General features: G+C 46.2%; 32 protein-coding genes, 1 tRNA gene and 1 pseudogene. 16 read left to right on the forward strand and 18 right to left on the reverse strand.

The features are described 5' to 3' along the window. Window positions 1-383: 383 nt before the first annotated feature. Window positions 384-1,253 carry a lipid kinase gene (locus QT984_RS22390; protein ID WP_333231688.1) on the reverse strand — a complete coding sequence of 290 codons (870 nt, stop codon included), beginning with the start codon at window positions 1,251-1,253 and terminating at the stop codon, window positions 384-386. Between the two features lie 228 nt (window positions 1,254-1,481). On the opposite strand from QT984_RS22390, the gene QT984_RS22395 reads away from it, so the two are divergent. Then, on the forward strand, window positions 1,482-2,798 hold the full coding sequence (locus QT984_RS22395) for a HEAT repeat domain-containing protein (protein ID WP_333057593.1): 1,317 nt from the start codon (window positions 1,482-1,484) through the stop codon (window positions 2,796-2,798). 112 nt (window positions 2,799-2,910) lie between these two features. Here QT984_RS22395 and QT984_RS22400 read toward each other — a convergent pair whose 3' ends face one another. Beyond that, on the reverse strand, window positions 2,911-6,318 hold the full coding sequence (locus tag QT984_RS22400) for a PAS domain S-box protein (protein ID WP_333057591.1): 3,408 nt from the start codon (window positions 6,316-6,318) through the stop codon (window positions 2,911-2,913). 616 nt (window positions 6,319-6,934) lie between these two features. Between QT984_RS22400 and QT984_RS22405 the strand changes: the two genes are divergently transcribed. The 7 genes from QT984_RS22405 to QT984_RS22435 all read left to right on the forward strand — a co-directional run bounded on the left by QT984_RS22405 (window position 6,935) and on the right by QT984_RS22435 (window position 14,046). Then, a complete protein-coding gene (locus tag QT984_RS22405; protein ID WP_333057590.1) occupies window positions 6,935-7,909 on the forward strand; it encodes a LysR family transcriptional regulator in 975 nt (324 codons plus the stop codon). Between the two features lie 189 nt (window positions 7,910-8,098). Next, window positions 8,099-9,163, forward strand: a complete 1,065-nt coding sequence (locus QT984_RS22410) for an anthranilate phosphoribosyltransferase family protein (protein WP_333057588.1) — start codon at window positions 8,099-8,101, stop codon at window positions 9,161-9,163. Window positions 9,164-9,322: 159 nt separating this feature from the next. Continuing rightward, on the forward strand, window positions 9,323-9,928 hold the full coding sequence (locus tag QT984_RS22415; RefSeq protein WP_333057586.1) for a molybdenum cofactor guanylyltransferase: 606 nt from the start codon (window positions 9,323-9,325) through the stop codon (window positions 9,926-9,928). A gap of 49 nt (window positions 9,929-9,977) precedes the next feature. Then, the gene (locus tag QT984_RS22420) at window positions 9,978-11,153 is read left to right on the forward strand and encodes an aminotransferase class V-fold PLP-dependent enzyme (protein WP_333057584.1); all 1,176 of its coding nucleotides are present in this window, start codon (window positions 9,978-9,980) and stop codon (window positions 11,151-11,153) included. Between the two features lie 586 nt (window positions 11,154-11,739). Beyond that, a complete protein-coding gene (locus QT984_RS22425) occupies window positions 11,740-12,087 on the forward strand; it encodes a DUF6717 family protein (protein WP_015175132.1) in 348 nt (115 codons plus the stop codon). Window positions 12,088-12,101: 14 nt separating this feature from the next. Beyond that, a complete protein-coding gene (locus tag QT984_RS22430; RefSeq protein ID WP_333374975.1) occupies window positions 12,102-13,451 on the forward strand; it encodes an LCP family protein in 1,350 nt (449 codons plus the stop codon). Between the two features lie 85 nt (window positions 13,452-13,536). After that, window positions 13,537-14,046 (forward strand): pentapeptide repeat-containing protein, encoded by a 510-nt coding sequence (locus QT984_RS22435; RefSeq protein ID WP_333057582.1) that lies wholly within the window; start codon window positions 13,537-13,539, stop codon window positions 14,044-14,046. Window positions 14,047-14,174: 128 nt separating this feature from the next. On the opposite strand, the gene QT984_RS22440 is transcribed toward QT984_RS22435, so the two are convergent. Together QT984_RS22440 and QT984_RS22445 are read right to left on the reverse strand one after the other, a co-directional pair. Beyond that, window positions 14,175-15,428: an S-layer homology domain-containing protein gene (locus QT984_RS22440; protein ID WP_333057581.1), complete on the reverse strand. Its 1,254-nt coding sequence runs from the start codon at window positions 15,426-15,428 to the stop codon at window positions 14,175-14,177. 375 nt (window positions 15,429-15,803) lie between these two features. Continuing rightward, window positions 15,804-16,496 carry a GDSL-type esterase/lipase family protein gene (locus QT984_RS22445; protein WP_333057579.1) on the reverse strand — a complete coding sequence of 231 codons (693 nt, stop codon included), beginning with the start codon at window positions 16,494-16,496 and terminating at the stop codon, window positions 15,804-15,806. Between the two features lie 80 nt (window positions 16,497-16,576). Between QT984_RS22445 and QT984_RS22450 the strand changes: the two genes are divergently transcribed. The 4 genes from QT984_RS22450 to QT984_RS22465 all read left to right on the forward strand — a co-directional run bounded on the left by QT984_RS22450 (window position 16,577) and on the right by QT984_RS22465 (window position 18,328). Then, window positions 16,577-16,807, forward strand: a complete 231-nt coding sequence (locus tag QT984_RS22450; protein ID WP_015175138.1) for a DNA-directed RNA polymerase subunit omega — start codon at window positions 16,577-16,579, stop codon at window positions 16,805-16,807. 252 nt (window positions 16,808-17,059) lie between these two features. Next, complete coding sequence (locus tag QT984_RS22455; protein WP_333273358.1) at window positions 17,060-17,707, forward strand: hypothetical protein; 648 nt, start codon at window positions 17,060-17,062, stop codon at window positions 17,705-17,707. A 141-nt stretch (window positions 17,708-17,848) separates the two neighbouring features. Beyond that, window positions 17,849-18,217: a DUF1818 family protein gene (locus tag QT984_RS22460; protein WP_333057576.1), complete on the forward strand. Its 369-nt coding sequence runs from the start codon at window positions 17,849-17,851 to the stop codon at window positions 18,215-18,217. 37 nt (window positions 18,218-18,254) lie between these two features. Then, window positions 18,255-18,328, forward strand: a tRNA-Pro gene (locus QT984_RS22465). A gap of 231 nt (window positions 18,329-18,559) precedes the next feature. On the opposite strand, the gene QT984_RS22470 is transcribed toward QT984_RS22465, so the two are convergent. Continuing rightward, complete coding sequence (locus QT984_RS22470; protein WP_333057574.1) at window positions 18,560-20,236, reverse strand: mechanosensitive ion channel; 1,677 nt, start codon at window positions 20,234-20,236, stop codon at window positions 18,560-18,562. A gap of 101 nt (window positions 20,237-20,337) precedes the next feature. Then, on the reverse strand, window positions 20,338-21,669 hold the full coding sequence (locus QT984_RS22475) for a transposase (RefSeq protein ID WP_333057573.1): 1,332 nt from the start codon (window positions 21,667-21,669) through the stop codon (window positions 20,338-20,340). A gap of 147 nt (window positions 21,670-21,816) precedes the next feature. Here QT984_RS22475 and QT984_RS22480 point away from each other — a divergent pair, with 147 nt between their 5' ends. Continuing rightward, entirely contained in the window at window positions 21,817-22,281 is a 465-nt protein-coding gene (locus QT984_RS22480; protein WP_333057572.1) for an SRPBCC family protein, read from the forward strand. Between the two features lie 160 nt (window positions 22,282-22,441). On the opposite strand, the gene QT984_RS22485 is transcribed toward QT984_RS22480, so the two are convergent. From QT984_RS22485 to QT984_RS22520, 8 genes are all read right to left on the reverse strand, one after another. Further along, complete coding sequence (locus QT984_RS22485) at window positions 22,442-23,128, reverse strand: alpha/beta hydrolase (protein ID WP_333057570.1); 687 nt, start codon at window positions 23,126-23,128, stop codon at window positions 22,442-22,444. Between the two features lie 311 nt (window positions 23,129-23,439). After that, the gene (locus QT984_RS22490) at window positions 23,440-24,264 is read right to left on the reverse strand and encodes a transglutaminase family protein (RefSeq protein WP_333057568.1); all 825 of its coding nucleotides are present in this window, start codon (window positions 24,262-24,264) and stop codon (window positions 23,440-23,442) included. A gap of 168 nt (window positions 24,265-24,432) precedes the next feature. Next, window positions 24,433-26,310: a DNA mismatch repair endonuclease MutL gene (gene mutL, locus QT984_RS22495; protein ID WP_333057566.1), complete on the reverse strand. Its 1,878-nt coding sequence runs from the start codon at window positions 26,308-26,310 to the stop codon at window positions 24,433-24,435. Window positions 26,311-26,492: 182 nt separating this feature from the next. After that, a complete protein-coding gene (locus QT984_RS22500) occupies window positions 26,493-27,602 on the reverse strand; it encodes an ATP-binding protein (RefSeq protein WP_333231702.1) in 1,110 nt (369 codons plus the stop codon). 565 nt (window positions 27,603-28,167) lie between these two features. Further along, the gene (locus tag QT984_RS22505) at window positions 28,168-29,439 is read right to left on the reverse strand and encodes a beta-ketoacyl synthase N-terminal-like domain-containing protein (RefSeq protein ID WP_333057562.1); all 1,272 of its coding nucleotides are present in this window, start codon (window positions 29,437-29,439) and stop codon (window positions 28,168-28,170) included. A gap of 269 nt (window positions 29,440-29,708) precedes the next feature. After that, window positions 29,709-30,503: a peptidylprolyl isomerase gene (locus QT984_RS22510; RefSeq protein WP_333374978.1), complete on the reverse strand. Its 795-nt coding sequence runs from the start codon at window positions 30,501-30,503 to the stop codon at window positions 29,709-29,711. A gap of 315 nt (window positions 30,504-30,818) precedes the next feature. After that, on the reverse strand, window positions 30,819-31,385 hold the full coding sequence (locus QT984_RS22515) for a photosystem I assembly protein Ycf4 (RefSeq protein ID WP_333057558.1): 567 nt from the start codon (window positions 31,383-31,385) through the stop codon (window positions 30,819-30,821). Between the two features lie 4 nt (window positions 31,386-31,389). Next, window positions 31,390-31,575 carry a hypothetical protein gene (locus QT984_RS22520; protein WP_333211577.1) on the reverse strand — a complete coding sequence of 62 codons (186 nt, stop codon included), beginning with the start codon at window positions 31,573-31,575 and terminating at the stop codon, window positions 31,390-31,392. A 124-nt stretch (window positions 31,576-31,699) separates the two neighbouring features. Between QT984_RS22520 and psbD the strand changes: the two genes are divergently transcribed. The 3 genes from psbD to QT984_RS22535 all read left to right on the forward strand — a co-directional run bounded on the left by psbD (window position 31,700) and on the right by QT984_RS22535 (window position 38,720). After that, window positions 31,700-32,758, forward strand: a complete 1,059-nt coding sequence (gene psbD / locus QT984_RS22525; RefSeq protein WP_333080069.1) for a photosystem II D2 protein (photosystem q(a) protein) — start codon at window positions 31,700-31,702, stop codon at window positions 32,756-32,758. 155 nt (window positions 32,759-32,913) lie between these two features. Beyond that, on the forward strand, window positions 32,914-34,293 hold the full coding sequence (psbC, locus tag QT984_RS22530; protein WP_333057369.1) for a photosystem II reaction center protein CP43: 1,380 nt from the start codon (window positions 32,914-32,916) through the stop codon (window positions 34,291-34,293). Between the two features lie 569 nt (window positions 34,294-34,862). Next, window positions 34,863-38,720, forward strand: coding sequence for a GAF domain-containing protein (locus QT984_RS22535; RefSeq protein WP_333211446.1), 3,858 nt, complete (start codon window positions 34,863-34,865; stop codon window positions 38,718-38,720). A 454-nt stretch (window positions 38,721-39,174) separates the two neighbouring features. Here the strand turns inward: QT984_RS22535 and QT984_RS22540 are convergent, their stop codons facing one another. From QT984_RS22540 to QT984_RS29860, 4 genes and pseudogenes are all read right to left on the reverse strand, one after another. After that, entirely contained in the window at window positions 39,175-45,189 is a 6,015-nt protein-coding gene (locus tag QT984_RS22540; RefSeq protein WP_333374995.1) for a response regulator, read from the reverse strand. 352 nt (window positions 45,190-45,541) lie between these two features. After that, the gene (locus QT984_RS22545) at window positions 45,542-45,883 is read right to left on the reverse strand and encodes a hemerythrin domain-containing protein (RefSeq protein ID WP_333057372.1); all 342 of its coding nucleotides are present in this window, start codon (window positions 45,881-45,883) and stop codon (window positions 45,542-45,544) included. Between the two features lie 18 nt (window positions 45,884-45,901). Further along, on the reverse strand, window positions 45,902-46,915 hold the full coding sequence (locus QT984_RS22550; RefSeq protein WP_333057373.1) for a diguanylate cyclase: 1,014 nt from the start codon (window positions 46,913-46,915) through the stop codon (window positions 45,902-45,904). Window positions 46,916-47,431: 516 nt separating this feature from the next. Next, window positions 47,432-47,608: pseudogene (locus QT984_RS29860) on the reverse strand (IS701 family transposase); the annotation flags it as partial. Between the last annotated feature and the right edge of the window lie 166 nt (window positions 47,609-47,774).

Below are 47,774 nucleotides of genomic sequence, written 5' to 3' on the forward strand. Positions count from 1 at the left end.
TGTGGCACGGGCATCTTGCCCGTGGCTAATATCTGAACAGGCAAGATGCCTGTTCCACAACATAATATAATTTATTGATTAATTAATTGTGGCACGGGCATCTTGCCCGTGGCTAATATATGAACAGGCAAGATGCCTGTTCCACAACATAATATAATTTATTGATTAATTAACTGTGGCACGGGCATCTTGCCCGTGGCAAATATATGAACAGGCTTTCCGGCCTGTTCCACAACATAATATAATTTATTGATTAATTAATTGTGGCACGGGCATCTTGCCCGTGGCAAATATATGAACAGGCTTTCCGGCCTGTTGCACAACATAATTATATATGAACAGGCAAGATGCCTGTTCCACAACATAATTATATAAGTCATGAGTTATGAAGGAGCTATAACTGCTAAAGCTTGGGGAATGACTCGGAATTTTGCAGGCGTGTAAGTTGTGATTTCACCGTCGGTATTAATCGGACGGCGTTTGCTAGTATTCACCTCAAATTCTTGAGCGTACAAGACGCGAACGTTAGGCGAACTGGTATAATTTCCTTGCCTCATAGCCGGCAGCAAAGCAATGATTTCCCACCAGTGTATTGTTTCCAAACTGTACAAATCCAGTCGCTTGTCGTCGATTGTGGCATCCTCGGCTACTGTCATCCCTCCGCCGTAATAGCGACCGTTGCCAATGGCAATTTGAATAGTTTTCACCTTAAAAGATTGGTTGTTTACCTTAATTTCTGCTCGGAACGGTCGCGCTGACAAAATTGTCTGCAAAGCAGTAAAAGCATAAGCTAAAACTCCCCAGCGCTGCTTCACGTTTTTAGTCAGCCGCTGGGTAATTTGCACGCTCAATCCCAAACTCGCCACATTAAAAAAATGCTTGCCGTTCACCCAACCTAGGTCTATTAGTCGAACTTTACCCCTGGCGATTACTTGACAAGCTGCTGATAAATCTGTAGGGATTCTCAGAGTGCGGGCTAGGTCGTTAGCTGTTCCCATGGGCAAAATACCCAAGGGTAACTTGGTGTCTATCAAACCTTCTATGGCGGCGTTGAGAGTGCCGTCGCCACCGCCAATTATTACTAATTCGACTCGATTTTGGTAGCGGCGAATCGTGTCGGAAAGTTCGTGGGCGTGGTCGGTAGACTCTATAATTAACTCAAAACCCAGTGCTTCTAATTTTACAGTGGCTTGAGATAATAGCTTTTGCCCTTTTCGGGAGTGCTGGTTTACTAAAAGTAGAGCTTTCTTCATTTGTTAATTTTTAATTAGGAATATTGGGTCTTTTAAATTACAAAAAGTATAGCTTGATGCCTTAACTGCATGAAATTAATGCTTTACTTCCATTTTACCAGTTATGATGGATTGACAAAAATGTTAAAAAATGGATAATTGTAGCAAAAGATTTGTAAAAAATAGCTCCCTCCGGCTCTGACTTAGCAGCAAAAAACCTCGCTTGTGGATCGAACTTAATTTAAAATCATGTATAATTTTTTACAAAAAGCGCAAGTCGCGGCCGATCGCCAAAACTGGCCCTTGTTAGTTGAATGCTTGCAGCAAGTGACAGCCGACGGTAGCAAGCCGCAGGAAGAACACATTTTAGAGCAAGCTGTCAGTTTAGCAATAGAAGCCTTAAAATCGGGCGATTTTCAAGACCGTTGGGAAATTGCTAAAGTATTGCCAAATCTGGGAGATGGCGCGATCGCACCTTTAATTGCCGTGCTCGAAGACGAAGACGCAGACACCGAACCCCGGTGGTTTGCCGCCCGCATCCTCGGAAAGTTCGTGAAACCAAGCTATCCCGTAGGGAATAGCCCCGAAGTGATTCAAGCTTTAGTAGAATTAGTCAAAAATTCCGACGAAGAATTGAGCCAAATCGCCGCCGAAACCCTAGGGAATTTCGGCCCGACAGCTATAGAATCCCTCGCAACTCTCCTACTCCAAGAAGACTCGCGACAGTTTGCAACAGCAGCACTCGCCCAAATTCGGCGCACCGAAACCATCCCACCGCTGTTGAGCGTAGTCGGAGACTCTCAAGTTGCGGTGCGGGCAGCCGCAATCGAGGCCCTGAGCAGCTTTCACGATTCCCGCATCCCCCCGGTACTGGTAGCAGCACTCAAAGATCCGGCGACAGCAGTCAGAAAAGAAGCCGTGCGAGCTCTGGGTGTGCGCGCCTATTTAGATGCAGAATTAGATTTAGTTAACTTGCTCAAACCTTTGCTTTCCGACATCCGATTAGAAGTTTGTCAGCAAGCGGCGATCGCGATCGGGCGAGTGAAAACCGATGCTGCTGCTGCTGCTTTATTTGAATTGCTGCGATCGCCAATAACTCCGGTTGAATTGCAAATCGAAACTGTGCGCGCCCTAAGCTGGATGGAAACTGCAACCGCTTTAGCATATTTGCATCAGACATTAAGGGCGCAATTTACTAACATAAATTATACTGTTTGTCAAGAGATAGTCACGGTTTTAGGGCGAGTAGAAAAGCCGGAATTAAAAGCTGTTGCTGCTGAAATTCTGATTGATTTGTTGAAAACCGATCATCCGGCCGTGCAGGAGGCAGTTAGCAAAAAATTTTTAGCTTTAGGTTTAGGAAAATTAGGAGATATGAGAGGGCTAGATGCTCTGATTCCAATGTTGGGCGACGCAGACAACAGCGTCAGGCTACACTGCATGGCAGCGCTCAAACAGCTAGGTGCTGCTGAGGCTAGGCAGAAATTAGAAAGCTTAGTGAAACAAGAGAGTCTCGAACCAAAATTGAAACAAGGAATTGCGATCGCCCTGCAAGAATGGCAATAAAATTAAGAGCGGGCGGATTTACGGAGAACATTTAAATTTAGGGTGCGCCATAAGCACCTTACGTAGAAATTAAATATTGAATTTTGAACTCGATAACTGAAAAATCACAACTTTAGCTGTGCTCAATTGGCAGTCGGACTCGGAAAGTCGAGCCGAGTCCTTCCCCAGGACTTTCGGCCCAGACACTGCCGCCGTGGAGTTCCACGAGATGGCGGACGATCGCCAACCCCAGTCCCAGCCCGCCGTAATTGCGCGTAGAAGTGCTGTCAGCTTGGCGGAAGCGATCGAACACAAAGGGCAAAAACTCCTTGCTGATGCCAATTCCCGTATCGCTAACAACGATCGAAACAGAGTGAACCGGAGACGGCCCAGACAAGATGGCGCCACCCCCTGCTCCCGGTTCCCCATCCTCCGAGAGCGTGATTTCCACGCGACCCGACGGCGGCGTAAACTTAATAGCATTCGAGAGCAAATTAGACACCACCTGCTGCAAACGAGTAGCATCGCCCTTCACCAAGCTCACCCCTTCGCCACAAAAACTCACCAATTCAATTCCCCTAGCTTCAGCATCAGGGATCAGCGCCTTCACCGCCGTTTCTACAATCCGCACCAAATCCACCGGGAACAGCTTCAAACACACTTTGTTGCTCACAATCCGGGAAACATCCAGCAAATCCTCAATCATCTGAGTTTGCAACCGCGCGTTTCGCTCAATAGTCTCCAAACCCACAGCCGTTTTTTCGGCACTCATCTGGCGCTGCCGCAACATCTGGGCCCAGCCCAAAATCGCGTTCAGAGGCGTCCGCAACTCGTGAGAAAGCGTTCCTAAAAACTGGTCTTTAATCCGGTTGGCCTCCGCTGCTTCCCGGTAAAGCCGCGCATTGTCGATCGCCACCGCCGCATCCCGCGCCAAATCCTCCAGCAAAATTAAATCCTCCACCCCGCAGCGGCGGCCAGACTCCCCGCACAGCAACGAAATCACTCCCAGCGTCCGCCCGCGAGCGATCAGTGGTACGCAGATTGCCGACAGCACCTGGGATTGGGAGCGCAGCACCAACTGCAGTTCCCTGTCCGGGACAACTGCTTCGATCACCCATTGCGGTATTTCTGGGTATAGCTTCGACTCACCAGTCCGCAGCACCTTTGCTACTCCGTGCCGTCCCTGGGGGTCGAGTGGCATACGCCGATCGATTTGCCACAGCAGATCGACTTTGCTCGGATCTGAGTGAGCAACTGCTTGCAAGCGGATCGAGCCGTCGGCATCGAGCAAATGCACACAGCACCAATCCCCTAGCCCCGGTACTGTTAAATCTGCCAAACCTTGCAGCGCCTTCTCGTAATCCAGGGAAGCCGACGACAGCAAAGCCAAAGCTTGAGCGTTAAAATAGGCTGTTTGGGCCGATCGCTGGCGATCGTCAATATCAGTACAAGTCCCGAACCATTTAAGAATTTTCCCCTCAGCGTCCCGCACGGGCAATGCCCTGCCCAGATGCCAGCGGTAAGCCCCGTCAGAGGCTCGTTTAAAGCGGTATTCCACCTCGTAAGTCCTCCCCGTCTGCACCGAGGTCTTCCAGCTTTCTACAGCATCTTCCACGTCATCTGGATGCAAAACTGGCTGCCACCCCCAGCCTTGAGTTTCCTCCAGCGTCAAGCCAGTATATTCAAACCAGCGCTGGTTGTAGTAGTCGAGCCAGCCGTCGGGTCTGGCAGTCCAAACTATTTGCGGGATGGCTTCAGCGAGGACGCGGTACAACTGTTCGCTGGCTTCGGCTTCGCGACGAGCGGCCTGTTCCCGCGCCAATGCCCAATTCCGCTGTTCTTCGGCTTCTTTGCGAGCGGTGATGTCGCTAATTACGCCGATCCATTTGCAGGGATTGCCTTGTTTGTCAAGCACTGCTTTGCCCCGATCGATCCAATGGAGCAAGCCACCCCGTTGGCACTGAACGCGGTATTCCTCAAAAAATGGGGCGGCAGAACTGTCTGGCGCACTCAAATACCGATCGACTGCGACCAAAACTCGATCGCGGTCGATCGGGTGCAAGATACTGTTCCAAGCTGCTCTTGTCCTCGGAAATCCGCCTTTTGCGTACTCCAAATGTTCGTCTACGTGACCGAACCACAGCACGATGTCGGTCTCGATATCCCATTCGTAAATCAAATCACTGGCACTTTCTGCTGCAATCCGAAACCGCTCTTCAGACTGTCGCAGCACTTCCAGAAACTTAAAGCGTTCAGTCACGTCCAAAACCAGAGACAGCACCGATACCAACTGTCCCGAATCGCTGTAAAAAGCCGAATTGTACCACTCGCAGTGTACCAACGAACCCCTCTTATTATAATTGCTGTTGCGAACTACATTGCAGCGATTTTCTGGTTTTTTTAAACTATAAATTGCAGATTCTACCTCTGACAAATCGCCCTTGGAAATAAAGTTCCAGTCGCTAAAATGCTTGCCTAAAACTTCTCTTTTTTCCCAGCCAAAAATATTCTCGGCCGCCGGCGACCACCCGCTGAGACGAAAGTTTTCATCCCACTCAATCACCGCTAGGGGCGTATTTTCAAAATGAGAAGTGAGTTTTTGCAGCGCCTCGCGCAGGGATGCTTCTACTTGCTTGCGCTTAGTAATATCGCCAAAAGAAATAGCAATGCCGTCGCCCAATTTAACGGTCATAATCCGAAACCAGCCGACAATGCCTTCGCTTTCGCTGTTGTAATAAATCTCGGTATCGAGGGGAATTCCTGTTTCTGTAACTTGGACGTAACTGTCGAACAAACCGCTATATTTATGGCCCGGCAGCACTTGCAGCAATCGCTTGCCGATTAATTCCTCTGGGGTACTCTGCTGAATTTTTGCTGCAGCAGGATTGACGTATTCCCATTCAAAATCCACAATTGTGGATTCGTCGCGGATGCTGCGGAACACGTTAAAACCGTCTAGAGATAATTCCTGAAAAACGCGGAAGCGTTCTTCGCTTTCTTGCAGCTTGCCTACGGTGTCAAGCAGGAGATCCTCGACTCGCTCTCGCTGCGTTATTTCTGCAAGCAATTGCTGGTTAATTTGCTGGAGTTCGGTTGTGAGGGAGGGGACGGAATTTGTAATATCAGAGTCGGCTTGCAGTCGATCGACCTTTTCAGATTCCAGCGCCGTATTTCCTGGAAAAGAGGCCGCCCCAGCCAAAGCCAACACTTGAGAAATCCAAGGTCTCAGGGACGCTACAGCCCACAAAGAGATGATAGCGGTAACGGGGGCGATCGAACTTGACAGCCAGTAGCTGGGGTGCACCAGCATCCAAACTTGCATCAAGTAAGTTGTCCCGCCCCAGAAAAACCAGGCTCCCAATAGGATAAACCCCTTGCTCAAAGGCACGTCCCGCTGCTTCCGGGCATAGTATGTCAGAAGTGCTGGAATTGAATAATAAGCCAAGGCAATTAACACATCGCTGACCACCTGCAGTCCCATCAACTGGGGTTGCCACTGGCAACAGCCATCTTGCGGAATAAAATTGTGGTTAAATGACATAATCTTAATAAAGAGCAGCATTTCGGCTTTCCTGTGCGATCGATCTTAGTTGCACTTGTGTTGCTGACCCGCTAATTTCTAGTTTATACACAAAAAAACATAAAACAAAAGTGACTTTAGTCCGGGGAGGAAAGTTCACAGCAGGGTTTAACTAACCTGCCTGAAATATTTGTCCATTTATTGAGAGGTTTAGGGAGAGTGAGGTACTATAATTCCCAAGGAGGTACGAAATTCAATGCTATCTTTTGAATTCACAACTTACGGAAAAACAGAGCAATTGAGCGCGCTTGATGAAGAGATTACTAAAGTGCCGTTGGGTGAAACGGTTTAGCTAGCAACTGGCAATAGTCGATAAATTCATCTTTATTGAATCTATTTTTTGATAAGTTTGCAGATTCAGAAATCCCTTCAACATAGGAGAATCGACCTCTACTTGGAGGCTCAGAAATCCTGCCGGAGCAGATTGATGCTTAGAGCGCAGCATCCCCGCCTCTGGCGCTGGAATCAAAACTAATCTGTACCTGTATCAAAGTCTACTAAATTCTGCTACTACATCGGTTAATGTCACAGATTATGTTCCAGTAAAATTTCTGAAACCATCTCGAATGAAACATCCATGCGCTTAGAGCAGCTTCAAGCATTTCTTTCAGTGGCTGAAACTGGTAGCTTTCAGCAAGCGGCCCGGAAGTGTGGCGTTACCCAATCGACTATTAGCCGCCAAGTGCAGGGATTAGAAGCGGAAGTGGGTTTGTCGCTGTTTCACCGCACGGCCCACGCGAAACTGACTGTGGGAGGGGAATGCCTACTGCCTCACGCTCGCAAAATCTGTCAGACTTGGCGAAATGCTGCTGAAGAATTGGGAGACTTACGGGCAGGAAAGCAGCCGGAACTCTGCGTGGCGGCGATTCATTCGGTTTGCGCTGCTTATTTGCCACCTGTGCTGCAAAAGTTTTGCCGCGACTATCCAGACGTGCAATTGCGAGTGACTGCCCTCGGGAGCGATCGAGCTCTGAAAGTCCTCAAAGACGGTTTGGTTGACATCGCTGTGGTGATGAACAACCGCCATTTTACTCAAGCCCCGGAAATGTTGGTTGAGGTGCTCTACAATGAGCCGATCGAGGTGTTGATGGCGGCGGGTCATCCCCTGGCACAGTACGATCGAGTACCTTGGCCGGAATTGATTTGTTACCCGCAAGTGGTGTTTAAGGACGGGTACGGAATGCAGCGGATGGTGCAAGAACAATTTGGACGCATCGGTGCTAAACTTCATGCTGTTTTGGAACTCAACACTCTTGATGCTTTTCGGGGTGTGGTGCGACAGGGAGAATTGATTGCTTTGCTGCCGCATTCAGCTTTGGTGGAGGCGAAGGGCGATCGTACTTTAGCAATTCGGTCGATCGCCCCAGAGCGCTCAAATTCCAAGGTTTCGACGATCGGTCAATTGGCCGCAGATCCCACTTGGACTCGCGAAGTGGTATTGGTGACAACTCACGATCGAATGCAAATTCCGCCGATCGCCCATTTCTGGAATTTGGTACGCGAATTTGTGCCGCCATTTGATGTAATCAACCTAGAAAAATCAGGCAGTTAATACCATTTTAGATTTTAGATTTGAGATTGGGAATGACTGATGAAATAAGGGTTTGGATATTTCCAACAATTGCCTTCTTTTTGGGAACTGGTATAATTCGATAATTTTAAATAGATAGTTCTGAAATTTAAATTTAAAACGGTTCAAATACTACCAATTACCCCTTACCAATTACCAACTTCAAATGTTATGAGTGACGCATTTAGAGAATTGCTGCGAAAAATTGGCAGCGGAGTACACACAGGAGAAAACTTAACTCGCTCCGAAGCAGCAGCAGCCACGCGGATGATGCTGCTGGGGGAAGCAACACCAGCTCAAATCGGAGCTTTTATGATTTCCCACCGCATTAAACGGCCCACTGGGGAAGAATTAGCGGGAATGCTCGATGCTTATGAAGAATTGGGGCCCCTTCTTGCCCCCCCAAACCGAGAAAAAGGGTTTTCCGTCTCTACCGTCGCCGTGTTTGGCGTTGCTTACGACGGGCGATCGCGCACGGCTCCAATTAGCCCAATAACCGCCCTAATTTTAGCCGCATCTGGCGTCCCAACCCTCATGCACGGCGGGGATACCATGCCAACCAAGGAAGGCATTCCCCTGATTGAAATTTGGCGCGGTTTGGGAGTTGACTGGAGAAAACTGAGTTTAGAAAAAGTCCAGCAAGTTTTTGACAATACGGGTTTGGGTTTTGTGTACCTTCCCAAGCATTTTCCTCAAGCCGCCGCTTTAGTGCCCTACCGCCGCGAAATTGGAAAACGGCCACCTTTTTCGACAATGGAGTTGATGTGGTGTCCCTGTGCCGGCGATGTTAACGTTATATCGGGCTACGTCCACCCGCCGACAGAAGGTATGTTTCAAAAAGCCTTTGACTTGCGGGGAATCAAAAATTATACCACAGTCAAAGGATTGGAGGGAAGCTGCGATTTGCCGCGCGATCGTACTGCGATTATCGGCATTGCTAAGCCGGATGCCGAGTTTGAACGACTGCTTTTGGCCCACGGAGATTACGGTTTTAGCAACACAAATCCGGCATTTGAATCAACCTCTGAGTTATTAAAACAAATGCAGGAAGTGTTGCTTGGAAAACCCTCAGAAGTGATGCAGTCCGCTATCTGGAACGGCGGATTTTATCTGTGGCGCAGCGGAGTTTGTTTGGATATGAGCTCGGGTTTGATTGAGGCAGAAACTTTATTAAGTCGGGGTCAAGTCGTGCAAAAACTTGAGGAAGTTAGCCAAGCCGTTAGTGTTTTGAGTTGACAGTTGACAGTTGACTACTGACTACTTACTACTGACTACTAGACATCTCCAATAATTATTGTGGAACAGGCATCTTGCCTGTTCAAAACAGACAATTCTTGCGATAACTAATGACTACTGACTACTGACTACTGACTACTGACTACTGACTACTGACTAATGACTAATCATAAAATTGCCGTAATTGTGCTTGCAGGCGGCCAAAGTTCGCGGATGGGTAGGGATAAAGCTCTACTGGAAATAGAGGGCAAATCCCTCTTGCAGCGGGCGTTGGAAGTTGCCGCAGTTGTAACCCCCGAAGTTTATGTTCTGACTGCTTGGCCCGATCGCTATCGATCGACCTTAACCGAAACATCCCAATTTCTGGTAGAGTACAATCCGGGATCCGGGCCCTTGGTTGCATTGACTCAGGGATTGACAGAAATTGCCGCCGAGTGGATTTTACTGTTAGCTTGCGATTTGCCTTTGTTGGATGCCCAGATTATTCAGAATTGGGCAAGTCAGTTAACAGAGTTTCCCCCATCAACTTTAGCAGTTGTCCCTTATCAAAATTCGCGCTGGGAGCCTTTGTGCGGCTTCTACCGCCAACAATCTCTGCCCAGCTTGCAAAGTTTTATTGACAAAGGAGGACGTTCCTTTCAAGTTTGGTTAAATCAAATACCCGCAATCCCTTTACCTGTAGGGGAACGAGAAGCAGTAATGTTATCGAATTGCAATACATTAGAAGAGTTTGAGCAATTAAAAGGTAAAATGAGTAACTGTTGACTTTTGACAGTTGACAGTTAACTGACTAATTACTAATTACTATTTACTAATGATTAACCAATATTGGTTGCTCGATCGCGATATAACTTTCCTCAATCACGGCTCTTTTGGGGCCTGTCCGATTCCCGTACTCGAAGCGCAAACCATTTTTCGAGAACAACTGGAAAGAGAACCATTGCGCTTTTTACTGCGGGAATTTGAACCCTTGTTGGATAATGCGAGAAATCAGTTAGCAGCATTTCTCGGTGCGAGTGAGGATGACTTGGCTTTTGTGCCGAATGCGACGACGGGAGTAAATGCAGTTTTGCGATCGCTCTGTTTTTCTCCGGGCGACGAATTGCTAACTACAAATCAGGAATACAACGCTTGCCGCAACACACTTAATTTTGTAGCCGAGCGTACAGGCGCTAAAGTAATAGTAGCAGAAGTCCCCTTTCCCATTGAGTCACCCGACCAAGTTATTGAAGCAATAATTAAGTGCGTTTCACCGCAAACAAAGTTAGCCTTATTAGACCACGTTGTCAGCCAAACAGGTTTAATTTTTCCCATCAAACAGTTAGTCGGCGAGTTAGCTAACCGTGGCGTGGATGTATTGGTAGACGGAGCTCACGCGCCGGGAATGGTAGCACTGAATTTAGAGGAAATTGGCGCAGCTTATTATACGGGAAATTGCCACAAGTGGCTGTGCGCGCCGAAAGGTGCGGGCTTTTTATACGTGCGGCGCGACAAACAAAATGCCATTCGGCCAACTACAATCAGTCACGGTGCTAACTCGCCCCGTGCTGATAAATCGCGCTTTCAACTAGAATTTGACTGGATGGGAACAGTCGATCCTAGCCCCTATTTGTGCGTGCCTGTAGCTATTGATTTTATGGGTTCTTTGTTGAGCGGCGGCTGGCCGGAATTGATGGCAAAGAATCATGCTTTAGCATTGGCTGGAAGAAAAATATTGGCGGACAAATTAGATTTGCCGCTACCTTGTCCTGATGAAATGGTGGGTTCGATGGCTGTTGTGCCGCTGCTAGACTCCCAGTCTGATGTGGTTGCAAAGGGAGGAATTCCACCTTTGCAAGAGGCGCTGTGGGAGATTTTTAAAATTGAAGTTCCGGTGATTCCTTGGCCGAATGCTAGTAAGCAGTTGGTGAGGATTTCGGCTCAATTATACAATACTTTGCCGCAGTATCAATATTTAGCTAATGCCCTGGTTGAGCTGACGAGAATTTGAGCGGGATTTTCCCGAAAAGAAACATCACACCCAGCTACAAATAGTTATAGTTTGGTAGTTAGGGTGTCGGTTCTCATAGTTGGGATGAATACAGACTATTTGTCCTTACTATAAACGTAGTAATGGTTATACAAATAGGCACCATAAGAGTAAAAATCCTGGCAGTAATCACCTTTATTTCTGTTTAATTGGGATACTATTTATACTAATTCTCAAAACTCATGCAACAGTAGCTGTAGGGTGCGTCGCCACCTGCCAATCCTAAAAAAGAGCGACAATCTCCAAGCGACGCACCTTACCTGAAGCGTGAGCGTAAACAAACCAAAAACTCATAATTGTTGCAAGAGTTTGGAGAATTGGTATTACATAAAATAAAAAAAAACACAAAAATAGATATAAAGCCCCATCGCTCTCAACTTCGCCAATCCGCCAAAACCGAATAAACTTTGTAAATAACCCGCGAAAATTCCTAAGTTAAAACAGGGTTGTCAAAGCGGATAGCGCACAACTTCCGCGCCACAGAATATAATGTATCAACAGTTGCATTTTTGCAGACAAAAAAAGGAAATGAAAAGAGGCGAATACCATGTCCAATGCCATGATGGTAATTTACCCCTATCGCGAACAGTACACCTGGGTTTTTGACGACGAGCGAGTCGGACTTGTCCGAGAACCATTTGTTCAGGGCGTCCCCGAAATGATTAACGCGCTTGTCGCAGACATTCCCAATGCCGCCCAAGGTTTCCGACTTTTATTTTCAGCCAATCCATTTCCCGGATATCAAGCAGAAATGCTGTGGTTGAAAGCAGAATACGGCGGTAACTGGTATCGGTGGGAATCGAAAAATCTCGAAGGCTGGCTGTGTCCGGCTATGTTCAAATACTTCCCAGAAGCACCGCCCAAGTTTTACTGCAAAGCTGAAAAACTGCAATAACCAACAGCAAGTCTATGAAAAACTTGTCAATTTTTAAAAGAGACTTTGTTACACCAGTCGCTGAAATCTCTCGAAAAAAGCCTAAATTCTTCCTGTATATAGTGGGGCTATTTTTCCTAGTTTTCACAGCCGCCATCTCGGCTACATTGGGTGCAATTACCGCCCTTTTAGCTCCCGTGGAACCGCCAATTATCAATAGAGTATTAGAGGCGACGGGCTTTGACTATCTATCCTCCAACCGCTCTGGATACCGCCTGTCGCGGTCAGTTAATATCTTGATATTGGGAATTGACGCCATGCCAGAATCTGCTGCCAATTCCCCTAAGATATTTAACGGCCGCAGCGATACGATACTCTTATTTCACCTCGAACCTAGAGATAAATCTATTAGTTTACTTTCAGTTCCACGAGATACTAAAGTCGAAGTTCCCGGAATTAGATTCAGCAAAATTAGCGAAGCTAATGCTACGGGAGGAGCAGCTTTGGCGACGCAATTAGTTAGCAGTATGCTGAACAATACGAAAATTGAAAGATACGTGCGAGTCAGCAGCAATGCGTTTCAGGAATTAGTCGATTTGTTGGGCGGAGTTGAGGTATTTGTACCTCGCGCGATGTCCTATACAGATACCGCTCAAAAGTTAAAAATAAACTTAGGCCAGGGATGGCAAACTCTCAACGGAGAACAAGCAGAACAATTTGCTCGATTTCGCAACGACGGTTTAGGAGATATTGGCCGCATTCAACGGCAGCAATCTTTAATTCAAGCTATTCGGGACCGCCTCGCAAGTCCATCAGCATTGGTGCGCTTGCCACAAATTGTTCGATTGATGCAAAAATATGTGGATACAAACCTAAGTTATGAGGAAATATTGACGCTAGCCAATTTCGGTTTGCAATTGGAACGAGATAATTTTAAAATGGTAATGTTGCCTGGACGTTCTAGTTCAGAAACAGGGGATTTGAGGAGTTATTGGATTGTAGATGTGCTCGGGCGCGATCGCATTATGACACAATACTTGAACCAGAGCGTGCCGGATTTTGAACAAGGACGATTTCGCAACCCAACCGAGTCCCTGTTGCCCAAAAACCTCAAAATATCTGTCCAAAACGCTTCTAGCAAACCGACAAGCGCAAAAAACGTTGCTGAATTTCTCACAAAAAAGGGATTTTTTAATGTATCTGTAGTGCAGGATGCGCCCCAAAAGCAGCGTCAAAGTCAAATTATTGTTCAGCAAGGCGATTTAGAGGCAGCGAATCTACTGCAAAAAGAGTTAGGCGGCGGTAAACTTGAAGCATCTTCTACCGGTGAAATTAATTCTGACTTGACGCTTCGCGTTGGCGAAGATTGGGTAAAGCGATTTTAATTAGTCATGAGTCATTAGTCATGAGTCATCAGTCATTAGTCAACAGTCAACAGTCAACTATGCCCAATTCCCCATTCCCATCATCATGAAAAGTGTTTTCCGAATATTTCTGAGCCTGGTTTTAAGTTTAGTGTTGGCTTTGGGGTGGGTGCTGCTGAGTGCTACTCCAGCATTTGCCCTACCAAAAACAAATATTAATTACACAAATATTAATTTGTCCGATCGCGATTTTTCCAACTCTGATTTAGCGGGGGGAACATTTGTCGCTGCGGAAATGCGGGGAACAAACTTTCAAGGTGCTGATTTAACTAATGCGATTTTGACTAAGGGAGTTTTGCTGAATGCAAACTTGTCAGGTGCCAACCTCTCCGGCGCTTTGGCAGATAGAGTTACATTCGACGGCGCTAATTTGACAAATGCTAATTTTTCCGAGGCAATTATGACTCGAACTCGGTTTTTTGATGCTGCAATTTCCGGCGCTGACTTTACTGACGCGATTATCGACGCTTATCAAGTGACTCTCCTGTGCGAGAAAGCAGATGGTGTCAATCCCGTGACGGGAGTTTCTACTCGCGAAAGTTTGGGATGTCCGTAGGAATTCACACTTAAAGAAAATCCCTGGCTAATTATTTGATTAGATGCACCTGTAGGAAAGTGAAATACACAAATTAAAGCCCCTCTCCTGCAAGGCGAGGGGTTTGAGGAAATTTCCCATTATCGGCTCTATCGAGCGCTACAAATGTCTGTGCTGGCAGTACCAACTACCAAATCGGAATTCAACAGCAAATCTAGATCGGTGTCGGGATTAACAGCATACAAATCGACTTTATCTCGACCCAAAAATACCCCGATCAAAGTCCCGATTCCCGCACCGCCGAGCACCTCTTCAGTTGCGATCGCCCGATCGCCCGTAACACCTGCAATCGCCGCCGCTGCTGCTGCACCCAACGCCGTATTCTTAACCAGATTACCAACATTAACGCCCTTGGTAACAGTTTCTTTCCTAGTAATCACTTGCGAAGTGGCATTGAGAGGCACTCTGCTCCCGTTGAGTATACTTAATTCTTGAGCCACAAACTGAACGCCCGATGCAGTCGATCGCAATTCGCCGCTAATTTTCGAGCCTTCGGGTATCAACACTTGGCCATTACTTCCCGTGATATCCGCAGCTACAGTCAGCGTAATCGGAGACTTGTCATTAGGGGCGAGCAAAATCTTGCCTTTTGTGTACTCGATTGGGATAGTCACCCCCCTGGGAATTTGCACAGCAACCGACTCGCTAACATCAATCTTAGCAATGTAAGGAGAATTAATTGGTCTTGCTTGATTGGTACTCACTAATGTTTGATAGATAAAAGCAGCTACTTCAGCTCGTGTTGCTGACTTGTTAGGTTTGAGAGATTTAGGATTGGGATAGCTGACAACTAACTGTTTTTCAGTAGCCGCAGCAACGCTTTTGACAGCATAACTTTGAATCTCACCCGCATCATTATAGTAGCTGAGAACATCTTGAAAATCGCACCTAGGCTCATAGCCCATGCCGTTATTTAAAGCGACTACAACTTGAACGCGAGGAATCTGCTGTGTCGGCCTAAAAACATTGCCGGGATAGCCAGACATCCATCCCATTTCGTAAGCTTCGGCGATCGCCCCGCTTGCCCAAAAATTAGACGGAACATCGGCAAACCGCACAGCATCGCGGGTTTTTGCCTTTTTCACCGAACGGATCATTGCCGCAAATTCAGCCCGCGTTACCGGTGCATCCGGGCGGAAAGTGCGATCGGGAAATCCTTTGATAATTCCTCTTTCTGACAAATCTTGGATAAAGTCTTTTGCCCAGTAGTTATTATTAACATCCGAAAAAGCTGTCTGAGCAAAAGCAGGCGCGGGAGTTAGCATCGGCGCTGCGGTTCCGGCAACTGTTCCCAGTGTTAATAAAACAGATGTACCAGATTTAATGCGATGTAATACAGACATTTTTGATTCTCCAATTTACACAAGTTTTTTATTGAGGAGAACTAAGCTTTTGATAGGCTGATTGATTCTGCCCAACTTGCTCTTTCCCTCGGTTATGTAATCATTATTGAAGAATTTTACTTATGGTGCGGGGAAGATACGGTCTTTTAAAATAAATATTTTTATGGTGATTGGGTAATTTTAAAATGCTTAAATTCCTTAAAATCCTTATGTTGCTTATCTCCCTTATCTACCTTGAAATTATAGAGTTCTGGATGCAGAGCCTTTATATGTAGGGGCGGTGCCAAGAGCGCCCGCCCTCACTCGACTAGATTAATGACTAATAACTAATAACTAATGACTACTATCTAATGACTACCGACTACTGACAACTAACTAATGACTAATACTTGCGATCGGTTCCCAACTTGTCACATCTTCAAATAAAGATTGATACCCCGCTGCATTGGGATGCAGCCCATCTGCAATCAAGCGCGATCGCCACCAATCACTGCCCCGATTTATCCATTTATCAAAAATATCTAAATAGGGAATTCCCCGCAACTGACAAGCTAATTTTGTTGCTTCTTTATACTGATATTGGTCGGCATGATTGTAATACAAACAATCTTGAAAAGGCATTTTACTTTCATCCACCGGCACCATCCCGACAAATATCACCGGACAAAGTTGTTGGGACAGGTTTAACAAATGATCCAAAACAGTTTTAAAATGTTCAAAATCAGTGTAGCTGCGCCCGGTAGGCGACTGTACTCTCGCCGAATCGTTGAGGCCTACCGAAAGAATAATCGCATCCGGGAAACGGTTTCTGAGCTCGCCACGGTGGCGAAACTCGTTTTCGAGCCGCTGGGAGACTTGATAGGCCCGATCGCCCCGAACGCCCAAATTGTATAAAACGTGTCCTGCACTCTCCGGTAACATCCACTGGCGCCGCAATCTTTCCACCCAACCTCCACCTACACCGTCGCCGAAACCGTAGATTAAGCTGTCACCGAAAGCAACCAATTTGAGGGGATGAGAATTTCCCCGATGCAAGTGACCAAAGGAATAGGCTGTTGCTACCTGCATAAGTAATGATACTCAGTTAATAAATTATGAATCTTGACATACTAGACTAGAATGTAACATTACATAAAGTAGGGAGTCTCATGGTTAAGCGTCCAACTTTCGATTCAACTCAGCTAACCCGTCGGGCGGAAGAGTTGATTAACGGTGCATCCAACCGCTATCGGATTACGGTGCAGGTGGCGAACCGCGCAAAACGCCGTCGATATGAAGATTTTGACAATATGGACGACCATCAAATGAAACCTGTAATGCGGGCGATATTTGAGATGTCGGATGAACTGACTCAGCCGGAAATTATCGGAGACATCTAGAGTTGGGGAGTTTTGAGTTTTGAGTGGTGAATTGCGAGTAATTTTTTTAAACTCCACACTCAAAACTTTCTTAAACTAGACTTGGGTGCGCGGGAGGAGAAACCCGGTTGATTCCTAGTTCCCTTGTTAAAAAAACTCTGATGTTTCTAATAAACCGGGTTGAGGATCGTAAATCCTAAAATTAGAAACTAGGACATCTGCTTGGGGGTAAGTTTATGAAATTATTCTATTTTTGAAATTATTGTCAAAACCGTGAATAGATTAAAGCAGGGCTTAAGTTTTCTCTTGGTTACTTTGAGTGTAGCGATTTTCACGCTTTTGAGTTGGGTATTGGAATCCGGGGAACTGAGTATGTCGGCTTTGGAACCTTCGCTGCTGCGGAGTTCTGAGTCTGTATCAGTGCAGCGGGTGGCTCAACAATCTGCGCCGCCGCAAGTGAGGGTGCAAGATGCGTGGAAATTGGTGTACGAAAAATTGCCGGATTTCCCGATCGAAAATAACTACATTTCTAAGGAAACTGGAAAAGTCGATCCTACCAATACTTTAGTCGGGCGGTTCATTCGATATCACGTATTTGTCAAAGGACGGCCGCCCAATTACCGCTTTGATTGGAAGTTGAGTTTAGCTGACTATTTGGGGGCGACTCCAGATTATTTGGTGGAAAGTGTTTATCCGGGAAAAGACCTTTTGCGCTCAAATCCAATGGAACAGGATCGCGCTGCTATTCAAAAGTTAAATAGAGCACAGCGGGATGCTTTGGTTGAAGCTTTGGTTGATGTTTTTACGGAGAATTCCGGGCGTGGGCGCACACCGACGGCGGGGGAAAAACCACAAGGGCGATCGAATTCGCCGGATATACCGCAGCCGCAGCCGGGAGATGCGAAGTTGCTGGCACCTTAATACACCAGCTTGTAGAAACCGGGTTTTTTACGGAAATAGTGCTTTTGAGCCTTTAACAAAGGTAAAAAACCCGGTTTCTTTCGTATTTATGGGTAAGCCCTACTAATCTAAAATCCAAAATCTAAAATCTAAAATCCCTTAATGGTGGAACGTGTAATTAAAACCGATGTTGGGTGGCGTTTGGGATGGAACCCGGAGGCCCAGGAGTTTAAGGGTTTGGTAGCTGGCGACGGTTGGGCGATCGAACTCACAGAGGCTGAGTTAAACGATTTTTGCCGATTGTTGGGGCAATTGGCCGGCACCATGAGTCAAATGGCCTCTGAGTTAATGGACGAGGAAAAAATAGCCATTGAAGCCGAAAGCGACTTGCTGTGGGTGCAGGTGGAAGGCTATCCCGAAGCTTACAGCGTGCAGTTGATCCTGAATGCTGGCAGGAGGTGCGAGGGTTTTTGGCCGGCGGCTGCGGTTCCGACTTTGGTGCAGGCCGCAAAAGTTTTAAAAGTTTTTTGACTTTTTCGGGAATTCTATGCTAAGCTGTTAAAGCTGTCGGGGCGTAGCGCAGCTTGGTAGCGCACTACTTTGGGGTAGTAGGGGTCGTGGGTTCAAATCCCGCCGCTCCGATTGTGATAAAACCTTCTCATAGAGAAGGTTTTGTTGTTTTAGGGCCGGCGATGCAGCTCTTAACATTCTCAATTAGGGGCATGGGCCCAGAAACAAGAATCAATCTCTGCTTCCGAACAGTCTATAGCTGTATCCTCAAATTCAAAGGCTTTGCGATTGCTTCGCGACCCTCACAATGAAATTAATCATAAAAAAATGGCGTTTGTACTTGACAAACGCCATTTTATAGTATTACAAACGTGGCGTCTTATCTTGTTTAAACGACGCTAACAATTCGCGAATTTGGTCGGCCGCAATCTCGCGCCCGCCCAAACCAAAAGCTAGAGCAATGCCAACTGCGATCGCCCCAAGCAGGAGCCCGAAAGCCAAATTCACAATATCGCTGCCAATGCCCATCTGTTGCAGCGCCAAGGCTGAAACAAAGGCAATAATCGCAACCCGAGCCGCTTGGCCCAAAAGCCGCGCTTGGCGAGTTCCAGAACTGGCAATCAAACTAAACGCCAGATTCGCCAAATACAAGCCGATCGCAAATACCACCAAACCGGCTAGCACCCTACCTGCAACCAGGACAATACCGCTAACAATAGCCGTCAGCGCTGGAATTTGCAGCACGTCGGTAGCAGCCACCACTGCAAACAGCAGGATGCCCACCTGCACCACAATGCCGACCAACTCAGAAGGCGTGCGGGCCGGAATTTCCGGTTCCTGAAGAATCGTTGCGTCGGGATCGATCGAACTTGGCGGTAGCCTTAGCGACTGTTTCGGTGGCTGCACCCCCAACCAAGAAAAGACATTGTTGAAGCCAATTCCGGTCATGATATTAGTAACCAAATCGCCTACCCAGCGCCCCAAAATGTAAGCAAGCGCCAGAATCATGGCTGCCGTGAAGATTTTGGGAACCGCGCCCAAAATGTCGTTGAGCATCGCGACAGCAGGCTGCGAAATCGCTTGAATGTCCAAAGCGTTCAGAGCTGCGATCGCGGTTGGAATCAAAATCAAAACATAGACGATCGTACCGACAATCCACGACAGCGATTGTCCGCCCGAAGTCCGCGAAATTCCAAACCGAGCACCCAAACCGTCTGCCCCAGCAGCCGCCAACAGATTCGTGACAATCCGCCGCACCACCATAGCCAGCAGCCAGCCCACAAACCCAATCAGCACAGCTTCCAGAATTTTCGGAATTGCCGCCAGAATTTGGTTGAGTAAATTATTAACCGGCAGCAGAGCCTGCTGCATTTCCAGTGAGTCGAGAATCAGTGGCAAAAACAGCAGAAAAATGAACCAGTACAGCGCATTCGCCACAGTATCGCTCAGCAGCAAAGGGCGCTCAGTGGGCGCTGCGCCCACCTCTTGATTCAAGCGCTCGTCCACGTTAAAAGCGCGCATTGCCCGCGATACTGCCATTTTGGCGACTGTCGCCAACACCCAAGCAATCCCCAACCAAATTAGCGCGCCGGCTAACTTCGGCAAGAAACCGGTAATTTGATTGAGAAAAGTATTGAGCGGTTGCGAGACAGCCGTGAGATTCAGCCGGTTGAAAAAGGCAATTAGGAAAAAGACAAAAATGATCCAGAAAACCGCTGCGGAAATCCATTTTTCCACTTGCGGGGCTCCAGATCCTTCCGGGCGGCCGGTAATCCAAGTAGCCAGCCGGTTGTCGAGCGTAGTTTTCTTGAGCAATCCCCCCACTAAAGATGAGACGAGGGCTGATACTATCAAGCCAATGAGCAGGATACCGACGGCCCAGAGGAGATTTTCAATGTTTGAGCCCTGAAGGAAATTGTTAATTCCGCGTTCCGCATCTGTCAGGGGATTTGCGGGCTGGGCCTGGGCCAAAAGGCGATCGGACAAAGCCGCTATGGGGCCCGATATGGGTTGAGTTGTTTCTTGCCAAGTTTCATTCATTTTTTTCTCAGGTTAACGTCACATTTGACAAGGAGAAGACGAAACTTTAATAATAGTTCCAAAAAATCTAGACATCGCCTAAATTTAATGTTTGTACACTTTTAATGTACTGGGTTAACTACAAAACCCTCTAGCGAATTTGGGATCAACCCATCTCCGACTGCTTTGGGGCCAATATTCAAAGAACCCTTGACATCGGCATTTATGAATCGTCCAGTTTGGGTTCTGAACAATCCTCTTTTTACCCTACTGCCAATGTAGTCGGAATGTTGGTGAATTGGTTCCAAATCCCAAGCTGAACATTTGGATGTGTAACTCTCCTCAACTAACCCAACTTGAATTCCCGCAAGTTGTCCTTTGTACTGCAACATTTGCACAAATCGGCGATGGGGAATACGGGAAAAATTTAGATTGTCAACTTTACCAGTATTAATCCCATCTTTAAAATCCTCGTTCCAGCCTATAGCCCAATACGGTTCAGTTAGTTCTAAAAAAACAGATCGTGCGTAGTGCGTAGGTTGGGTTGAGGAACGAAACCCAACATTTTCGCTACAATTTTCCTTAAGCCAAGCGTATTGGCCTATAGCCAGCAAGCCAATTTGATGATTAACGAGTTCTTTAATAATTGCGGAACTCGTCGTATGGAGGTAGTAATCGACTTTACAGTTACGATTGTGCCACAATCGGGCTAGTTTTTTACTGTTTTTTTGCGCTACGGGCAGCAATAATTTCAATGCCGATGAAACTTGATTGCAGTATTGGTTTCTGGACTTAACACCCCGTCCCTCGTAGATTGTCGGTACTAACCCACGAACATTGTAGGTTAATGTTGCCATATTGTTTAATCCTAAATCTATGGCAGCGACTCTCCGATTAACTTGTAAAGGCTGTTCTAACTTTTCATATAGCACCTCGACAACATAACAACCTACTTTGGGAACAATCCGGATTTCCAGAATCGATGTCACTTTTGAGGGCAACCAAATATTAGTCCCAGAGGGACGATCGTATCCTTTTTTTAAGGCTCTTTTGCTGACAGCTTGACAATTAAATACAACTACATAGTGCCCGTCCTCTCTTTTTAGCTCTCTTGAACCTTTGTCATGAGGGATTTTCGGTGCGGTTTTAAACTTAGTTTGGTCTTCCCGATCGTTTCGCACCGCCATATAATAGCTAGTCCATGCTTTTATCACTAATTTGATCGCTAAGCCGATCGTGCTTTGTGCTACTTTTGCGGGCAGTGCTTTGTAATCAGGACTTGTTTTGAGCGCGCGATCGACAGCCAGAGCGTTTCTTTCTTGGCTAGCGAAAAACTTTTGACGGTAGATGTAATTAGCGTTATTGTAAAAATTTTTGCACAGCCAAGACAGTCTATCGGCTTCTCGATAAAACCTATGATTTGGTTTAATGATGTGCCTTTCGACTAACTCCATAATCGGTATATATACTTTAATTCAAGATGATACACTGTATTTATGAGTGTGTCAATCTTTTAATTTCTGGAAAAATTGACGTTACAAGTAAATAAAGGACTATCAAGTAAGCAAAGTTTTGTAATACCCTCCTTGTTGCAGGTTCTCATGTCAATTCGTCAAGTTTTCGAGCAATCCATTGAAATTCGCGCTGCTGCTACCTTGGTGGAGCAATGTATAGTCGATCGCACTTTAATGCACAAGTGGCTCAATCCCCTGCTACGCTGCGATCCCCAGGGCGAATGGGATACTGCCGTAGGAAGTCGCAGCTTATTTATCATAAAAATTCCTGTTTTGCAACCCTCTTTAGAAAGTGTTGTGTTGGAGCGACAACCAGGTTTAATTGTTTGGGGGTTTGACGGATTTTTCAAAGGATGCGATCGTTGGGAATGCCAGCCGCAAATCCAAGGTACTCTCTTGATTAACCGCTTTGAATTTCAAATTCCCAATCGTTTAATTAGATTTGGTTTCAATCGTTTTGCAGCCCCTTGGACAGAAAAAGATATGAAAGACCAACTCCGCCGACTAAAGCGGGTAGCCGAGCAACTATCTCAAAGAATGGGTAAGGGGTAATGAATAATGGGTAATTGGGAACTTTTACCCTCGCGTAGCCGAAGAATTGGGAATGGATGATGAGTAATTGCTAATAGCTGAAAGCTACAGCTAATACGAAAAAAAGCACCCATTCCCAATTTCCAATTCCCGACTCCCCCTTCCCTCCAACTTCAGTTATTTACTTCGCACTTCCCGCTGGATTGGGCTGACAAATCATTTCTCTCGCCGAATTCACGGCTTGGTTAGCCGTATTTTGCAAAGCCGGGGAATTTTGATACAAAGCTTGCAAATCTTGCACATCTTTAATCACTCGTTCGTAGATAGCCATCGCTTGATTGCCGTCAACTTCTAAAGCCGCAGGGCTGTAATTTTGCATTACTTCAATCAGCGATATTTTGCCATCTTTGGAAGCTGCGACTAAAGCATCGCGCAGTGCGGGCACGCTTTGAAGCCGAGCAGTCGGCGCATAAGCAACCTCCCCCAATTGTTTGAAAACTATTTCCCCAAAATAAGTGCTTGCTAGCCGCGCTACTAATTGGGAATCTAAAGGCACTTCTCGCGTTAATATTTCGCGCACCGACTCGGGAGTTTGTTTCGCCAGACTCAGAACGCTTTGCAGTTGAGAGGAAGCCTTGCCAGTTTGTACAAAGCTTTGCAAATCGCTCATCGGTAGTGTTACGTCAACAGCACCGTATTTTACGGTAACATTATCTAATGCAAAGGCTTTGCCGCTGCTTAGGAATACTGCACTTGTTCCCAGCAAAAGCGCCAAACCTAATGATAAAGACTTTGACATTCTTTTGGTTAAATGGACTGACAGCGATTGCATTCCGTTGAGATAACCTTGTTGAAACTGAAAGTTCATGAGTTTGTGCCTCTTTAGGTCAAAATACTTTTTAGATCGCTCTTCTGTGCGGATATCTGTGCGGATATCAGTCGGGAAAGTCGAATCGGGATTTGCGTAAATGACCTATGATATTACAGTCAAGTCAAGGAAATTCAACCTATCAAAAGATAGGTTTTAATTGACAATTAATATGTTATAGTTAATTTTTTGCCAAATTTTAGATCCCATGGCAAAAATGATAAAAGCGAAATTTGGTCGTCAGGCAGCAGTTTATTGAGTGTCACTTTTATGTCTTATAGTGTGCTGTGCGACATATAGCGAATTTAAGTTCAAAGATCCCGATCGAGCCGATCGACCAATTGGCGAATTCTAGAAGCATCAGGAGCATTCGGAGCATTTCTCAGGTATAATTCCAAATCGTGGCGCGCTTCTACCAAGCGTCCCAGTTGATAATAGAGAATTCCGCGATCGCGCCGTTCCCCCAGCGCATCGGGAAACAGCAGCAAAATCCGTTCAATCGCCAAGAGTACCCTCACAGCATCTCCCTGTTGCAAGTAAATAGCCTTCAGATTTCCCAGCATTCGTCCCAACAAATGTCGGCGACTTACCGGGGCGAGAAAAGTCGTCTGCAACTCCATAGGTTGCCCATAAATTTGAGAAAGTCGGGCTTGACAATCTTCAGGAAATAAGATTTCGCCGCCGTTAAACGCATCAACAAAAATACCAGCATCTTCAAAATCCGGTCTAATTAAAAAATGTCCTGGCATCCCAATTCCCACCATCGGAAAATCAATCCGCTTAGCAACCTCCAAATAAACCAAAGATAAAGAGATTGGAATGCCAGTACGCCGATCGAGAACTTCATTCAAAAAGCTATTGCGCGGGTCGTAATAATCAACATCATTGCCCGCAAACAGCAACTCCCCGTATAAATAGGCGTTAATAGTTTGAATAATCCGCAGCGGATAATTCTGTGTCGGCAGGCGATCGCGCACTTCATCTGCGATCGTGTCAAGAGCGTTGAGATACTCCTCTGGCTCTAAATTTGGGTATTCTTCCAAAGCCATATAAAGAGCAGCTTTCGCCAGGTCGATCGAGCCATCAGGCTGATTTATTTCTCGATAAAATAGTTGTCGGGCGATCGGAAAATCCATATTTATGATTTATTTGATTTTAATTGACATTTTATACGAATATCCAGTTGCCCAAAAAAATATTAAAAACATCTCTCTTCTCTTCCTCTCTGCGTTCTCTGCGCCCTCTGCGGTTCAAAAAAAACAGTCCTGTATGTAACGCGCACCTTACAGCTTAACTTTTAACCTTCAAATCCCGTGACTTTTACCAATCACCCAACTGCGGCGAAAAATCCGAGCCAGAGTCGATTCTTCCAAAGCAAAATAGATAGGGCGGCCGTGAGGACAAGTGCGCGGATTGCGAGTTTGCTGCCATTCATCCAACAAATTTTGCATTTGGGAAAGACTCAAAGGAGTACCGTTTCGCATAGCGCTACGGCAAGCAGTCGCAACTTGAGCCGCTTGTAAATCTGCGACTTTACTGAGTTCAAAAAGCGCATCCGCACAGTCATCTCGATCGGCTAACAATTCAGGAACTTCGCGGGCAGCCCATAGCTGTTCCCCAAAACTTTCTACTTCCAAACCCAAGCGAGATAAATTCTCAATTTGCAGTGCAGATAATTGACTGAGAATCACTGGTTTTTCGAGACATTTTAGCTGCCAAGCCGCGCACAATTGCTCGTACAAAACGCGCTCGTGAGCGATGTGTTGTTCCACCAACCACATTCCGCTGGAATGTTCGGCAACAATGTAAGTATTGTGAACTTGAGCGATCGCCCTCAATTCCATCAATCCTATTTTATTAGCTTTTTCCTGTTCGCCGCCGTCATCATTCTCCCTAGCCGAAATCCCGACACTGTAAGCACTTTTTTGTTCCGACGCCTTCAGCAATTGTCCCACTCGATCGGGAATAGGGACAGGCGGCAAAACATCATCATTCAGGTGCAAAGCACGAGTAATTGCCGCGCTAACTTGCGCTTGCCAAAAACTCGGATCGTGCAGATAAATTTCAACCTTAGCCGGGTGGCGGTTCCAGTCGATTTCCGAAGGGGAGATTTGCAGGTGGACAAAACACACGGGATAGCGATCGCGCGGACAAGTGCGGGCAAAGGCGCTGAGAATAGTTTGCTCTAATTCGGGCGATCGCACAACTCGCCGGTTCACCCCAACTTTCACCCAATCCGGCCGCCTGCGGTGACAGCGATCGGGCAAACCAATTACTAACTCCAAACACTGGGAATTAGGCATTTGGAATTGAGAAGTAGCAACTGGGAATTGGTAATTAGGTTTAACTGTAGCGCCCACAAGTTGAGTTTCTAGCAAGAAATTTGCTGCTTTCTGATTTTGAGGACTCGCAGGCAAATCTAACTTTAAATACTGCAAATCGCTCGATCGCACACCGCGCACAAATTGAGGTAAAAGTTGTTCCGCTGTGCTACCAGGAGTTACGTGCAAACAAGGCGTATTTCCTTGACGCAACTGCCAATTAACGTGCGGGTGACAAATAGCAATTTGCTGAAGAGTTAATTGGATCGATCGCATTTGCTGTGCCGGCGACAAAAAACTGCGGCGCACAGGCCAATTGCCAAACAAATTATCAACAGTCACCACCGTACCAGGAGCGATCGCCGCTGTTTCCACCTCTACAGCAACGCCTGCGTTATTGTAAACCACCCGCCAGCCCGATCGAGCATTTTCCATTCCCCCCTTGTTAAAGGAAGATTTGGCGGGGGTTGGCGCCGAATCTTGATTTTCCGAAAAATCCCCCAATCCCAAATCATTCGATCGGCTCAAAACCTCCAAACAGCCCAACTGAGCTAAACTGTGCAAAGCTTCCCCACGAAATCCCAAAGTAGCAATTTTGTAAAGGTCAGCTTCCGTGGTAATTTTGCTCGTACTGTGAGGCGAAGCCGCCTGCTGCAAATTTTCCAGATCCATTCCCGTACCATTATCTGCAACTTGCACCCGCCACTGTTCGGGCCAGACAGAAACAACGATGCGAGTTGCGCCAGCATCCAGAGAATTTTCAACTAATTCTCGTACCGCGGAGGCGATCGAGTCAATCACTTCGCCGGCGGCAATTAAATTGATAACTTCTGTGGGTAAGGTTTGAATAGTAACTGGCATCAGATTTTTAGCATTTCGTTAATTCAATTCTACTAGATCCTGCAAGTCGCTATACAGTATTAGGACTTAAGCTTTTCAACCCGGTTCATTAGAAAAATCTTGTGGGATACCAAGATATCTACTCATCAACCAAGTCTCTGACGCTTAGTGAGAAACTCCTAAGTATATATCTTCCTACCTACTTATTTTTGCTCTGCTAAAACCATATTTTTCGGCAAGCGAATGTAAAAAGTTGTTCCTTTTTCGTCCTCTGACTCATAAGTAATTTGCCCTTTGTGAGCCTCAACGATCGACTTAACAATTGCCGTTCCCAACCCAGTACCAGTCCGTTTACCATAAGTCACAAACGGTTCAAATAACTTGTCCTTAATTGTCGGCGGAATGCCGGGGCCGTTATCGTAAATGCTAATTTCTGCCCACTCCTCAGTTTGTGTCACCGCAATCTCCACCCGCCCCCCTCTTCCGCCAAAAGCCTCAACAGCATTCCCAACTAAATTTTGTAAAACGCGCAAAATCTTATTCTCGTCCGCTTCCACTATCACTTCTGTCACCCGTACTACCAAATCTACTTTTGCTGCTTCAAAATAAACTCGGTTCAACTTTTCAAACTGCTGCAAGGTCTGAATTAGATTAACTGGTTTTTTATTTAATACAGAATTCCCACGCGAAAATTCTAATACTTCTTCAGCCATCCCCAACATTCGATGAACCTGCAATTGAATAAGTTCACACCACTCCTGAGTTTCCTCATCCGGGTGCATTTCTTTGAGCATTTCACTAGAGAGTTTTATTCCGGTAAAAGGACTTTTGAAATCGTGAATAATTGTACTCACCATTTCTCCAACCAATACCATTTTTTGTTTGTGTACCAATTGGCTAACATATTGATCCGTGGTATCCCGTAAATTTTTAGTAATGAAACTAAACATTTGCATCACCGAACTGCCTTTAGCAAACTGGAGAGTTGTTATTAGTTCTTCACGGGCTATTTTGGCCAAAGTCGATCCTGCAACTGCAACAGCTCTAGCACTGCGAGGCTCTCCGTCTAAAACTCCGAGTTCGCCAAAATAATCGTCTGGGTTAGCGACAGCAACAGTTTGATATTTATGATTTTCAATCCGCTTGCTAAACTCGACTTTACCTTCTAAAACTAGATATAAAAAATCCGCTGTTTCTCCTTCTTCAAAAACCAGCGTTTCCTCAGCAAAACTCTCCAAAACAGCTATTTGGCAAAGGTGAGCAGCTTGCTCTGGTTCAAAATAAGACATAAATCGATGAGAGGCCAGATCCATGTGAAAATACCTGAGACTTAATTTAACTACCAGCCGGGAAGTCCCTCGGTATATTTAGAGGGGATTAATTTGAGCGCTGCGCGAAGTACCCCGAATAAATTACGCCCGCGTGATGGAAAGAAGCGTCGGGTGTAGGTACGGAAACCGACAATTATTTCTTTTATACCCATTGATGATCGGGAAATACTCTGATACTATATTAGCAAGTGGGGGTGGAACTACCTCACTATAAAAAGCCTTTGAAAAAAAGGAAAAAGAAGCCTGCGGTCTAACTGTACTCAGTTGACCGTCAGGTTTGTTCACTAAAATACAATACTGCTTTAATCTGGCTCTCTTTTCTAGCCTCCGAGGCTTTGACGCAAGGATTAGCGTCGGGATGGAGAGCCAGACTAGCATAGCAGCACCAGCAATCTCACCAAAATTCTCAGTTAATTGACTAAAATACATAAATTGTACTATTTTTGAGATTTAAATTCGATGTGGGGGGGTTCTCCGGCCACCTCAGAAGATTTTAACTGTAGAGAGATCGTGTAATTTAAATGCCGATCGACCAAGTTTACAAAAATTAACGATCGCCCGATAAAACGATCGCAGCATTCTGCCCGCCAAAGCCAAAACTTAAACAAACCGCATTTCTGACAATAGCCGATCGCGCACAGCGAACAAAATCTAATTCAAACCCCGGTTTTTTCATTCCCACGCAAGGCGGCAACATCTGATATTTAATACTCATCAAACAAAAAGCCACGCCCAAAGCTCCCGAAGCTCCCAAAGTATGACCCGTCGCCCCCTTAGTCGAACTAACAGCAACTCCTGGGTGAAATAACTTCTCAATTAACAGTGCTTCGTGTCGGTCATTTAACTCAGTTGCAGTACCGTGAGCATGAATAAAATCTATATCAATCGCAGCTAAATTACTGCGTTTCAAACATTGATTTACCGCCGCGATCGCACTTTTCCCCCCCAGCTCCGGCGCATTAGCATGGCAAGCATCATTTGTCAAGCCAAAACCAGAAACTCGACCGTAAATTTTAGCACCACGACGCCTTGCCAACTCGGCCGATTCTAATACAAATAAAGCCCCGCCTTCACCGAGCACAAAGCCTTCCCGATTTTCATCAAAGGGATAGCACCCATTGTTTGCCAAAGCACCCATCCGGCTAAATCCAGCCAGAGTCAGCGGTGTGATAGGCGCTTCCACAGCACCTGCGATCGCCCGCTGACACTCACCAGTGCGGATTAAATCAACAGCACGGGCGATCGACTGTATGCCCGTCGCACAAGCAGCCATCGGCGCCAGCACCGGCCCCGTTGAGCCAATTGCCCTCGCCCCTGCGATCGCCCCCATGTGAGGCAAAAAATTCACAAATTGAGAATTGGTAATTGGGAATTGGGCATGGGGCATGGGGAATTGGGAATTGGGCATTGAGAATTCTCTTTCCTCTTCCTTCTCCCCTCTTCCTTCTTCCTTCTTCCTTCTTCCCTCTTCCTTCTTCCTGACATCCGTTACATCCGTTACAGAATCCGTTGCCGAACTTCCTTCCCTCGCCAACTGTTCCAAATTTGCCTGAAACCCGCGGCTAGAGCCAATAACAATTCCGCAATCAGGCAAAGGCAAAGTCAAATTAGCATCTTGCAAAGCATCTGCTAAAACCTGCCGAATTAAAGTTATTAAATCGGTCGGTTTTGTGCCAATTAAAGCCAAAGGTCGCCGTTCAAGTTCTATAAAAGGTTGATGTTGCCGAATTCCTGATTCCCCAGACAACAATCTTTTCCAGCTACAATCCAGAGTGCCTAAAGCAGAAACCAGGCCAATTCCCGTAATAACAACATCCACATCAGCCCTCAGATTCCCAAATTTTTAGTCATTAGTCATTAGTCATTAGTTATTAGTTATTAGTTATTTATGATTGGAACAAATTATTAACTACTAACCAACGACCAACGACTGATATCGTTTCCGGTTGCATCGGAATCATAAAATCGAGTCAACCATCAACCGTCAACAATCAGTCAGTTTTTCTACTCCGACTCAACAGTCAACAGTCAACAATCATCTCCATTGTGCAACCGGAATTGATATGACGACTGACTACTGACTACTGACTACTGAACAGGCTTAAAATTTTCCAAACCCTGAGTAACAGTAGCCTTCTCAATGCGATCGCCCGCTTCAATCTTATCAACAACATCCATCCCTTGCTTCACGTACCCAAAAACTGCATAGCTACCGTCCAAAAACGGTACATCCGTCAAAGTAAAGTAAAACTGAGAAGAAGCCGAATCAGGACTCTGCGATCGAGCCATAGCCACAGCCCCGCGACTGTGCATCAACACGGGTTTCTCCTTAACCCCAGCTTCTTGTAGCGTCGCGCTGTAAGTCGGATTGGCAGCACCTTGAGCTTTAATTTCCAGAGGAATCCTGCGTTCTACAGTAGTTTTCGGGTCAATAAAACCACCAGTTCCCAGTCGCGCCGTAGGGAATTTAGGGTCTTTACCCTGGGGGTCGCCCCCTTGAACTACAAAAGGCTGAGGTTCCCGCACGACTCGGTGAAATACCAGCCCGTCGTAGACTCCTTTCTGAACCAAATCGACAAAATTGCCCGCAGTAATTGGCGCATTTGTGCCGTCGAGTTCGATCGTAATAGGAGCACCTTTAACCGTCATCACCACCGTTGCTTTTCCGTCCAAGCGTGGCAAATTGCTAAATTGCGAACTCGCCGCTACAGCAGCAGCAGGAGAAGGAGACGGAGACGGAGACAAAGAAATATTTTCACCCGACACCGGATTCGATGTCGGAGTCGAGTTTGCCACAGGGGAACTACCGCATCCTCCGACAAACAACGCGCCAATTATTAAAAGTGAGAACAACCACCGCTGAATTTTGATTTGCATTTGCATTTGTATTTCACTTTGAGTCAATTACGGACTTTGCAACTAAAGATTTTAATTCAATAGTCCGGAGTGTTTTTAGTTCGCAGTCTGAAACCCGCGATTTTCCTTTGGTAGCGAACTTGCCTTGGAGCCTTGAAAGCCTTATTCTACGGTTGGCTATCAAAAACTGTCGGAAGTATTGTTAATTGATAGATTCAAAAACTGGTAACAGGCTTACTCGCAGATAAATCTTTTTCACTTACCAGGTAGGTAAGGTGCGCGGCCCGGCGCACCCTACGAGACATTACCAATCTCAGATATCAAATCGCCAATCGCAAATCCCTAAAGTCCTTCTAGGGGAACTTGCAAAAATCGAGCCAATTCGGCCGCTTGATTTTCCACTTCAGACAAAGCAATCGGCTGTCCGACTCTAGTCAGGGGAAACTGACGGCGGTCTTTGAGCTTAAGATAAATACTGCGGCGGGGATTGAGACCTTCTTTAATGTCTACCCGCACAGATTGCACCTCCGATGTCTTGCAATTAAAATCAACTTTGCGGTTTTTGCCGGGAAAACCCCAGCGAAAGATCCGAATGTTACCAGTTTGGCGATCGAACTCGTTGTAACCGCCACCGACATCCCAGAGAATAGTCAGCCACAGGTAGAGCGCCAACAGCACGCCACAGACACCGTAGAAACCCATCGCAATGCCTTGGGGGATGAAAATGAGCTGAGTCGGGTCAGCAAAAGGCAGCAGGTTAACGTGCAAGTAGCTGGAAATGCCCGACAGCAGGAAACCAGTCCCTCCAATGCTGACCACCGTCGCCCACCAGTAATTGCTGAAGCGGCGGGAGCCCAAAACCGGGTAGCGCAGGACAGGATCGATCGAGGTCATTGTTTTTGCAGTCATAAAATTAAACAGCCTTAAAGCCAAATCTTAATTCAATTAGCCCACCGAGCGTCACCCTTCGGCTACGAGATCGCGATCGATCGGGATTGTCCTCAACCACCGCCACCTCGCCCCTGGGCGACGAAGGGTCAGTTCGATAGTTGCTGAGCATCGTCAACCAAGATGGCCTTCCTCTCAACCACCCTTTCATCGAGTACGCCTCTAGTGGGGGAACTCTGCTGTTCTAGTTGAAAAATTATGAACTTCTAATATATAGTTATGTTAACTTTAATTAGAAACCTTGGTCTTTTAACAAGCAAAAGGATTTTACCCCAATGACAATCGCAGTCGGACGCGCCCAGAACGAAAGAGGCATATTTGATGTCCTCGACGACTGGCTCAAACGCGATCGCTTCGTCTTCGTAGGCTGGTCTGGCATCCTGCTATTCCCCTGCGCCTACCTAGCCATCGGTGGCTGGCTAACAGGCACCACCTTCGTCACATCCTGGTACACCCACGGTTTGGCAAGCTCCTACCTCGAAGGAGCCAACTTCCTCACCGTAGCAGTCTCCACCCCAGCCAACAGCCTCGGACACTCCCTGCTGTTCCTGTGGGGCCCCGAAGCACAGTGGGACTTCACCCGCTGGTTCCAACTCGGCGGGCTGTGGACATTTGTCGCCCTCCACGGCGCCTTCGCACTGATCGGCTTTTGCCTGCGTCAGATTGAAATCGCCCGTTTAGTCGGCATCCGTCCCTACAACGCCCTAGCATTCACCGGCCCCATCGCCGTGTTTGTTTCGGTGTTCCTGCTTTACCCCTTGGGTCAATCAGGCTGGTTCTTCGCCCCCAGTTTCGGCGTCGCAGCAATTTTCCGCTTTTTGCTATTCCTGCAAGGCTTCCACAACTGGACGCTCAACCCCTTCCACATGATGGGCGTTGCAGGCATCTTGGGCGGTGCGCTGTTGTGCGCCATCCACGGTGCAACCGTAGAAAACACCTTGTTTGAAGACGGCGAAGGCTCAAACACCTTCCGCGCCTTCAACCCAACTCAGTCAGAAGAAACCTACTCGATGGTTACAGCCAACCGTTTTTGGTCGCAAATCTTCGGAATTGCCTTCTCCAACAAACGCTGGTTGCACTTCTTCATGCTGTTCGTACCTGTCACAGGCTTGTGGATGAGCTCCATTGGCATCGTCGGTTTAGCATTAAACCTGCGCGCCTATGACTTCGTATCACAAGAATTACGCGCTGCTGAAGATCCTGAGTTTGAAACGTTCTACACTAAGAACATTCTGCTTAACGAAGGCATTCGTGCTTGGATGGCTCCGACTGACCAACCCCACGAAAACTTCATCTTCCCTGAAGAAGTTCTGCCTCGCGGTAACGCACTTTAAAAAAATCAGGATTTGGATTTCATATTCATTTAGTTTTTTTAAATTAATCTGAAATCCAAATCCCTACTCCCTGGCGCAGGCGCGGTACTCCCGTGCCCTACTAGGGAACAAAAAACCCAAAATCCAAAATCTAAAATCGTTGGAGGTTCTACCGGGTGGTAACGCTCTCTAATTCCTACGCAAGCGGTCGCGACCAAGAATCCTCCGGGTTCGCTTGGTGGTCTGGCAACGCTCGTTTGATCAATCTCTCCGGCAAACTGCTGGGCGCCCACGTCGCTCACGCTGGCTTGATCGTGTTCTGGGCCGGTGCAATGACTTTGTTTGAAGTCGCTCACTTTATCCCAGAAAAGCCCATGTACGAACAGGGCTTAATTTTGATGCCCCACGTCGCTACTTTGGGTTGGGGCGTAGGCCCCGGCGGTGAAGTCACTGATATCTTCCCGTTCTTCGTAGTCGGCGTTCTTCACTTGATTTCATCTGCTGTTCTCGGTTTGGGCGGCATTTATCACGCCGTTCGCGGCCCGGAAGTTCTCGAAGAATACTCTTCGTTCTTCGGCTACGACTGGAAAGATAAGAACCAGATGACCAACATCATCGGCTATCACCTAATTTTGTTGGGTGGCGGTTGCTTGCTGCTGGTTGCTAAGGCCATGTTCTTCGGCGGTGTCTATGACACTTGGGCTCCAGGCGGCGGGGACGTGCGTATTATCACGAACCCCACTCTGAACCCGGCTGTGATTTTTGGCTACTTGGTTCGCTCTCCTTTTGGTGGCGAAGGCTGGATTGTCAGCGTCAACAACATGGAAGACATCATCGGCGGTCACATCTGGCTGGGCCTGATTTGTATCGCTGGCGGTGTTTGGCACATTTTGACCAAGCCTTTCGGCTGGGCTCGCCGTGCCTTAATCTGGTCTGGCGAAGCTTACCTGTCTTACAGCTTGGGTGCTTTGTCCCTGATGGGCTTCATCGCTTGCTGCTTTGTCTGGTTCAACAACACTGCTTACCCCAGCGAATTCTACGGCCCGACGGGCCCGGAAGCTTCTCAAGCGCAAGCTTTGACCTTCCTGATCCGCGACCAACGCTTGGGTGCTAACGTCGGTTCTGCACAAGGCCCCACCGGTCTGGGTAAATACCTGATGCGCTCTCCTACTGGCGAAATCATTTTCGGCGGTGAAACGATGCGTTTCTGGGATTTCCAAGGCCCTTGGTTGGAACCCTTGCGCGGTACTAACGGTTTGGACTTGAACAAAATCAAGAATGACATTCAGCCTTGGCAAGCTCGCCGCGCTGCTGAGTACATGACTCACGCTCCTTTGGGTTCTTTGAACTCTGTGGGCGGTGTGGCGACTGAAGTTAACTCGTTTAACTTCACTTCTCCTCGTTCTTGGCTGGCCTGTTTCCACTTTGTGATGGGTTTCTTCTTCTTGGTCGGCCACTTGTGGCACGCTGGTCGCGCTCGCGCGGCTGTCGCTGGCTTTGAGAAGGGTATCGATCGCGAAAATGAACCAGTGCTGGCTATGCCAGACTTAGACTAATCGATCGAATTTATTTCTGATTTGATTGTCTAGTTGAAAAAGGCTCCTGCTTAACGGCAGGAGCTTTTTTTTGATCTAAAAATATCTCAAAAAGCTGCGGATTGTCGATCGACTGTTCTCCGAACCCGCTAGCTGCAGATACAATCCTAGACCTACAAACCCGGTTTCTGAGTTAACCTGTTGAATTCCATGCTGTTTCTTTCCGTCAGCTCGTTCCTCAGCCAGGTTTTGCATCCAGAACTGAGATATTTCGGTGCGACTTTCATCGCTGGCGGTGAATAACTCTACAAGTCTTGAAACTTGACAATTTTAATCTTTTGGGGTATAGAGCTTGCAACGCAGGCTCTACAAAGTTTATATTTAAAGTAGAAAAGTTGTAATCCCACACAAATGGAAAGTTGCACTGAAAAGTTGCAATTTTAAGGCAGATCGCTACAGGTGCAAAACTAATCGACGATCGCCATCAGGATATTTATATTTTATTAAATGGCTGTGCTTGCCGAATTTTTTAACAGGCACAAAACTTTTGGGCCGCTTACTATTATTGCTAGGAAAGCAAAAAATTAATAATGGACTCATTAAAGATCGAAAATGTCAAGGTGAGGTTCGATCGAGCAAATTTGCTCGAACGCATCGCCAACCGCATTCGCCACTCTCTAGAACTACCCGAAATTCTCAGCGCAACAGCAGCCGAAGTTCAATCCTTCTTGGGAACAGACAGAGTAAAAATCTACAAATTTCATAGCGACGGTAGCGGTGAAGTGATTGCCGAATCAATTAACGGCAACCGCTTGCCCTCCCTATTGGGTTTGCATTTTCCAGCAGACGATATTCCCCCTCACGCCCGCGAACTGTTCGCCCAACTACAGGTGCGATCGATCGTCGATATAGATTCCGGGCAGCTAGGCCAAAGTCCGCGCCGCGAGGCGGTTTCCGGCCAACTACTGCCCGACGAAATGTACTTTCGTGCAGTTGACCCCTGCCACGCTGAATACTTGACTGCACTGGGCGTCAAGGCTTGCTTAGTAGTACCAATTTTTCACGGCGAAGAATTCTGGGGGTTGTTGGTATCTCACCACTCCGAGTCCCGGAGTGTGGCAGAAAACGAACTCCAAGGCGTTCAGATGGTAGCAGATCAGCTTGGCGTCGCCATAACCCAATCAACCCTCCTGGCCCGAGCGATGGCGAAAGCTCAACGGGAAGCTGCCGTCAACCGCGTCGCCGCAGCCCTTAACTCCCAGCCAGCGATTGAACTCCAAACAGCTTTGGCAGAATCGGTAGCAGCACTAGATGCAGCCGGCGGCAGGCTGTGCATTTTCGCCACACCATTCGTTTCCGACAGCAGCCCGGTTACGAATCTAGTTCCCTATTCGGATAACTCCACTGGCGAACTCACAGTCTACACTTGCGGCTCAGGGCCGAAGATGCCAATTTCGGCAAAATACCCGCAGGTTGAGCAATACAGCGTCTGGCACGAATATTTTAAATCCGGCCAGCAACAGGTTTGGGCAATTCCCGACTTGTACCAAATTAGCAGTTTGAGAAGCCTGCAACCTGCATTTCGATCGACCAAAATTCGCAGCATTTTAATCGTACCGCTCAGAGCCCGCCAGCAAATATTCGGTTACTTGACCATTTTTCGAGAAGAATTTGACACCGAAACTCTCTGGGCTAGACAGTTTGATAGCGACGCGCGGCTCGCCCAATCTCGGATATCTTTTGAAGCGTGGAAAGAATCAAAAACTGCCCAAATTCGCGAATGGAAGGGTGAAGAAATTGAATTGCTCCAAATTTTGGGCACGCACTTTTCTAATGCTATTAACCACTACCAACTCGATCAACAAATAGAGGAACTTAACACAAACTTAGAAAATCAAGTTCAAAAGCGCACCGCTCAACTACAGCAGTTGACCCAACAGCAGCAAGTGCTGTTTGAAGTGGTGGCTAAAATGCGGAAATCCCTCGACTTGAACAAGATTTTTAGCACGATGTCCCAGGAAGTGCGACGGGCTTTAAATGCCGATCGAGTGGCAGTTTACCGCTTCGATTCCGCATCAGAATTTAAGGACGGCGAATTCGTTGCCGAAGATGTTTTGCCAAATTTTGTGTCAGCAATGGCAGTCAAAGTGGACGATCGCTGCTTTGGAGAAAACTACGCCAATCTCTATTCTCAGGGGCGAGTTCACGCCATGTCTGACATCAGACAGGCCGGACTGCAAGATTGCTTTCACAAAGTCTTGGAGCAATTTCAGATCAAAGCTACTTTAGTTGCACCGATTATGAAAGGCAACGACCTTTGGGGGTTGCTGTGCGTACACCAATGTTCGGCTCCCCGCAACTGGGAATCTTCCGAAATTAAGTTTGCTACCCAAATTGCCGCTCAGCTCAGTATCGCCATAGAACAAGCAGATTTGCTCGCTCAAACTCAGCAGCAAGCAGTTGAATTGCAGCGGGTAGCAGAGCAGGAGCGAATACTGTTTGAGGTAGTTGCTAAGATTCGACAATCTCTCGATTTAAATACAATTTTTCGTACTACAACTACAGAATTGCGACGGGTATTAAAGGCCGATAGAGTTGGCATTTATCGCTTCGATCCTAGTTTAAATTTTAATGAAGGCGAATTTATTACCGAAGATGTTTTGCCTGGTTTTTCTTCGGCAATGAATGTAAAAGTTCGCGATCATTTTTTTAGCGAAAAATATGCCAAAAAATATAGTCAGGGACAGATACAAGTGCTACAAGATATCGAAAATTCTGGACTTTCAGACTGCCATGTTGCTCTTTTAGCTCAATTTCAAATTAGAGCTCAGGTGATTATGCCGCTGATGAATGGCAGCGAACTTTGGGGTTTGCTGTGCGTGCACCAGTGCAGCGGTTTGCGCCATTGGAACACTTCGGAAATTCAGTTTGCTACGCAAGTTGGAATTCAGTTGAGTGTAGGATTAGAACAAGCAGATTTGTTGGCTAAAACGCGGCAGCAATCAGTTGATTTGCAGTGGGCATCCGAGCAACAGCGGATACTGTTTGAAGTGGTGGCTAAGATTCGAGAATCTCTCGATATCAACGCGATTTTTAAGACTGCTACTCAAGAAGTTTGTCAGTTTATGCAAGTCGATAGAATAGCGGTTTATCGCTTAAATCCTGATTTTAGCGGTCAATATATTGCCGAGTTTGTAAAAAATGGCTGGATGAAATGGGTAGGGGAAGGTATCAATACGGCTTGGCAAGATACTTATTTGCAGTCAAACCAAGGCGGCAAGTATCTGAATAATGAAACTATAGCCGTTGACGATATCTATCAAGCTTGTCACTCCGAGTGTAATGTCCGTATTTTAGAGCAATTTCAGGTGAAGGCTTATGCGATCGCGCCGATTTTTGTAGGACAAGAACTTTGGGGTTTATTGACAGCCTATCAACATTCTGGGCCCCGCTGTTGGGAAAGTTCAGAAGTTAACTTTTTAGCTCAGATTGCCAATCAGTTAGGCGTAGCTATCCAACAAGCCGATTTGCTCGCTCAAACCCGACGCCAAGCAGAACAAATCGCTCAAAGTTTAAAGGATTTGCAGCAGACTCAAGCTCAATTGATTCAAACTGAAAAAATGTCTGGTTTGGGGCAACTGGTAGCCGGGATTGCTCACGAAATTAACAATCCGGTTAATTTTATTTACGGCAATCTCAATCACGCTAGTGAATATACTGCTAGCTTACTGAGCTTGCTGGAACTTTACCAGCAGCAATATCCAGATTATAGTCCTGAAATAGACAAATTGAGTGAAGATATTGACTTGGAATTTCTGCTAGAAGATTTGCCAAAATTGCTATTGTCAATGAAGGTGGGAGCCGATCGCATCCGTCAAATAGTTCTGTCTTTAAGGAATTTCTCTCGTCTTGACGAAAGTCAAATGAAGGCGGTTGATATTCACGAGGGCATTGACAGCACGCTGTTAATTTTACAGCACAGGCTGAAATCTAATGCGGACAGTTCAAACATTGTGCTAGTGAAAGAATACGGCATTTTGCCTCGAGTTGAGTGTTATGCGGGACAGTTGAATCAGGTATTCATGAATGTAATTGGGAATGCGATCGATGCTTTGGAATCGCACAAGTTGCGCGCTGGTCAATCTGTAGCTCCTCAAATTAAAATCTCGACTGCTGTCGGTCAACTTAATGGTACTATTCCTAGCGCGCTGATTCGGATTTCTGATAACGGTACGGGAATTTCGGAATCTATGAGACAACGCATATTTGACCCTTTTTTCACGACTAAGGCAGTGGGAAAAGGTACTGGATTGGGACTGTCAATTAGTTACCAAATTGTGGTAGAGAAACACGGCGGTGTTTTAAAATGCAATTCGGAATTGGGGAAAGGTACTGAGTTTGCGATCGAGATTCCGCTTCGACAGCAGTCATTAGTCATTAGTCATTAGTCATTAGTCATTATTGTTGTAAAATCCAGCAAACAGTCAACACTCAACAATCACGCAGGGTGCAGCCGGAATTGATATAATTCATCTGGGTGCATCTGTGTTTATCTGCCCTCATCTGCGGTAAAAAAAAGAGAATTTATGAACCGCCCCGGACAAGGGATGCACGCTGATTCACGCAGATGCAGAGAAGAGATATATGATATCCAATCCGTTAGCATTGAAATAGTAAATTCGAGTTCACTGTTCACGGCGTTGACTGTTAACGGCGTTGACTGTCAACCGTCAACAGTCAACATCATGTATGAGTGTTACCAAAAATGATATGAATAATTCCGATGCTAAAAGATTTGGAATCAGGCTCGATCGTGCGTATGCGATCGCATAGCCCGGTTGCGGCATCGCGGATGACAGTTGCCTAAGTCCTGGTACAAAAAGATGCCTATTTAATTGACTTTCATAGATTAGTTTCCCTCTTTTGTAGTTCTTGTTGGAGAGTATTCTTGACACGATCGTACTCATCCTCGATTTCAGCCAATAGGGTTGAGGCTCGATCTAGTTCACCAGAGGTACTCATAACTTCTAACCTGCTACAAAGCTCGGCGAGAGGAGCTGCGCTTAGATTTGCACTACTGCCTTTGAGGGTATGAGCCACTCGCTTTAGGGTTTGAGTATCCGCTTGAGCGATCGCTAATTTCATAGCTTGTAGCAACTTTAGAGATTCCTCAAAGTAGCAGTTCGCCAGCAAGCTCAAAATCTGGGTTGAATCTTGATCGATGCTGCTACAGAAGGCTTGCAGTTCTGTGAGGTTAACCGCTGGCACATCAATTTCTGGCTTGTTGCTATCCGATTCCTCCTTTTGGGCCTGCTGCGGTTCCGGGTTGGGTGGACACTGACTCAGCGCTTGGGTGAGAGCCTCTACTCGAATCGGTTTACTGATATAGTCATTCATGCCAGCATCAAGACAAACCTGGCGATCGCCCTGCATGGCATTCGCCGTCATGGCAATAATCCTGGGACGAGTATGAGCCGGCCACTCCTGGCAAATACGACGGGTGGCTTCTAGTCCATCCATCTCTGGCATTTGTACATCCATCAGCACGACATCATAAGGCTGGCGATTCAGGGCTTCCAAAACTTCCAATCCATTGGCCGCAACATCGGCCCGGTATCCCAAACGCTCTAACAGCAGCAGTGCCACCTTCTGATTTACCAGATGATCTTCTGCTAAAAGAATTCGCAGTGGGAGTCTCTGGGCCAGTTTCATATCATCCTGAACAGATATAGGAAGTTGTTGTTGAACTTTTTTCGGTTGAGCTTGTAGCACATGGATCAGTATTTGATAGAGCTGGGATTGTTTGATAGGTTTGCTTAAAAAAGCGGCAAAGTGGGTGGAAAGCGCTGAAGAACTCGCTTCTGGGTAGCCCATTGAAGTCAGCAACACTAGGGGTAAACGGTGGCACTTAGGATGCTGGTGGATGGCTGAGGCGAGTGTGAGACCGTCGATTTGTGGCATTTGCATATCTAAAATAGCCACATCAAAGGTTTCTCCACTCTCAAGCCAGTTGAGCGCTTCGACAGCCGATTGGGCAGCTAGACTCTGCATCCCCCAAGTCTCTGCTTGCAACGTCAGAATTTGTCGGTTAGTGGGCTGGTCATCCACGATTAATAAACGCTTGCCAGATAGTTCTGGTACCATTTCCATCGGTTCCGCTAACTCAGTAGCCACAGAGGATGCCACAATCGTGAAGTAGAACGTAGAACCCATTGTGACTCGATTAAGGTTAGTGGCTTGCCATTTTTGTGAAGGGGTTCCTCCGATGTTGCCTCGGCTTTCAACCCAGATCGTGCCGTTCATCGTTTCACTAAGTCGCTTACTAATCGCCAAACCTAAACCAGTCCCTCCATACTGCCGAGTCGTCGAAGCATCTACTTGACTAAAAGACTTGAACAGTCGATCGAGCCGATTGGCTGGAATACCAATGCCTGTATCTTGAATGGCAAACTGGATTTCATACAAGCTTTCTGACAAGTTTCCTGGCTCAGAAATTGTTTTGTCAGAATCAACTAGAGAGGCTTCTACGGAAATGGTAACTTCCCCAGTTTCAGTAAACTTAATCGCATTGTTGAGCAAGTTAACTAGAATCTGACGCAGACGGGTGACATCACCCAAAATCAACTTAGGAGTCTGGGGCTGGATGAAGTAGCCCAACTCAATATCCTTCTCATCTGCTTTAACTGCAAGTTGGTCGATCGCACCTTCTATGCAATCTCTCAAGCTCAAGGGATGCTTTTCTAGCTCCAGTTTGCCCGACTCAATTTTGGAGAAGTCCAGGATGTCGTTGATGATACTCAGAAGCGTATCCCCACTATTGCGAATCGTCTCGATAAAGTCTCGCTGTTGAGCCTTGAGTTCTGTATCCAGCAGTAGTCCCGTCATACCAATAACCGCATTCATGGGAGTGCGAATTTCATGGCTCATCATCGCCAGAAACTCACTTTTGGCTCGGTTCGCAGCTTCTGCTTCCCGTCTAGTTTGCTCCAGGGCAAAGTTTTTGAGAGTTAATTCTTCTCGTTGTCGAGTTTCTTGCTCTAGTAATTGGGCTTGAGCTAGGGCAATTCCTACTTGAGCCGCGACTGATTCTAGCAACTCGATTTGATCGGTAGTCCAATGACGGTAGCGATCGCACTGGTGCAAACAAATGGCACCATTCGGTTCTCCTTGGTAAGAGGTTCGCACTGCTAATGTCGATCTCAATTTGAGACTGGTACAACTTGAATGAGCACAGGTGAGCAATGATTCGCAGTAGACATCCGGGGAGGCGATCGCTTCATCTTGAGCCATCAACCGTTTTGTATAAGCAGGACTGGCCACCAGAATGTCATGCTCCCCGCTGGGGGCACATCCCACTGCTAGATACTCTGCAACGACAGGAAACTGAGGCAGTGGATTGTCCTGGTATGTGCTAATTAAACAGCGACTCACCCCAAAAGTTTGCCCAATCTGAATAGCAGCCGTTGCAAATATCTGCTCAGCATTAAGGCTTTGACGAATTTCTTGGGTAATTTGCTTCAGCAGTAGGGCTTTTTGCAACTGTCGTTGTAGTGCTTCTTCTGCCTGCTTGCGATCGCTAATATCCTTCATGAAGCAATGATGTCCAACAAACACATTTTGCTCGTCATAAGCAGAGACCATCACCACTTGTTTATAGAAGCTAGAGCCATTTTTTCGCATTCCCCTAGCTTCGGCTTCGACTCTGCCCTCTCTCAACATTTGCTCATAAGCAGCCCCCATCTTCTCAACATCTTCAGGATGAACGGTTCTTTGCCACTCCATCCCTAGCATTTCCTCGGGCTGATATCCACAGATGGCAGCATAAGTCACATTGACAGAGATATAGCGTCCTTGAGGGTTCAGCCGAGAAATCCCTGCCACGGCATTTTCTAGCGCCGCACTCATTTGTTGCAGTTCCGCTTCGGCTCGTTTGCGATCGCTAATTTCAATTAGAATGCAACCCACTGCTATAGGATGCTCTGCATCCTTGAAAATGGGAAACTGAGAAACGAGCCAGTAGCGCTGGGCACCTGTTCGACTGGTTACTTCTGTGCTAATTTCCAAGTTTATGGAAGGTTTTCCTGTCGTTAAAACCTGTTGTAACAGTGCATTTACACCAGGAGCAAATTGCCCCAATATCTCATCGGTTGTCTTACCTAAGTGAGCCTCCACAGAGAGGCCATTAATTTCAGCTAGTGCCTCATTGATTTGTAAAAATCGAAACTGCCGATCGTATATACACAGCCCCACCCCTGCTAGGGAAGCTCCTTTAAAGAAAGCATTCAATAATTGCTCTCTGGCTTGAATTTCCTGCTCTAACTGTTTGCGGTTCGTAATATCGCTTTGAGAACCAGTCATGCGGACAACTCTGCCCGCTTCATCCGAAAGCGCTTGCCCTCGAGCCAAAATCCATTTGTAGCTCCCATCCTTGCAAAGCACTCGATGTTCTGTAATATAAAAGGGAGTTTGGCGCTGAAAGTGATCTTGAATTGCTTGCATCACCCATCCGATATCGTCGGGATGAACTCGCTTGCTCCATTCCTCTAATTGATTGGGAATTTCATGATCCTCGTAGCCCAACATCTCTTTCCAGCGAGCCGAGAAGAATACTTCATTGGTGTTGACGTTCCAATCCCATACCCCATCATTACTACCGCGTAGGGCGAGTTCCCACCGCTCTTCACTCGCTTGCAGAGCGACTTCTGCCTGATGCCGTTCAATTTCACTACCAATCCATTGAGCCATCAGCTTCAATAATTCCACATGGGCAGATTTAAAGCTGTCTGCACGGGGAGATTTACTAGAAAAGCTGAGGGTACTGTAGACTTTGCCTGCAACTAACACTCGTGTTCCAATATAAGCTTCTATGCCAAGGGCAAGATAGGCAGGATGGTAATGCCATTTGGAGATTCCTATATGTTCGATGTTTAGGGGTTCATTTGTGTCTAAAGCTTCACAGCACAAAGTTTCCTTAATATCAAAGACATCACCTGGTTTCAGGACTCGATCGGGCGATCGCGCCACCATCACCTCATAAGTATTATCTTGCACACGAGCCAAGATGCCACTTTCTAGCCCAAAATTCTGACATCCCATCTCAATCAACGCTTGGATGCGCTGCTCAAAATTGAGATTTTGGGTAGCAGTGACTTCATATAAAGCTCGTATCGCCGCCTCTCTTGTTCTTAGTTCAGCTTCGGCTTGTTTACGTCTCTTAATTTCAGCTTTCAGGGAGAGATTGATTTTGGATAATGTTTGTGTTCGTTCTTGAACCCGCTGTTCTAATGTAGCGTTGGCGTGTTTAATCTCCCTAAATTTTTGATTAAGCACGATTCCCATCAATTGAAAATTTCTAGCAAGCTCATTGATTTCTGTAACAGAGCTATGTTTCCATTCAAATGTTTCTTCTGAAAGCTTGTTGGGTAAGTCAGTTGTCGCAATAGCTAAATAGGATAATGGCTTTACCAGTCGTTCGCTTACCAGCGTGGCAAACAAAAATGCCAACATTGTGATGACGAGTAGAATGCTAAAGTCAGCCTTGTAACGATTTTGTAATTTTTTGACATAGGGAGCGGCTGGAATTTCTAAGCGTACTCTCCAGTCCAGCTCGGAGCTAATTGTAAATTCCTCTATATACAGAGAGTTTTTCCAACGGATCATCGGATTGTTGCCATTGCTAGGAAGCCACTGCTGCAAGGTTCCCTCTAAGGTGCGAGTGCTGCCGTTCTTTGACTCCTCAAGACTGGTCCAAAGCTTTTGGTCGGATTGATTACTCGCAATGACTTTGTTGTTTTGATCTAGCAATGTAATGCGAACTTTCTGATTGTTTCTCTGGAAAATGTAGAGAGATTTTATCTTGCTCAATCCTAATGAACCGTGGATAACTCCAATAAAACGACCTTGAACTTGCAGGGGAACATTTAATCCTACATGAGGTTCATCCATTAATAAATCTTTGTGGATAGAAGTCATCCAAGGTCTCGATCGCTCTTGAGCCAGGGTAATCAGATATTTATGTTCTCTGCTTTCTTCGAGCAACCGCCGACGGGTTGGATTAAAAGGAGAAGAAGCCGCTAAAATTGTTCCCGATTCATCGGTAGCATAAATTTTGTCGAAATCTGGCAACAACTGCTCGATCAGGCTAATTTGTTGTTGTAGCTGTTCGGATGATTGAATCCCTGTATTAGCAGCAGTGGTGGCTTCAGGTATGAGCGATTCTTCAGCTAATGTATTCAAAGCTAAGAGATGTCGCTGATGCCATCTAGATATGGCGCTAGTGATAGTTTTTGCGTTGGTTTGTAACTCCGTTTGCACCGTGGTTTGGATTTGACTAACAAAGTACCTACCATCAAAAACTAATAGTATCACTCCTGGAATAAATACAAAAGCTACCAACAAATGAAAAATTGTTTGTTGTAAAGAAAGGGCGATATATTTTGAAGCACTAATCCACCGATAAATCGGCGCATAGGAAATGATTAAACTGGCAACTAAGGCATTGAAAATGCCGTTTACTGCTTGTTTGCACATAACGAGGATAGCCTGATTCGCATCCATCTGCATCATTTGACCGTAGAAAAGCCAAACGAGGGGCATTCCAATTAAGAACCAGTAAATTCCATCGAATAACAGGATATTTGGCTGTTTGCACTTCTTGCAAAGAAACCCTACAAACAGAGTCTCCATCACCAAAATAATCGTGGCGTATGGATGATGCCAAAGGATATAAGTATAGCTGCCTGCAATTAGACCAGCCAAGCCTCCCCAGCCCCAGCCGAAGTAATAAGTAATAATTAGTATGGGAATACTGCCAAAGAGGAAATCAACCCCAAAGAAAAGAGACAAATTGCAATGGTTGCCCAGAAAACCGGCAGCAGTCAGAAGGGCGATCGCACCAAACCATCTTTGATCACGCACTCAGATCGACCCTCCCATAAACTTCTAGAATTGCTACTTGCTGAATATGAACTGATTCTGATAAAAAATCTTCGTAGAGGCACTCTCGTTATTTCCCTGACAGTTTCCATGAAGGTCGCAGAACCGCTTATTTAGGCTTTAAGACTAAAATCAAGGCTTACTCATGTAGGAGTTGAGTTCTCGATCGACTTTTTTTAATATGGTTCACGAACCAATCTATAGCAATCCTAAATGATTCGTGTAATTCTTGTAGGGGCAAACCCCCCGTGGTTGCCCCGATGCAGGTTGGGGTAGGCACGGGGAGTAGGGGTAGCACTACCCCTACATATTTTTACAAATGATGCGAGGATTGCTATAGCAATTGTTCATTAAGCTTAATGACTAACGAAAGGCTCGATCCTTTGATTTTCAGCTCTTGTTTAACTTCACTCAGTGCTTTAATAAATTTGGTATGCGCCGCTGCATTGTTAGATGCAACCGGGCATTTGTATCTTTGCCTAAAAAAATCTTCAAACTCTAATTTTTGTGCTATGTACAAGTCTAAAAAATCTACAATACCTTTTATTTCTTCCTGGCCACGGTTTGCCAACATGGCATTCACTAAGCTATTGAGTTGCTCAATCAATTGTTTATGGTGGTGGCCAATTTTTGGAATAACAATTATTAAGCAATCCTTCCAAATGACGAGAGGCATAGTTTTTACCCTGATGATTTAACGGGTGAATTCATTGACTGTATGAATCTTGGTGCAAAAAGTATTACGACCTTTGTCTTTGGCTTGATAAAGTGCTGCATCGGCAGCAGCAATTAAAGTTTCAGGCCGACTCTCTTGGGTAGGAATTACACTGGTAATACCGAAGCTGAGCGTAATGCAATGATGCGGAGAACTCTTATGGACTATTGCTAAAGCTTGGATGCGATCCTGCATTTGCTTAACGATTTGGACGGCTCCCTCAAGCTCGGTGTCGGATAAAATCACTACAAATTCTTCACCTCCATAACGTGCTACTAAATCTCCAGCTCGATTAATACTGCGATTGAGAGTTGCCGCAACTTGCTTTAAACATAGATCCCCTGCTTGGTGTCCATAAGTATCGTTGTAAGGCTTGAACAAATCTATATCACACAAAATCAGTGACAAAGGAGTTTGCTGCCTCGTCATGCGTCGCCACTCCTCCTCTAGCTGTTGGTCAAACTGACGGCGATTGGCAATCTGAGTCAAACCGTCAATTGACGCGAGGTATTTTAATTGTCGATTGGCGGCTTCTAGCTGTTTGTAAAGTAGGGTTTGTTGCTGTTGCAAATGGAATTGCTGAATCAACCGTCGTACTCTCTGTCGCAGAACAGCCCAGTGAATCGGCTTAGTGATATAGTCAGCCGCTCCCGCTGCAAACGCTCGATCGACAGATTCTTTGTCTTCTAAGCTAGTAATCATCAAAATAGGTGGGCGATCGCTCTCAGGCACTTCAGATAATTTTTGACAACAAGCAAAACCATCCATAGTAGGCATCACTGCATCTAGCAGGATCAAGTCTGGATGTACTTCCTCATAAGCTGCTAGCCCTGTCAACCCATCCGTAGCTTCGGCCACTCGGTATTTTTCCTTCTGTAAATACAGTCGAAGTTGTAAACGCATCAAGGCATCGTCATCCACAATCAGAATTAGAGAGGACTGTTCCGTAGATGGGTTAGTTGAAATGGCTGACTCTTCTAATGATTGATACATACGTCATGGTGTATCTCAAGCTTTGGAAACATTCTAGCCTAGCATATTTTGAGCTTGGGATGGAAAGTGAAAAATTGACCAATATGTCATAAATTATACACTAGCTAAGCTGCATCAACAAAATCCTAGGCAGCGTCGGGTTTGTTAAACCAACAGCCACAGTCTACTTAAAATTTATCGCTTTTTTTGGGGATATAAAGTCTGGTAACTTGCGCTAATTTTTGTAAATATGTAATTATTTTTGGGAGCATTAAACACTTTTTACAAAGTCGAGCGATCTTTGACGAACGATCGCCTGTTATCCCGCGATCGCCCGTGGGATAATATCCTATATTTATCAACTTTATTCAGCCTTTTTCAGGTGCATCAAATTCTTACCTCATCTTTGAGCGATCGTCCGAGCTATTTTTGGGGAATACATCTGATGGTCACACGATCCCGTATAGATTCGCCCTTGGTTGAGCGTTTGTTCGCACCAGGCAGCTCTGACTGCAAAAAGGCGTAAGCTTTGTTAAGAAACATTTATAGCGTTTTGCGCGCTCTCGGATAGGTTGTTTCTCTGCTTTCTCCCAATAATCGCCCCAAATAGTGTCTAAACTCCTGTCTTTGGGCTTGAGTAGGAAACACATCGTCAAAGCGTTGACACTATCTTTCAAAGCATGGGATCATGGATGTCCCAAGTGTTGATCTCATCAGATTCCATCAGGAAAGACACTAACCTCAAAAGTTGACTCTATATATCTTAGCTCTATTTCTCACTCTATTTTGGGCTAAAGTCCCACTAAGTAGGTCGGTATAAAAAAACAAAGGTAAGTAAAGAAATGTTAACAACTAGAATTGGAACTGAATTTAAAGCGAT

It is taken from the genome of Microcoleus sp. Z1_B2 (assembly GCF_036700325.1).
Classification (GTDB): domain Bacteria; phylum Cyanobacteriota; class Cyanobacteriia; order Cyanobacteriales; family Microcoleaceae; genus Microcoleus.

Excerpts from the sequence above, each read along its gene's own strand:
- QT984_RS22415 (WP_333057586.1), top strand. The coding sequence starts at position 9,323 with ATGACTAATCATAAAATTGCCGTAATTGTGCTTGCAGGCGGCCAAAGT.
- QT984_RS22425 (WP_015175132.1), top strand. The coding sequence starts at position 11,740 with ATGTCCAATGCCATGATGGTAATTTACCCCTATCGCGAACAGTACACC.
- QT984_RS22410 (WP_333057588.1), top strand. The coding sequence starts at position 8,099 with ATGAGTGACGCATTTAGAGAATTGCTGCGAAAAATTGGCAGCGGAGTA.
- QT984_RS22395 (WP_333057593.1), top strand. The coding sequence starts at position 1,482 with ATGTATAATTTTTTACAAAAAGCGCAAGTCGCGGCCGATCGCCAAAAC.
- QT984_RS22480 (WP_333057572.1), top strand. The coding sequence starts at position 21,817 with ATGTCAATTCGTCAAGTTTTCGAGCAATCCATTGAAATTCGCGCTGCT.
- mutL (WP_333057566.1), bottom strand. The coding sequence starts at position 26,310 with ATGCCAGTTACTATTCAAACCTTACCCACAGAAGTTATCAATTTAATT.
- QT984_RS22435 (WP_333057582.1), top strand. The coding sequence starts at position 13,537 with ATGAAAAGTGTTTTCCGAATATTTCTGAGCCTGGTTTTAAGTTTAGTG.
- QT984_RS22450 (WP_015175138.1), top strand. The coding sequence starts at position 16,577 with ATGGTTAAGCGTCCAACTTTCGATTCAACTCAGCTAACCCGTCGGGCG.
- QT984_RS22445 (WP_333057579.1), bottom strand. The coding sequence starts at position 16,496 with ATGCAGGTAGCAACAGCCTATTCCTTTGGTCACTTGCATCGGGGAAAT.
- QT984_RS22440 (WP_333057581.1), bottom strand. The coding sequence starts at position 15,428 with ATGTCTGTATTACATCGCATTAAATCTGGTACATCTGTTTTATTAACA.
- QT984_RS22420 (WP_333057584.1), top strand. The coding sequence starts at position 9,978 with ATGATTAACCAATATTGGTTGCTCGATCGCGATATAACTTTCCTCAAT.
- QT984_RS22475 (WP_333057573.1), bottom strand. The coding sequence starts at position 21,669 with ATGGAGTTAGTCGAAAGGCACATCATTAAACCAAATCATAGGTTTTAT.
- QT984_RS22400 (WP_333057591.1), bottom strand. The coding sequence starts at position 6,318 with ATGTCATTTAACCACAATTTTATTCCGCAAGATGGCTGTTGCCAGTGG.
- psbD (WP_333080069.1), top strand. The coding sequence starts at position 31,700 with ATGACAATCGCAGTCGGACGCGCCCAGAACGAAAGAGGCATATTTGAT.
- QT984_RS22550 (WP_333057373.1), bottom strand. The coding sequence starts at position 46,915 with ATGTATCAATCATTAGAAGAGTCAGCCATTTCAACTAACCCATCTACG.
- QT984_RS22515 (WP_333057558.1), bottom strand. The coding sequence starts at position 31,385 with ATGACTGCAAAAACAATGACCTCGATCGATCCTGTCCTGCGCTACCCG.
- QT984_RS22500 (WP_333231702.1), bottom strand. The coding sequence starts at position 27,602 with ATGGATCTGGCCTCTCATCGATTTATGTCTTATTTTGAACCAGAGCAA.
- QT984_RS22535 (WP_333211446.1), top strand. The coding sequence starts at position 34,863 with ATGGACTCATTAAAGATCGAAAATGTCAAGGTGAGGTTCGATCGAGCA.
- QT984_RS22490 (WP_333057568.1), bottom strand. The coding sequence starts at position 24,264 with ATGGATTTTCCGATCGCCCGACAACTATTTTATCGAGAAATAAATCAG.
- QT984_RS22485 (WP_333057570.1), bottom strand. The coding sequence starts at position 23,128 with ATGAACTTTCAGTTTCAACAAGGTTATCTCAACGGAATGCAATCGCTG.
- QT984_RS22405 (WP_333057590.1), top strand. The coding sequence starts at position 6,935 with ATGCGCTTAGAGCAGCTTCAAGCATTTCTTTCAGTGGCTGAAACTGGT.
- QT984_RS22470 (WP_333057574.1), bottom strand. The coding sequence starts at position 20,236 with ATGAATGAAACTTGGCAAGAAACAACTCAACCCATATCGGGCCCCATA.
- QT984_RS22430 (WP_333374975.1), top strand. The coding sequence starts at position 12,102 with ATGAAAAACTTGTCAATTTTTAAAAGAGACTTTGTTACACCAGTCGCT.
- QT984_RS22520 (WP_333211577.1), bottom strand. The coding sequence starts at position 31,575 with ATGAAAGGGTGGTTGAGAGGAAGGCCATCTTGGTTGACGATGCTCAGC.
- QT984_RS22390 (WP_333231688.1), bottom strand. The coding sequence starts at position 1,253 with ATGAAGAAAGCTCTACTTTTAGTAAACCAGCACTCCCGAAAAGGGCAA.
- QT984_RS22510 (WP_333374978.1), bottom strand. The coding sequence starts at position 30,503 with ATGCAAATGCAAATCAAAATTCAGCGGTGGTTGTTCTCACTTTTAATA.
- QT984_RS22460 (WP_333057576.1), top strand. The coding sequence starts at position 17,849 with ATGGTGGAACGTGTAATTAAAACCGATGTTGGGTGGCGTTTGGGATGG.
- QT984_RS22545 (WP_333057372.1), bottom strand. The coding sequence starts at position 45,883 with ATGCCTCTCGTCATTTGGAAGGATTGCTTAATAATTGTTATTCCAAAA.